The organism is Nocardia sp. NPDC051463, from assembly GCF_040681975.1.
In the GTDB taxonomy this organism is placed as follows: domain Bacteria; phylum Actinomycetota; class Actinomycetes; order Mycobacteriales; family Mycobacteriaceae; genus Nocardia.
Window position 1 is genome coordinate 403,118 of the sequence record NZ_JBFBAB010000001.1, and the last position, 55,692, is coordinate 458,809.

General features: G+C 65.3%; 61 protein-coding genes and 4 pseudogenes (2 of these 65 only partly in view). 26 read left to right on the plus strand and 39 right to left on the minus strand.

Going from position 1 to position 55,692, the window contains the following annotated elements; all coding sequences use genetic code 11:
- On the minus strand, positions 1–245 hold the start of the coding sequence (locus AB0M74_RS01790) for an FAD-dependent oxidoreductase (RefSeq protein WP_364900468.1). Its footprint begins 1,285 nt before the window's first position; the window shows 245 of its 1,530 coding nt (coding positions 1–245); it begins with the start codon at positions 243–245; its stop codon lies beyond the left edge, outside the window.
- 210 nt (positions 246–455) lie between these two features.
- Between AB0M74_RS01790 and AB0M74_RS01795 the strand changes: the two genes are divergently transcribed.
- The 3 genes from AB0M74_RS01795 (at position 456) to AB0M74_RS01805 (ending at position 3,035) form a co-directional block, all read left to right on the plus strand.
- Complete coding sequence (locus AB0M74_RS01795; RefSeq protein ID WP_364900470.1) at positions 456–1,310, plus strand: helix-turn-helix transcriptional regulator; 855 nt, start codon at positions 456–458, stop codon at positions 1,308–1,310.
- Between the two features lie 76 nt (positions 1,311–1,386).
- Positions 1,387–2,235 (plus strand): glucose 1-dehydrogenase, encoded by an 849-nt coding sequence (locus AB0M74_RS01800; protein WP_364900472.1) that lies wholly within the window; start codon positions 1,387–1,389, stop codon positions 2,233–2,235.
- Entirely contained in the window at positions 2,232–3,035 is an 804-nt protein-coding gene (locus tag AB0M74_RS01805) for an aminotransferase class IV family protein (protein WP_364900474.1), read from the plus strand. Before AB0M74_RS01800 ends, AB0M74_RS01805 begins: the two co-directional genes overlap by 4 nt.
- A gap of 15 nt (positions 3,036–3,050) precedes the next feature.
- On the opposite strand, the gene AB0M74_RS01810 is transcribed toward AB0M74_RS01805, so the two are convergent.
- The 6 genes and pseudogenes from AB0M74_RS01810 to AB0M74_RS01835 all read right to left on the minus strand — a co-directional run bounded on the left by AB0M74_RS01810 (position 3,051) and on the right by AB0M74_RS01835 (position 6,380).
- The gene (locus AB0M74_RS01810; RefSeq protein ID WP_364900475.1) at positions 3,051–3,788 is read right to left on the minus strand and encodes a serine/threonine protein phosphatase; all 738 of its coding nucleotides are present in this window, start codon (positions 3,786–3,788) and stop codon (positions 3,051–3,053) included.
- An 87-nt stretch (positions 3,789–3,875) separates the two neighbouring features.
- Entirely contained in the window at positions 3,876–4,037 is a 162-nt protein-coding gene (locus AB0M74_RS01815; protein WP_364901986.1) for a hypothetical protein, read from the minus strand.
- Positions 4,038–4,143: 106 nt separating this feature from the next.
- Positions 4,144–4,245: pseudogene (locus AB0M74_RS01820) on the minus strand (tyrosine-protein phosphatase); the annotation flags it as partial.
- 68 nt (positions 4,246–4,313) lie between these two features.
- The gene (locus AB0M74_RS01825; RefSeq protein ID WP_364900476.1) at positions 4,314–4,793 is read right to left on the minus strand and encodes a carboxymuconolactone decarboxylase family protein; all 480 of its coding nucleotides are present in this window, start codon (positions 4,791–4,793) and stop codon (positions 4,314–4,316) included.
- On the minus strand, positions 4,790–5,869 hold the full coding sequence (locus AB0M74_RS01830) for a dihydrodipicolinate reductase (RefSeq protein WP_364900478.1): 1,080 nt from the start codon (positions 5,867–5,869) through the stop codon (positions 4,790–4,792). The genes AB0M74_RS01825 and AB0M74_RS01830 overlap by 4 nt, the downstream gene beginning before the upstream one ends.
- An 82-nt stretch (positions 5,870–5,951) precedes the next feature.
- Entirely contained in the window at positions 5,952–6,380 is a 429-nt protein-coding gene (locus AB0M74_RS01835) for a MarR family transcriptional regulator (protein WP_364900479.1), read from the minus strand.
- A gap of 54 nt (positions 6,381–6,434) precedes the next feature.
- Here AB0M74_RS01835 and AB0M74_RS01840 point away from each other — a divergent pair, with 54 nt between their 5' ends.
- From AB0M74_RS01840 to AB0M74_RS01850, 3 genes are all read left to right on the plus strand, one after another.
- Positions 6,435–7,472, plus strand: a complete 1,038-nt coding sequence (locus tag AB0M74_RS01840; protein ID WP_364900481.1) for a hypothetical protein — start codon at positions 6,435–6,437, stop codon at positions 7,470–7,472.
- Positions 7,473–7,977: 505 nt separating this feature from the next.
- Positions 7,978–8,505 (plus strand): hemerythrin domain-containing protein, encoded by a 528-nt coding sequence (locus AB0M74_RS01845; RefSeq protein WP_364900483.1) that lies wholly within the window; start codon positions 7,978–7,980, stop codon positions 8,503–8,505.
- A 91-nt stretch (positions 8,506–8,596) separates the two neighbouring features.
- Positions 8,597–10,111 carry a hypothetical protein gene (locus AB0M74_RS01850; protein WP_364900485.1) on the plus strand — a complete coding sequence of 505 codons (1,515 nt, stop codon included), beginning with the start codon at positions 8,597–8,599 and terminating at the stop codon, positions 10,109–10,111.
- On the opposite strand, the gene AB0M74_RS01855 is transcribed toward AB0M74_RS01850, so the two are convergent.
- Both AB0M74_RS01855 and AB0M74_RS01860 read right to left on the minus strand, forming a co-directional pair.
- Complete coding sequence (locus tag AB0M74_RS01855) at positions 10,090–10,353, minus strand: NADAR family protein (RefSeq protein WP_364900486.1); 264 nt, start codon at positions 10,351–10,353, stop codon at positions 10,090–10,092. The genes AB0M74_RS01850 and AB0M74_RS01855 overlap by 22 nt on opposite strands.
- 10 nt (positions 10,354–10,363) lie before the next feature.
- Positions 10,364–10,663 (minus strand): annotated as a pseudogene (locus AB0M74_RS01860) (NADAR family protein); the annotation flags it as partial.
- 139 nt (positions 10,664–10,802) lie between these two features.
- On the opposite strand from AB0M74_RS01860, the gene AB0M74_RS01865 reads away from it, so the two are divergent.
- From AB0M74_RS01865 to AB0M74_RS01880, 4 genes are all read left to right on the plus strand, one after another.
- Positions 10,803–11,309: a hypothetical protein gene (locus tag AB0M74_RS01865; RefSeq protein WP_364900488.1), complete on the plus strand. Its 507-nt coding sequence runs from the start codon at positions 10,803–10,805 to the stop codon at positions 11,307–11,309.
- A 55-nt stretch (positions 11,310–11,364) separates the two neighbouring features.
- A complete protein-coding gene (locus AB0M74_RS01870) occupies positions 11,365–13,611 on the plus strand; it encodes a serine/threonine-protein kinase (RefSeq protein WP_364900490.1) in 2,247 nt (748 codons plus the stop codon).
- Between the two features lie 246 nt (positions 13,612–13,857).
- Complete coding sequence (locus AB0M74_RS01875) at positions 13,858–14,079, plus strand: hypothetical protein (RefSeq protein WP_364900492.1); 222 nt, start codon at positions 13,858–13,860, stop codon at positions 14,077–14,079.
- On the plus strand, positions 14,025–14,369 hold the full coding sequence (locus AB0M74_RS01880; protein WP_364900494.1) for a hypothetical protein: 345 nt from the start codon (positions 14,025–14,027) through the stop codon (positions 14,367–14,369). The genes AB0M74_RS01875 and AB0M74_RS01880 overlap by 55 nt, the downstream gene beginning before the upstream one ends.
- On the opposite strand, the gene thpD is transcribed toward AB0M74_RS01880, so the two are convergent.
- The 10 genes from thpD to AB0M74_RS01930 form a co-directional block, all read right to left on the minus strand.
- A complete protein-coding gene (gene thpD, locus AB0M74_RS01885) occupies positions 14,356–15,243 on the minus strand; it encodes an ectoine hydroxylase (protein WP_364901903.1) in 888 nt (295 codons plus the stop codon). The two genes, AB0M74_RS01880 and thpD, sit on opposite strands and share 14 nt — an antisense overlap.
- A gap of 12 nt (positions 15,244–15,255) precedes the next feature.
- Complete coding sequence (locus tag AB0M74_RS01890; protein ID WP_364900496.1) at positions 15,256–15,651, minus strand: ectoine synthase; 396 nt, start codon at positions 15,649–15,651, stop codon at positions 15,256–15,258.
- Between the two features lies 1 nt (position 15,652).
- Positions 15,653–16,915, minus strand: a complete 1,263-nt coding sequence (ectB, locus tag AB0M74_RS01895) for a diaminobutyrate--2-oxoglutarate transaminase (RefSeq protein ID WP_364900498.1) — start codon at positions 16,913–16,915, stop codon at positions 15,653–15,655.
- Positions 16,912–17,499: a diaminobutyrate acetyltransferase gene (gene ectA / locus AB0M74_RS01900; protein WP_364900499.1), complete on the minus strand. Its 588-nt coding sequence runs from the start codon at positions 17,497–17,499 to the stop codon at positions 16,912–16,914. The genes ectB and ectA overlap by 4 nt, the downstream gene beginning before the upstream one ends.
- An 84-nt stretch (positions 17,500–17,583) precedes the next feature.
- On the minus strand, positions 17,584–18,804 hold the full coding sequence (locus AB0M74_RS01905) for a HAMP domain-containing sensor histidine kinase (RefSeq protein WP_364900501.1): 1,221 nt from the start codon (positions 18,802–18,804) through the stop codon (positions 17,584–17,586).
- Positions 18,770–19,480 carry a response regulator transcription factor gene (locus AB0M74_RS01910; protein ID WP_364900503.1) on the minus strand — a complete coding sequence of 237 codons (711 nt, stop codon included), beginning with the start codon at positions 19,478–19,480 and terminating at the stop codon, positions 18,770–18,772. The genes AB0M74_RS01905 and AB0M74_RS01910 overlap by 35 nt, the downstream gene beginning before the upstream one ends.
- Before the next feature lie 246 nt (positions 19,481–19,726).
- Positions 19,727–20,125: a hypothetical protein gene (locus tag AB0M74_RS01915; protein ID WP_364900505.1), complete on the minus strand. Its 399-nt coding sequence runs from the start codon at positions 20,123–20,125 to the stop codon at positions 19,727–19,729.
- A 137-nt stretch (positions 20,126–20,262) separates the two neighbouring features.
- Entirely contained in the window at positions 20,263–21,048 is a 786-nt protein-coding gene (locus AB0M74_RS01920; RefSeq protein ID WP_364900507.1) for an RNA polymerase sigma factor SigF, read from the minus strand.
- On the minus strand, positions 21,038–21,442 hold the full coding sequence (locus AB0M74_RS01925) for an anti-sigma factor (RefSeq protein WP_364900509.1): 405 nt from the start codon (positions 21,440–21,442) through the stop codon (positions 21,038–21,040). The genes AB0M74_RS01920 and AB0M74_RS01925 overlap by 11 nt, the downstream gene beginning before the upstream one ends.
- A gap of 45 nt (positions 21,443–21,487) precedes the next feature.
- Entirely contained in the window at positions 21,488–21,691 is a 204-nt protein-coding gene (locus AB0M74_RS01930) for a hypothetical protein (protein ID WP_364900510.1), read from the minus strand.
- A 196-nt stretch (positions 21,692–21,887) separates the two neighbouring features.
- On the opposite strand from AB0M74_RS01930, the gene AB0M74_RS01935 reads away from it, so the two are divergent.
- Complete coding sequence (locus tag AB0M74_RS01935; protein WP_364900512.1) at positions 21,888–22,217, plus strand: hypothetical protein; 330 nt, start codon at positions 21,888–21,890, stop codon at positions 22,215–22,217.
- Between the two features lie 53 nt (positions 22,218–22,270).
- Complete coding sequence (locus AB0M74_RS01940) at positions 22,271–22,579, plus strand: hypothetical protein (protein ID WP_364900514.1); 309 nt, start codon at positions 22,271–22,273, stop codon at positions 22,577–22,579.
- Between the two features lie 93 nt (positions 22,580–22,672).
- Here AB0M74_RS01940 and AB0M74_RS01945 read toward each other — a convergent pair whose 3' ends face one another.
- The 3 genes from AB0M74_RS01945 to AB0M74_RS01955 form a co-directional block, all read right to left on the minus strand.
- On the minus strand, positions 22,673–22,918 hold the full coding sequence (locus AB0M74_RS01945) for a CsbD family protein (RefSeq protein WP_364901905.1): 246 nt from the start codon (positions 22,916–22,918) through the stop codon (positions 22,673–22,675).
- Between the two features lie 388 nt (positions 22,919–23,306).
- Positions 23,307–23,735, minus strand: coding sequence for an anti-sigma factor (locus tag AB0M74_RS01950; protein ID WP_364900516.1), 429 nt, complete (start codon positions 23,733–23,735; stop codon positions 23,307–23,309).
- 214 nt (positions 23,736–23,949) lie between these two features.
- Positions 23,950–24,648, minus strand: coding sequence for a PAS and ANTAR domain-containing protein (locus AB0M74_RS01955; protein WP_364900518.1), 699 nt, complete (start codon positions 24,646–24,648; stop codon positions 23,950–23,952).
- Positions 24,649–24,883: 235 nt separating this feature from the next.
- Between AB0M74_RS01955 and AB0M74_RS01960 the strand changes: the two genes are divergently transcribed.
- Positions 24,884–25,339, plus strand: coding sequence for a hypothetical protein (locus tag AB0M74_RS01960; RefSeq protein WP_364900520.1), 456 nt, complete (start codon positions 24,884–24,886; stop codon positions 25,337–25,339).
- Here AB0M74_RS01960 and AB0M74_RS01965 read toward each other — a convergent pair.
- Together AB0M74_RS01965 and AB0M74_RS01970 are read right to left on the minus strand one after the other, a co-directional pair.
- Positions 25,332–25,502: a hypothetical protein gene (locus tag AB0M74_RS01965; protein ID WP_364900522.1), complete on the minus strand. Its 171-nt coding sequence runs from the start codon at positions 25,500–25,502 to the stop codon at positions 25,332–25,334. The genes AB0M74_RS01960 and AB0M74_RS01965 overlap by 8 nt on opposite strands.
- Before the next feature lie 31 nt (positions 25,503–25,533).
- Positions 25,534–27,087, minus strand: a complete 1,554-nt coding sequence (locus AB0M74_RS01970; RefSeq protein ID WP_364900524.1) for an amino acid permease — start codon at positions 27,085–27,087, stop codon at positions 25,534–25,536.
- Between the two features lie 574 nt (positions 27,088–27,661).
- Here AB0M74_RS01970 and AB0M74_RS01975 point away from each other — a divergent pair.
- Positions 27,662–28,834, plus strand: a complete 1,173-nt coding sequence (locus AB0M74_RS01975; protein WP_364900526.1) for an aminoglycoside phosphotransferase family protein — start codon at positions 27,662–27,664, stop codon at positions 28,832–28,834.
- Positions 28,835–29,000: 166 nt separating this feature from the next.
- Positions 29,001–30,260 (plus strand): cytochrome P450, encoded by a 1,260-nt coding sequence (locus AB0M74_RS01980; protein ID WP_364900528.1) that lies wholly within the window; start codon positions 29,001–29,003, stop codon positions 30,258–30,260.
- Positions 30,261–30,266: 6 nt separating this feature from the next.
- Here the strand turns inward: AB0M74_RS01980 and AB0M74_RS01985 are convergent, their stop codons facing one another.
- From AB0M74_RS01985 to AB0M74_RS01995, 3 genes are all read right to left on the minus strand, one after another.
- Complete coding sequence (locus AB0M74_RS01985; RefSeq protein WP_364900530.1) at positions 30,267–30,626, minus strand: FHA domain-containing protein; 360 nt, start codon at positions 30,624–30,626, stop codon at positions 30,267–30,269.
- 189 nt (positions 30,627–30,815) lie between these two features.
- The gene (locus tag AB0M74_RS01990; protein ID WP_364900532.1) at positions 30,816–31,901 is read right to left on the minus strand and encodes a PP2C family serine/threonine-protein phosphatase; all 1,086 of its coding nucleotides are present in this window, start codon (positions 31,899–31,901) and stop codon (positions 30,816–30,818) included.
- Positions 31,902–31,948: 47 nt separating this feature from the next.
- Positions 31,949–32,407 carry a hypothetical protein gene (locus tag AB0M74_RS01995; RefSeq protein WP_364900534.1) on the minus strand — a complete coding sequence of 153 codons (459 nt, stop codon included), beginning with the start codon at positions 32,405–32,407 and terminating at the stop codon, positions 31,949–31,951.
- 144 nt (positions 32,408–32,551) lie between these two features.
- Between AB0M74_RS01995 and AB0M74_RS02000 the strand changes: the two genes are divergently transcribed.
- Positions 32,552–32,962: a nitroreductase family deazaflavin-dependent oxidoreductase gene (locus tag AB0M74_RS02000; RefSeq protein ID WP_364900536.1), complete on the plus strand. Its 411-nt coding sequence runs from the start codon at positions 32,552–32,554 to the stop codon at positions 32,960–32,962.
- 4 nt (positions 32,963–32,966) lie between these two features.
- On the opposite strand, the gene AB0M74_RS02005 is transcribed toward AB0M74_RS02000, so the two are convergent.
- Together AB0M74_RS02005 and AB0M74_RS02010 are read right to left on the minus strand one after the other, a co-directional pair.
- A complete protein-coding gene (locus AB0M74_RS02005) occupies positions 32,967–34,340 on the minus strand; it encodes an FAD-dependent oxidoreductase (protein ID WP_364900538.1) in 1,374 nt (457 codons plus the stop codon).
- A 643-nt stretch (positions 34,341–34,983) separates the two neighbouring features.
- Positions 34,984–35,844 (minus strand): SDR family oxidoreductase, encoded by an 861-nt coding sequence (locus AB0M74_RS02010; RefSeq protein WP_364900540.1) that lies wholly within the window; start codon positions 35,842–35,844, stop codon positions 34,984–34,986.
- 403 nt (positions 35,845–36,247) lie between these two features.
- Here AB0M74_RS02010 and AB0M74_RS02015 point away from each other — a divergent pair, with 403 nt between their 5' ends.
- Positions 36,248–37,633: a phosphatidylglycerol lysyltransferase domain-containing protein gene (locus tag AB0M74_RS02015; protein ID WP_364900542.1), complete on the plus strand. Its 1,386-nt coding sequence runs from the start codon at positions 36,248–36,250 to the stop codon at positions 37,631–37,633.
- Between the two features lie 10 nt (positions 37,634–37,643).
- On the opposite strand, the gene AB0M74_RS02020 is transcribed toward AB0M74_RS02015, so the two are convergent.
- Complete coding sequence (locus AB0M74_RS02020) at positions 37,644–38,078, minus strand: MarR family transcriptional regulator (RefSeq protein ID WP_364900544.1); 435 nt, start codon at positions 38,076–38,078, stop codon at positions 37,644–37,646.
- 106 nt (positions 38,079–38,184) lie between these two features.
- Between AB0M74_RS02020 and AB0M74_RS02025 the strand changes: the two genes are divergently transcribed.
- Positions 38,185–39,060, plus strand: a complete 876-nt coding sequence (locus AB0M74_RS02025) for an NAD(P)H-binding protein (protein WP_364900546.1) — start codon at positions 38,185–38,187, stop codon at positions 39,058–39,060.
- Positions 39,061–39,164: 104 nt separating this feature from the next.
- On the opposite strand, the gene AB0M74_RS02030 is transcribed toward AB0M74_RS02025, so the two are convergent.
- Both AB0M74_RS02030 and AB0M74_RS02035 read right to left on the minus strand, forming a co-directional pair.
- Positions 39,165–39,812: a pentapeptide repeat-containing protein gene (locus AB0M74_RS02030; RefSeq protein WP_364900548.1), complete on the minus strand. Its 648-nt coding sequence runs from the start codon at positions 39,810–39,812 to the stop codon at positions 39,165–39,167.
- 501 nt (positions 39,813–40,313) lie between these two features.
- Positions 40,314–40,460: a hypothetical protein gene (locus AB0M74_RS02035; RefSeq protein WP_364901987.1), complete on the minus strand. Its 147-nt coding sequence runs from the start codon at positions 40,458–40,460 to the stop codon at positions 40,314–40,316.
- Positions 40,461–40,548: 88 nt separating this feature from the next.
- On the opposite strand from AB0M74_RS02035, the pseudogene AB0M74_RS02040 reads away from it, so the two are divergent.
- From AB0M74_RS02040 to AB0M74_RS02050, 3 genes and pseudogenes are all read left to right on the plus strand, one after another.
- Positions 40,549–40,854 (plus strand): annotated as a pseudogene (locus AB0M74_RS02040) (transposase); the annotation flags it as partial.
- Positions 40,855–40,877: 23 nt separating this feature from the next.
- Positions 40,878–41,030, plus strand: a pseudogene (locus AB0M74_RS02045) (transposase); the annotation flags it as partial.
- Entirely contained in the window at positions 41,027–41,167 is a 141-nt protein-coding gene (locus tag AB0M74_RS02050; RefSeq protein WP_364901988.1) for a hypothetical protein, read from the plus strand. The pseudogene AB0M74_RS02045 and the gene AB0M74_RS02050, both read left to right, overlap by 4 nt.
- Here the strand turns inward: AB0M74_RS02050 and AB0M74_RS02055 are convergent.
- Together AB0M74_RS02055 and AB0M74_RS02060 are read right to left on the minus strand one after the other, a co-directional pair.
- Positions 41,164–41,799, minus strand: a complete 636-nt coding sequence (locus AB0M74_RS02055; protein WP_364900550.1) for a LysE family translocator — start codon at positions 41,797–41,799, stop codon at positions 41,164–41,166. The two genes, AB0M74_RS02050 and AB0M74_RS02055, sit on opposite strands and share 4 nt — an antisense overlap.
- Before the next feature lie 68 nt (positions 41,800–41,867).
- The gene (locus tag AB0M74_RS02060; protein ID WP_364901907.1) at positions 41,868–45,095 is read right to left on the minus strand and encodes a carboxyl transferase domain-containing protein; all 3,228 of its coding nucleotides are present in this window, start codon (positions 45,093–45,095) and stop codon (positions 41,868–41,870) included.
- A gap of 49 nt (positions 45,096–45,144) precedes the next feature.
- On the opposite strand from AB0M74_RS02060, the gene AB0M74_RS02065 reads away from it, so the two are divergent.
- On the plus strand, positions 45,145–45,765 hold the full coding sequence (locus AB0M74_RS02065) for a helix-turn-helix domain-containing protein (RefSeq protein ID WP_364900552.1): 621 nt from the start codon (positions 45,145–45,147) through the stop codon (positions 45,763–45,765).
- A 144-nt stretch (positions 45,766–45,909) separates the two neighbouring features.
- Here the strand turns inward: AB0M74_RS02065 and AB0M74_RS02070 are convergent, their stop codons facing one another.
- Entirely contained in the window at positions 45,910–47,415 is a 1,506-nt protein-coding gene (locus tag AB0M74_RS02070) for an NAD(P)/FAD-dependent oxidoreductase (protein ID WP_364900555.1), read from the minus strand.
- Between the two features lie 408 nt (positions 47,416–47,823).
- On the opposite strand from AB0M74_RS02070, the gene AB0M74_RS02075 reads away from it, so the two are divergent.
- The 3 genes from AB0M74_RS02075 to AB0M74_RS02085 all read left to right on the plus strand — a co-directional run bounded on the left by AB0M74_RS02075 (position 47,824) and on the right by AB0M74_RS02085 (position 51,913).
- A complete protein-coding gene (locus AB0M74_RS02075) occupies positions 47,824–49,254 on the plus strand; it encodes an amino acid permease (RefSeq protein WP_364900557.1) in 1,431 nt (476 codons plus the stop codon).
- A gap of 149 nt (positions 49,255–49,403) precedes the next feature.
- Positions 49,404–49,820 (plus strand): SgcJ/EcaC family oxidoreductase, encoded by a 417-nt coding sequence (locus AB0M74_RS02080; protein WP_364900559.1) that lies wholly within the window; start codon positions 49,404–49,406, stop codon positions 49,818–49,820.
- 506 nt (positions 49,821–50,326) lie between these two features.
- The gene (locus AB0M74_RS02085; protein WP_364900561.1) at positions 50,327–51,913 is read left to right on the plus strand and encodes an alpha/beta hydrolase; all 1,587 of its coding nucleotides are present in this window, start codon (positions 50,327–50,329) and stop codon (positions 51,911–51,913) included.
- An 8-nt stretch (positions 51,914–51,921) separates the two neighbouring features.
- On the opposite strand, the gene AB0M74_RS02090 is transcribed toward AB0M74_RS02085, so the two are convergent.
- The 4 genes from AB0M74_RS02090 to AB0M74_RS02105 all read right to left on the minus strand — a co-directional run bounded on the left by AB0M74_RS02090 (position 51,922) and on the right by AB0M74_RS02105 (position 54,838).
- Positions 51,922–52,575 carry a cation transporter gene (locus tag AB0M74_RS02090; RefSeq protein WP_364901909.1) on the minus strand — a complete coding sequence of 218 codons (654 nt, stop codon included), beginning with the start codon at positions 52,573–52,575 and terminating at the stop codon, positions 51,922–51,924.
- Between the two features lie 204 nt (positions 52,576–52,779).
- The gene (locus tag AB0M74_RS02095) at positions 52,780–53,106 is read right to left on the minus strand and encodes a metalloregulator ArsR/SmtB family transcription factor (RefSeq protein WP_364900563.1); all 327 of its coding nucleotides are present in this window, start codon (positions 53,104–53,106) and stop codon (positions 52,780–52,782) included.
- A 156-nt stretch (positions 53,107–53,262) separates the two neighbouring features.
- Positions 53,263–54,123 (minus strand): 3-hydroxyacyl-CoA dehydrogenase, encoded by an 861-nt coding sequence (locus tag AB0M74_RS02100; protein WP_364900565.1) that lies wholly within the window; start codon positions 54,121–54,123, stop codon positions 53,263–53,265.
- Between the two features lie 43 nt (positions 54,124–54,166).
- Positions 54,167–54,838 (minus strand): helix-turn-helix domain-containing protein, encoded by a 672-nt coding sequence (locus AB0M74_RS02105; RefSeq protein WP_364900567.1) that lies wholly within the window; start codon positions 54,836–54,838, stop codon positions 54,167–54,169.
- Positions 54,839–55,658: 820 nt separating this feature from the next.
- On the opposite strand from AB0M74_RS02105, the gene AB0M74_RS02110 reads away from it, so the two are divergent.
- Positions 55,659–55,692: the 5' portion of a hypothetical protein gene (locus AB0M74_RS02110; protein WP_364900569.1), read on the plus strand. It continues 1,772 nt past the right edge of the window; only the first 34 of its 1,806 coding nucleotides appear in the window; it begins with the start codon at positions 55,659–55,661; the stop codon falls past the right edge of the window.

Consider the following 55,692-nt stretch of genomic DNA (forward strand, 5'->3'; position numbering starts at 1 on the left):
TGCGCCTGGAACTTCCGTACCACCGCCAGCGTCTCGTCCTGCAACTCGACCAACTCGGGCAGTAGACCGCGCCGGGCGAGCGCTCGTGCCGTCGGCACATTGATCGCGCCCGCCTTGAGCGTCATGTCGGGTTCGTTCAGCCGTTCGACCACCAGCACATCTACCCCGGTCAGCCGTAATTCGCAGGCCAGCATCAAGCCGACGGGCCCGGCTCCGGCGATCACCACATCGAATGTCTCGTTCATGAATCACACTGTGCCGAGACCTGATTGCGCGCACCTTGCGCCTCCTTGCGTGCCGCTTGCGTCGATGGCGCGACGAGCCGTGCTGCACAATGCTTCCGACCTCGCGACCGCACGCGGGCGCTCGGATCACCGCATTGCCCGGCGCAGGCAACGGCGCCACGGTGTGCCGGCGCGAAATCTCGAACGACCCGTCGTTGCTACTTTGGTCGAATGACCAGCGAATCGCCAGCGGTAACACAGCGGCGCCGCGAGCAGCTCCGCGACTTCCTGCGCACCCGCCGGGCGCGGCTGACACCCGGTGATGTCGGTGTGGCGGCGGTCGGCAGGCGGCGAACGCCCGGGCTGCGGCGCGAGGAGGTCGCCATGCTGGCCGGAGTCGGCGTGTCCTGGTACACGTGGCTCGAGCAGGGACGCGACATCAAGGTTTCGACCGAAGTACTCGACGCCATCGGCCGTGCGCTGCGGCTGACCGAGCCCGAGCGCGCGCACCTGTATGTGCTGGCCGGGCTCAACCCACCGAGGAGCGGCGGGACGCGGGATGCTGTGGTCACCCCGGAGCTGCGAGCGCTGCTCGATGCGTGGGCGCCGCGGCCCGCGGTGCTGCGGGACCGGTACTGGAACCTGCTCGCGATCAACGATGCCGCGCATAGAGCTCTCGGCTACGACGGCGTCGACCACAACTGCCTTTTCACCTTCTTCACCAATGCTCGGCACCGCGCCATGCACCTGCACTGGGAGTCGGTCGCGCCCGATGTCGTCGCTGCCTTTCGCGCCGAAGCCGCGCGCGCCCCCGGCGACCCGGAGTTCGACAGGGTGGTCAACGAGCTCACCGCCGTCAGCCCCGAGTTCGCCGAACTGTGGGCCCGCCACGACGTGGCAGGCCCCACCCAGGCCGTGAAGGCGGTACACCACCCCGAGGTAGGCGACCTGATCTTCGACATGCTGCCGTTGGCCGTCGCCGATCACCCCGACTGGCATGTGGAGTTGTACAACCCACGCCCGGACACCGGAACCGAGGTTCGGCTCGAACGCCTCAGCCACATCCGGCTCGCCGCCCCGGCCTGAGCGCCAGCCTGGTGGTGCCACACCCTGGATAACTGCACACTGTTTGCCGTGCGCAGTGTTGGGGAGGCTGATTGTCATGCCCCACAGCAACTCTCGTTTCGACGACAAGATCGCACTCATCACGGGCGGCAGCAGCGGCATGGGCCTGGCCACCGCACGCCGGCTGCTCGCCGAAGGCGCACAGGTGGTCATCACCGGACGCGACAAGGTGAAGCTCGATGCCGCGCTCGACGTGCTCGACGGCGGGGACCGCGTCCTCCCGATCCGCGGCGACGTGGCGAACCTCGCTGATCTCGACGCCATGACGACCGCGATCCGTGCACGCTACGGGCGGCTGGACGTGGTCTTCGCCAATGCAGGTGTCGGCGCGTTCCAGCCGCACAGTAAGATCACCGAGGCCGAATTCGATCGGGCCGTCGGCATCAACTTCAAAGGCGTGTTCTTCACCATCCAACGGGCCGTTCCACTGCTGCCGAAGCATGCGGCGATCGTCATCAACGCCTCGTGGACGCTGCACCGTGGCCTGGCTGACGCTTCCCTCTACTCGGCAACCAAAGCGGCGGTGCACAATCTGGCGCACACACTCGCCGCCGAGTTGGGGCCCAAGGGAATTCGGGTCAACTCCGTCAGCCCCGGCTACATCGAAACCCCCATGTTCCACGACAACGTCTCCGCGGCGGCGGCCGCCGCCGTGGTCGCCGAGGTGGCCGCCGGTCGCATCGGTACCGCCGAAGATGTCGCCGACGCGGTCGCCTTCCTCGCCTCCGATGCAGCGTCCTACATCAATGGACAGGACCTCATCATCGACGGCGGCCTGGTCACGGCCGTCAGCCGGCCGACGAACCAGTCCGAATCCTCCACCGGGCGCGGCAATGCTCGCGCTGCCGGGCTGGGTACGACACGACTGCTCAGGGAGAATCCATGACCTCCTTCATTATTCAGCGCAACGGCCGAGCAGCCACCAACGAAGAGTTGGCACCACTCGCTTTCGCCGGCTATGCCCACTTCACGGCAATGCAGGTGCGCGATAGCCGGATCCGTGGCCTCGACCTGCATCTGGAGCGGCTGCGCGTGGCGTCGATGGAATTGTTCGGCCAGGCCCTACCGGACGACCGTGTTCGGTCCTACTTGCGGACGGCATTGGCGGTGAGTCCGCCCGATGTCTCGCTGACGGCCACGGTGTACTCCCCCGCGGGCGAGTTCACCACGACCGGTATCGACGTCGAGCCCGATGTGCTGGTCCGCACCGGACCGGCGACTACTGGTCCGCAGGGCCCGTTGAGGCTGGCGACCGTCGAGTACGAACGGGTCCTGCCCGCGGTAAAACACGTCGGCGAGGTCGCCAAAACCTACTTCCTGCGGAACGCGGTCGCCCACGGCCTCGACGACGCGGCCTTCCTCGACCGTAAGGGCAGGCTCAGCGAGGCCTCGATCTGGAATCTGGCCTTCTGGGACGGCACCACGGTGGTGTGGCCGGTCGCCGAGATGCTGGACGGGACCACCATGAGCATCGTGCGCAGGCAGCTCGATCGCCTGGACATTTCGCAGCGCAACCGGGAGATCACGCCCGCCGACGTGCCCACGCTGACCGGAGCCGTGGTCATGAACTCATGGACCCCGGGCATCGCGGTGCACCGCATCGGCCCTGCCGCTGTGCCCGAGGCACCGGCGTTCGTGGACCTACTACATAAGGCTTACCGGGCCGAACCACTCACTGCGCCGTAGCGGCTGCGCGGTGTCTCAGCCTGCGTCGACCACCAAGGCGGTGGAATTATCGGTTCCGCCGGATCGTAAAGCATTGTCCACCAAAGCTTCCGCGGTGACACCCGCCGTCGCCGCGCCGGCGAGTATCGCCTTGATTTCGGTCATGTTCAGGGGCTTGTGCACACCATCGGTGCTCAGCAACAGCCTGCCTCTGCTCGACCCGGTGACGGTGTGCCCGATCGCCCCCGGGCGCACGGTGCGTGCCGAGGTGGTGACAAGGTGATTCAGTCGTGGCGCCGCGTGCAGTCCTCTGGCGCGAAAGTGTTCGGCGACAGTGTGATCCGTCGTGATCTGCTGCAGCACCCGGCCGTTCCACCGGTACGCGCGACAGTCGCCGACCCACGCTATATCGCACGGACCGTTGGGCTGATCGGTCGCAAGCACGGCGACGACAAGCACGCTGTCGGCGCCGTCCTGCGGGAACTCATCCAGCAATTTCTGCTGAGCCGCGAGTATTCCCGCTACCGCCCCGCTGCGCGCGCCCACCCGTGCTGCGCTATTCGCGACGGTACGTGCCGCTCGCGCAGCGAGCAGGTGATCACCGATACCATCGGCGACGACAAAAGCAGTACGTCCCGCTGTCGAATCGGTATAGGTGGCCACGGCGTCAGCGTTGATCGACCGCGAACCGCGTCTGCTCACCGACTCCCCCGCGATACCGGTGAGCCACACCGGCTCACGAGGAATGATGGCGGTCGTCACTGCTGTGTGCACGGCCTGACCTCCTCGGACTGCGCCCTGCCCGTGCTGCCGATCAGCACCACCTCAGTCAACCGCACCATCGTGAGGACAGCACCAGAATCACCCGTGCAGTTCCTGTGAATCCGGCGGCCGCCCTCGGCTGAGCAACCGCGCCCACAGCTGCTCGATCACCCGCTCACCGAGCCCGACCTGCCTGGTGATATATCGACGCGCCGATCCGTAGGCGGCGACCTCCCGAACCGGTCGGCGAGAAACCGCCACGGATCGACGTTCGGGTCGACATCGGCCTGGTCGTAGGGCCGATGCTCGATGCTGTCGTTAGCGTAGACGAACCGCTCCGGCACCGCACCGCCCGCCTCGACCCCCACCGGGACAACCGCCCCGAGACAACCGCACGCCCGTCACCGGCCCGATAGCCACCCAAGTCACGCAAATTGTGCAATCGCTCGAACTCGATGTGCCGCTTCATATTCCTGTCTTACTCGATACCCGAGCAAGGCAAGATGTCCGTCGGCTCATTCGATGCGATGCGGCCGCTCAGTGCCCCGGCAGCACGCAGACCACGTCGAGGCCGAGGACGTGGTTGAGGCGGCCGAAAGCCAGCCATGAGCCGATGCTCATGCTCAGTTCCACGATTTCGGTCTGGGTGTAGTGCGCGGTCATGCGGTCCCAGAACTCCTGGTCCAGATTGTGGTGGTCGAGGGCGTAGCGTTCGGCGTATTCGGCGGACAGGCGAGTGCGTTCGTCGAAGGCATCGGTAGTACGCCAGTTGGTCACCGCCTCGGCGAAGCCCTCTTCGACCTTGGTGCCGTCGCGTTCGGTGCGCCAGTCCAGGCAGAAGATACACCCGTTGATCTGGGCGATGCGCAGTCGTGCGGCTTCGAATTCGCGCAGGCCGAGGGTGGTGTGCGAGTAGACCGACAGGGAGAAGTTCGACGCGGCGAGACCGATGCCGGGAACCATTTCGCCCCAGACGTAGCCGATGGGATCTTTGCCTTCGGGGATATCGATGTTCATGAGTGTTTCCTTCCGAGCTTGCCGACCGCGGGGCGCAGTGGGACATCGAGTGCGTCGTAGAGACCTGGCTCGGCGTCGACCAACCAGTCGATAGCGTTCACCAGCCTGCCTACGGCAGTGGCGTTTCCGCCCGCGGCGCGGTTGTCGTCCTCGTCGCCGGCTTCGATGGTGACCTCGATGCGGGGGTGGCCTTCGATGATCACGCGGTGCGCGCCCGCCCCGTCGGGTGGTGTCGGCCAGTCCGGCGCGCACGAGGGATGGATGCGGGTGACGTGCTCGATGACGATGCGCGGCTGCCCTTCGACGATGCCCTGCACCTCGAACCGCACCGCGCCCTGCGTGCCCGCGTCGAATTCGCCCATCGTCGTTGTCGTGACAGCGGATTCGAGGGCACGTCGGTCCAACGTTTCACGGATCTCGTCGAGTTCGACACCGAGTGCCCGCGCCATCATTCGAATCTGCCCGCCCCATACCATCGTCGGGATACCCGGCGCGGTCATCGGCGGCTGGTAGTCCATAGATTGGCCCATACCGACCAGGTAGCGGACCGAATCGGGCTGATCATAGGTCGAGTAGTCGAAGATCTCCTGGCAGCGGATCACCTCGACGGTGTGGCCGAGGCCGCTGAGCAACAGCGGCAGCACGTCGTTGCCCCAGCCGGGGTCCACCCCGGAGACGAACAGCGATCCGCCGCCTTCCGCAGTCGCGGCCAGCACACTGTCGCGAAGTTCCGGTGGAGCGTTGCGCGGATCGTAGAGCGCATACAGCGCGGGCGTGACGACAACGGCACCGGCACGCAGGGCTCTGAGAATGTCGGCGAGCGCGTCATCGGGACGGATATCTCCGGACGCCGCATAGACGATCGCACGCGGTCGCGCGGCCAGCATCACATCGACATCATCGGACGCCGCGACACCTATCTCGTAGTCGAGCCCTGCCAGTGTGCCCGCGTCGCGGCCCACCTTTTCCGGGTTGTGCACGAGCACACCCGTCAGTTCCAGTTCGGGATGAGCCTCGACAGCACGGATGGCCGACCGGCCGACATTGCCCGTGCCCCAAACGATCGTGGGGATCATCGGCCGAGACTAGCAAGCGCTTGGTTCGGTGTCCGGAATATGCGCAATGTCGAAGCGCGACCGAGCAATTCGCGACGAACAGTCATGGCGTGGCGTTGTACCTGGCCAAATATCCGGCGAGACGCCGCAGATCGTCGTCGCCCCACTCGAGGAAGCGCTCGGCGAAGGCATCCCGACGACGCCGTTCCGCGTCGCCCGCAATGCGACGACCCTCCAGCGTCGGGCGCAAGTGATACTTGCGCCGATTGCCGGGATCGACCTCCCTGGTCAGATACCCGAGCTGCTCCAGCGCCCCGACCTGTCTACTCACCGTGGATTTGTCCAGCAGAAAGTGATCCGCGACGTCGGCGGCCTGGCAACCGTCCCGTTCGATGATCAAGTCGAGGACACTGAAGGCCACCAGCGACAGCTCGGGGTGCAGCTCGGCAGCTTTGCCGCGGGCGCGACGCGCGAACGCGGTGAGCTCGCGCTGAATGGTCTGAATCGCCGCTGCGCGGCTGACCTCTCGCATGGTTGTATGATACAACCATAATAGTTGTATTTACCAACCATTTGGAGTCGCCCCATGGTTTCGCGCCAACTTCGGCATGTCGCCGTGCATCTACTCACCCCGCTGCTGATGTGCCTCGGTATGGCACTGGCATACCTCGGCGCATTCCACCAGCCGGAGCCGAACCATCTGAAGGTGGCCATCGTCGGCACCGCACCGCAGGAGAAGGTGCTCGCGCAGACGATGAAAGACAAGGCCGGCGACGCCCTCGAAGTGGTGACCCTGCCCGGCCGAGCCGACGCCATTACCCAGTTGCGCGACCGCACGCTGGCGGGCGCCTACATCCCCGATACGCAGCATCCCGAACTGGCCGTGGCCAGGGCCGGGTCCGACACCACCGCCATGGCCGTCGAACTGGTTTTCCAACAGGTTGCCGGACACCAGGACGTGCCGCTGACCGTCACCGACGTCGCGCCGCCGGCCAACGGCGACCCCACCGCACAAGGGATCTTCTTCCTGCTGGTGGCATTGAGCGTCGGCGCGTATGGCAGCGTCGCGGCCATCGGCGCAGCCGGCACCGGGTTGCGGATCGGCGTGCGGGCGCTCGTGGGCGTGGCGACCTCGCTGATGGTGAGCATCATCGGGATCACGGTCGCCGGACCGCTGTTCCATGTGGTCGACCACGACTACGTCGGGATCTGGGCGCTGTCGTGGCTCTACTGCGCGGGCATCGCCTTGGTGGGCATCGGACTGCATACCTTCCTGAAGCGCTGGACCACCCTCGTACTGATGATCCTGTTCGTCATGCTCAACTTCACGACCTCCGGCGGCATCTATCGCCCGGAACTCCAGAGCGGATTCTTCGGTGCGCTGCACAGCTTCTGGAACGGCGCGGGTTTCGTCGAGGGCGCGCGCAGCCTGCTCTACTTCGACGGCGGCGCCGGCCTGGACGGGCGCGTGGTGAGCCTGTTCCTATGGCTGGCCGCGGGCGCAGCGCTGCTGGTCGCGGCGGGCCGCCACGAGAAGCGCCGGTCCCCGGTCGGCGCGCAAGCCAACTCGGCGAGCGTTCGACAAGAGGCCGAGGAAGAGATCGCGGAGGCGGTCTGTGTCTGATCGCCGATCCCGCAGCACCTATCGGCATCGACAAGGTACGATGTTGTGCGTCGGCAGCCGAATGTGTTGAGTAGGCTGGCCACCAGGGCTTGTTCGCTTCTTCTGCAAAGATCAAAGTATCTGTAACTGAAAGTAACAGATACATGCACCCGGCCCGGGCTCCCTCCATCGACTTGGACACGATGGGGCATGCGAGACCCGGCGGCATGTTTCGGGTTGCATCGGCCCTGAGGCGATCGAGCATTCCCATCGACCCGACCGGGTTGATCGCCGTGTCGCTGTCGTGCTAATCATGATCCGTGCCGCGTGGCGCCGCCGAGTGGACGGCCGTCGCCATGGAGGCGCCATGATCGAGGAGACCGCCATGCGTCCACATTCGCGTCCGCACTGACGCCGAGCCGCGCCTTCGGCGCAGGCCATATCGCATAACGGAGCCCGCTTTTCGGGCCAGCTACCGCCGATCCATTGCGACCGGCGGGATTCTCTCTCGATCGAAGGACTTCCCATGCCTGACAACACCCCCATGCCCGCACCAAACCGGTCGGTTGACCGCGTTCACGCCCTCGGGCGTGAACTCACCGAGGTACACCAGGTCCTGCGCACCGAACTGCGCCGTGTCCGTAACGAATTCGACCGCTACCTGGCGGGCGATGAGGTACCGCCCACGCGACTTCGCACGCACTGCACGGCATTCTGTGCGGCCTTGACGCGGCATCACACGAGCGAGGACACCACGGCCTTCCCCGCCCTTGGCAACCAATTCCCGGAACTGGCACCGGTGCTCGCCGAGCTCAGCGCCGATCATCACCTCGTCGCAGACATCCTGCGCAGGCTGCAACAGCTTCTCGCCCAGGTTGGACCGGACAACGCGAAGACCGCACAGCGCGAACTCGACGGCCTCGCCGCAATCCTCGAATCCCATTTCCAGTGGGAAGAGCGCCGACTCGTCGAGGCGTTCGATGCGCTCGAAATCGCTGCTTCGACAGGCGAACAACTCTTCGGCGTAACGGTATCCGCCCCAGCGGAGGATTGAGCCGCGGGCCTTCTGACCGGCCGAGTACGGTATATCCCGCCACACCGCACAGGACGGGGGCGACGACCATCGGTGGAAAGGCGGGGCGCGAATGACTGAGCCGTATTCACAGTGGCATGCGCGGAATTCGGCCGACAACCTACCGCTGGCCGCCCGCTACCAGTCCGCTGATCCGATCCGCTGGAGCGGCAGCATGGTCTATCCCATGTACACCGAGCAGGTCGGACCCGCGCCCATCTTGGTCAGCATGACACTGCTGTCGGCGGCACCACCCGCCGGACTGCGCGGACACGGGATCGGTCTGTCGATGACCGATGGCCATATCCGCCTCGCAGGCAGGCAACTCGGCGGCGTCGATGTGTGGAGTGATGCTCTCGCCTCGGGCATCACCTTCGAACTGTTCCCCAACAACCCCGGCGCCCTGTTCAGTCTGACGCCGGTCTGGGTCGACCCGTTCGGAATCGAGCAGTCGTATTCGGGCAATTACGGCATGCTGATCGAGCAACCGCCGAGCGGCCGACTCGTGCTCTGGTGCAGCGTCGGCGAAGGCCCACCGAATTTCGCCAATCTCGTGGTCGAGATCGAGACGACACTCGCCGACACCATGGTTCCCGAAAGCGCCGCCGCGCAGCGCCCGCCGACCCACAGCCCGCCCGCACACGCCCCGCTCCCACAGCAACCACCCGCACACGATCCACTCCCGCAGAGCCCATTGCCCCAAAGCTCTCCGCACAACCCACCCGGGCAAGACCCGCTTCCACAGAACCCATCCCAGCACGACCCGCGCCCGCAGAACCCCTTGCCGCAGGACCCACCCCCGCAAAGCTCTCCGCACAACCCACCCCGGCAAGACCCGCTTCCACAGAACCCGCCCCGGCACGAGGTCCACCCGCAGAACCCCCTCCCACAAAACCCGCCCCAACACGAGACCCACCGGCAGAACCCGCCCGTGCAAAGCCTCCCGCACGAACCATCCCGGCACGGTCCACTCTCGCAGGACCCACTCGCACAGAACTCATCCCAGCATGTCCTGCTTCAGCAGGACCTCCTCACCCAGGACCCGTTCGTACAGAACCCCTCCCGGCACGAGTCGCTCCAGCAGAACGCTGTTTCGCAGTACTCACCCACGCAAAGCCAATCCCTGCGCCTCCCATCCCGGATAAGCCCGGCCACGCAAGGCCCATCCTCGCCAACCCCACCCTCGCCAACCCCATCCCCGCCAAGCCCTGCCGCGCAAACCGCACCGATTCCGGTCACGACCGCGGCCGCGCCCGAACCCCGGTATCGCAGCGCCCTTTACGATCTCGGCGTGGCCATGTACAGCCGCGGCGAGGAAGATGGAGCGTGCAGCCTATGGGCGCAGGCAGCCGAGGCAGGCCACGCCGCCGCGGCCTACGACCTCGGCGTTGTCCGTTTTCGCGGCGGCGACCTCGCCGGGGCCGAACACTGGTGGCGTACGGCGGCCGATCGCCGCGAGTCCCGCGCGATGATCGGACTCGCCGAACTTCTGGAACGCCAGGGCAATTCGTCGGAGGCCGGCGTTTGGCGCGCGTGCGCCGCCGAGGAGCACACCGCCGAGAACGATCATTCGGTCAGTTCCGGCTGAACCGAACGCAATTCGTCACGCGCCGCCATCAAAGCGAACCCGAGCAGATTCAATCCGCGCCACTGCGTCGGGTTCTCGGCCCGTGGATCGTCGGCGGCCAAGCCGATGCCCCAGATCCGATCCACCGGACTGGCCTCCACCAGCACGCGGTTCCCTGTCCCGAGCAGATATCGCTTCAGCTCCTCGTGCTGCCCGAACTTCGCGATCGCTGCCGGCCACCACAATGTCGAAACGTTGTGCATCCCAGATGATGTCGTTGAACCCTCGGACCTGCCTGCCCAGCTCCTTCGCCTGTTTCGGATGCCCCGCGTCGACAACCCGCTCAGCAATGTCGTTGTCCCCGAACAACATCGCCTTTCCCCACATCATGTAGTGCTCGGCGGTGGCAAAGGTCAGTCCGTCGGCCTGGAACGGCGCAGGCCACCACTGACTGAAGCAGCCGGGCCCGACACTGCCGTCCGGCTGCGGCTGATGCCCCCAGAACCGCACGTACTTCACCCGCCCCGCACCCTCGGCATAGCTGATCAACTCCGTAACCGACCGCACGCGCATGCCCGACAGTGTCCCCGAACAGCATCGCCGCCGCAGGTCGATTACCGGCACAATCGGCAACGCCACTGCCCGCACATGGGCGGATATTTCATTCGCACAACGAGATACGGTGTCGTAAATTGGCGGGCGCGGGAACACTGTGGCAGAAACGGAGCGTGTGCGGCCTGCGTGCACTACACGCGGCTGCGCGCGCGGGCTTGGTTTCTGCCAGCGCACCGCACTGCTCCGATTCCCCGTCACCACTGATCCGGTCTTCCCCGCCTACGAGAAGGACCCCCATTATGCGGGCCGCCTGCGCTCCAGGTACGCAGGCAACGACCGTATCCGTTGCGTCCACGCCGACTTCCGCTTGGGGCCACTGTCGATCGCCGGAAGTTCCGCCCCGGCCCCCGTCCCCGGCGTCGACGCGGCAGTTCTGCGGCTCACCAGGCGGCAGCAGCCGCTGCCCCCGCCGGAAGCAATGGCCGATTACCGTCGCGTGGTCGGCCTCGGCTTCGCCGGTGGCTCCTTTGCCTCGTCTCGCCGACGTGCCTTCCCACCCAGAACTGTGCGCACGGCGTGCGCAAGCGCCGGGATAGCCGCCGATCTGCCGGTAGGTTTCGTACCGCCGGACAGTTGGCTCGCTGTGTACCGGGCACTGTGGTAGCAACTTCCCGGTTCAACAGTCCGCCGATGTGGCGGAGCGAGGATACGATGCGCAGATGGCGCACCCCGCTCCGCCGGCCTCGGAGGCGACGGTCACTCCGGACCGATCGCCCAATAGCTCGCGTGGGGTCGCCGAGGTCGTCAAGCGCTTCGCCGAGGCGTGGCGGGCCTCGGACACGCCGCCGGACCTGCCCGCCTACCTTCCAGACTCCCCCGCCATCCGCCGGGTGTCGCTGATCGAGTTGATCAAGGTCGATCTCGCCAACCGGTGGATGCGAGGGGCCGAGCCGAAGCGGCTGTCGCAGTATGTCGAGGATCTACCGGAGCTGAGCGCCTGGCCGTTGCCACCGGATCTGATCTACGAGGAGTTCCACGTCCGCAGGCGGGCAGGCAGTTCGGTGGAAGTCACCGAATACACCGCCGCGTATCCCGACCAGGCCGACCAGCTTTCCGAAATGCTGGCCACCGACGATTACCGCAGCACGCTCGTCGCGGGGCCCGCCGAGCCTGTGAACCTCGACGACATCGAAGTCGGCCAGAAGATCGACGACTTCGACCTGATGACCGTGCTGGGGCGCGGTGCGTTCGCCAAGGTGTTCCTGGCCCGGCAGCGATCGATGCAGCGCCTGGTCGCAGTGAAGATTTCGCAGGACAAGAGCGCCGAGCCACAGACCTTGGCGCAGCTGGATCACGACTACATCGTGCGGGTGTTCGACCATCGCGTGCTGGAGGGACGCAGGCTGCGGCTGCTCTATATGCAGTACGTGCCAGGCGGGACGCTGTTCACGGTGCTCGAACGGGTGCGGGCGACACCTGCTGAGGAACGCAACGGCGCATTGCTGGTGGATGTCATCGATTCGGTGCTCACCGACAAGGGCGAGATCCGGCCGAGCGAGTCGGTGACGCGGGCGGAATTGGCGAGGTTGTCCTGGCCGGAAACGATCGCCTGGCTCGGTCGCAGATTGGCAGAGGCGCTGGACTACGCCGGGCGCTGCGGGGTCCTGCACCGCGATATCAAACCGGCGAATGTGCTGCTGACCGCAGAGGGTATCCCCAAGCTCGCCGATTTCAACATCAGTTTCAGTGGCAATGTCTCCGGCGACAGCCCGCTCGCCTACTTCGGCGGCTCGCTGGCGTATATGTCCCCAGAGCAGTTGGCGGCCGTGCATCCGGACCGGTCGGCCTCGGCGGCCGATCTCGACACCCGCAGTGATCTCTACGCGCTGGCAGTCATGCTGTGGGAATTACTTACCGGCCGAAAACCTTTCGACGACGACGCGGCGACCGGCGGCGACCGCACCGCGCTCGACGGGATGTTGCTGCGCCGCTCGGGCAGCCCGCAGTCGCTGCCGTACGGCCATCTTCCGCCCGATTGCCCGGCCGCGCTACGCCGAGCGCTGGTGCGTGCGCTCGACCCCGATCCGGACAAACGGTGGCCGGGCGGCGCGGATATGGCGCAGCAGTTCGACGTCTGCCTGGATGCCCGGGCCCGCGATCTCGTCGATCCGCCGGCGCGCAGCGGACGCCTGCGGGCCAGACCGCTCATGCACCCGATCATGGCACTCGCCATCGCAGTGCCCAACGCACTGGCGATCCTTTACAGCTACAGCCACAATCGAACGCTGATCATCGACAAACTGGACGAGCAGGCACAGCACCGCTTCGACCAGGTCGCCCTTGCCGCCTACGGGATCTGTTTCTTCATCGGATTCGTGGTCACCAATGTGTTGCTCGCCCACCTGTGGTCGGTCTCGCGTGGGCTGCGCGCTGGCCGGCCCTACGATGCGGCAATCCTGGCTCGTGCGCGTACCGAAACACTGCAGCTCGGTCGCCGTAATGTGCTGACCTGCTTCGCTTTATGGGCTCTTTCGGGGGTTGTCGTGCCAGTTTCTGTGCAGCTGTCGGGCAATCAGCTCAGTGCCGAGGCGTACGTGCATTTCTTCATCACCCAGATCGTCTGCGGCGCCATCGCCATGGCCTACCCGTATTTCCTGGTCACCTTCTTTGCCGTGCGCAGTCTGTACCCGATGTTCCTGCCGCACGGCGGGCTCGGTGCCGAGGACGCGCGCCAGCTGGAGCAATTGGACCGAGCCAGCACCTATTTCCTCGTCGTCGCGGCCGCCGTTCCGCTGCTCGGTGTCGCGGGCGCAACATTCATTCCGCCGGAGGACATTCCCGCGGTGATCATTGCCTTGCGTGTGCTGTGCGTCGGCAGTGCTCTGGCCTTTGTCGGCGTCTATTGGCTGTTCCGCATGCTCGAGCAGGATCTCGCGGCGCTACAGCGCATCGTCTCGCGCGGTTGATCGGTCAGTTCGACTGAACCGAGGTGTGCGCGAGGACCTTGCCGGTTGCGCTGCGGGGGCTGGGCATCCACGAGGGTCACATCCCGCGGGATCGAACAGCAGCTGAGTCCTCGACACATTGCTGATGAATTGCCGGTAAATCTGTCTCAGACGAACCCTCCCGGCATCCGGCCGAAGCCTGCACAATGTGATCGAGAACGCCGCCCGGACAGTCATGTCCGCACGGCCGAACATGGGGAGACACGCATGAGCTCGAGAACAGACCTCGAACGCGAACTGGGCGGGCCGCTTTCGGCCCTCGATCTACTCTCCGATCAGGAGGCCGCCGAGCTGCTGAGGATGTTCCGCACGGCACAGCGAATCGAGACCGAGGGGCTGACCGAAGCAGTGGACAAGGTGGTCGGCGCGCTGCCGTGGCCATTGCGCACGGCGGCCAAAAAGATCATGTTCGGGAATGCGCTGGGCTGATGGCGGACTTGATAACCAAGGCCCAGATCATTCTGCTGGCCAGGACTTTGCACGTGCAGGCCGAGTGCCTCGCACACCTCGAAAAGCTCGGTGCCGACCAGCTACACCAGCTACAAGAACGCATGGCGGGCATAATCTTCGATCGGAACAACACGCTCTTCGAGCGACTCAGCGCGCTGGTTCCGATCGTGCCGCTGCGTATTTCATTGTCAGCGATCTGGCGCTCGGCACCGAACTGGCTGCCCTCACCGGCGCGCTCGACACCTAGCGTGTCGCCTATACCGGCGTGAAGTCCCGGCTGCCGATGTAGCCGGGCCGCCGTGCAGGCGCGGCATATGGTTCCACCAGGGTGTTCTCCACACTGTTGAATACCAGGAAGATATTCGAGCGCGGGAACGGGGTGATGTTGTTCGACGACCCGTGCATGACATTGGAGTCGAACAGCAACGCCGATCCAGCGGCGCCGGTGAACTGGGCGATCCCACACCGGTTGGCCAGCGCCACCACATCGGCCCGGCTCGGCACACCGATCTCCTGTTCCTGCAACGACTCCCGGTAGTGCTCGGAGGGCGTACTGCCGGTACAGGGCACAAAGGTACGGTGCGATCCGGGCATCATCATGAGGCTGCCGTTGATCGAATAGTTGTTGGTGAGTGCAATTGACAGGCTCACCGCCCGCGGTGTGGGCATCCCGTCCTCCGCATGCCAGGTCTCGAAATCCGAATGCCAATAGAAACCTGCGCCGCGGAAGCCCGGCATGTAATTGACTCGGCTCTGATGCAGATAGACCTCTGAACCCAGTACCTGCCTTGCCAATCCGGCGACACGTGACTCGCGCACGAGCTCGGCCACCGCCGCGCTGAGCCGATGCACTTCGAAGATCGAGCGCACCTGGTTCGACGACTTCTCCACAATGACGCGGTCGTCGCCGTCCAGCACCGGATCTCCGGCGAGGCGGTCGATTTCGGCGCTGAAATCGGCCACCTCATCGGGAGTCAGTAGCGCGTCGAGGATCGCGAACCCGTCGGCATCCAAGTTTCCCAGTTCCTGGTCCTCGATCCGGCCCCATACCGTCGGATCAGGGCGATCCAGGTGCGGCGCGGGGCTGCCGCGGCGGGTCGGGTAGCGATCGGTGATGCGAGTGTCAGTGTGCGCCAACACTATTACATATTCCTTTCAGACCGCGTTGGCGGCGACGAGCGGGTAGACGCCATTGCTGTCGTGGACTTCCTGCCCGGTCACCGGGGGGTTGAAGACGCACATCATCCGCATCCCGGTGCGCGCGTGCAGCCGGTGGCGCTCGTGCTCGTCGAGCAGGTACATCGAGCCGGGTTCGAGTTCGTAGGTGACGTCGTTGTCCAGATCGGTGAGCGTCCCCTCCCCTTCGATCAGCCACACGGCTTCCACGTGATACCGGTAATGGAATACGTGCTCGGTGCCTGCGTCGATGGTGGTCTCGTGGAAGGAGAACCCGACGCCGTCACCGCCGAGGACGATGCGCTTGCTGCGCCAACCCGTGCCGGCGACGTCGCGTTCGGTACCGGTGATGGCCGCGGTGGTTCGTACGATCATCTCAGCGCCCCCCAATGGTGTCGATGGCCGTGCTCAGTAGATCGAGGCCGAGGTCGAGTTCCTCGTCGCTGATAGTCAACGGCGGCAGCAACTTCACTACCTCGTCCATGGAACCCGAGGTTTCCACCAGTAGCCCGCGCTCGAAGGCGACCTGGCAGACCTTGCTCGCCTGGGACGGGTCGTCGAACACCACGCCCTGCACCAGCCCGCGCCCACGCAGCGAGACGCCGGGAATCTCCGCGGCCAGCCTGCCGAGCACCTGCTCGATCCGCTCGCCCTTCGTCTCGGTCGAGGCCTGCAGCGCGCCGTCGGACCAGAAATGTTCCAGCGCAACCTGTGCCGTGACGAAGGCCGGGTTGTTGCCGCGGAAGGTGCCGTTGTGCTCTCCCGGCGTCCACTGGTCGAGTTCCGGCTTGAACAGCACCAGCGCCATCGGCAACCCGTAGCCGCCGATCGACTTCGACAGCGTCACGATGTCCGGAGTGATGCCGGCAACCTCGAAGGAGAAGAACGGCCCGGTCCGCCCACACCCCATCTGCACGTCGTCGACGATCAGCAGGATCTCCCGAGCGGCGCACAATCCGGCGAGGTGGCGCAGCCATTCCGGACGTGCCACATTGACGCCGCCCTCGCCCTGCACGGTCTCCACGATCACCGCGGCTGGGCGATCGAAGCCGGATGACGTGTCGTCGAGCACGCGCTCCATCCATTGGAAATCGGCGGTGGTGCCGTCGAAATAGCCGTCATAGGGCATCGGCGTCGCATGCACCAACGGCACGCCCGCACCCGCGCGCTTGGCGGCGTTGCCGGTCACCGACAATGCGCCGAGCGTCATGCCGTGGAAGGCGTTGGTGAAGCTGAGGATGGTCTTGCGGCCGGTGATCTTGCGCGCGAGCTTCAGCGCAGCCTCGACCGCATTGGCACCTGTGGGGCCGGGGAATTGAACCTTGTAGTCCAGACCGCGCGGCGCGAGGACGGTGTCGCGCAACGTCTCCAGTAACCGCCGCTTGGCCACAGTCGACATATCCAGTCCGTGCGTAATGCCGTCGCTCGCGATGTAATCCAGCAGCGGCTGCTTGAGCACCGGATTGTTGTGGCCGTAGTTCAGCGCGCCCGCACCCGCGAAGAAGTCGAGGTAATCCTTGCCGTCCTCGTCGCGCAGCCAGGACCCCTTGGCGGTAGTGAAAACCGTGGGCCATGCTCGGCAATATCCGCGAACATTCGATTCGAGTTCTTCGAAAATGGTTGTTTCAGCGGTAATCATCGGCGATCCTCCTGCGTGGAACGGGCGGTCGGGGCGATTCGATAGAGATCTTCTGCGGCGTGGCTGTCCGGGAAAACTCCGGGTTCGAACAAGGGGCGCTTGGTGATTCGCGCATCGCGGCGGCGCGCCACCGCCGCGAACATGGCGATGGATCCGGGGTTGTCCGGGGCGATGGTCGTTTCCAGCACCGAAACTCCGGCTCCGGCGACGGTGTCGAGCAATTTGTCGAGCAGCGCGGCACCGATGCCGCGACCCTGCTGGGCCCGCTCGACCGCCACCTGCCAGACGAACACCGTGTGTGGCGCCTGCGGACGCATGTAGCCGATCACGAAACCCACGACCCGGCCGCCCACTTCGGCGACCACCGAGGTGCCGGGGAAGTCCCGGCACCAGAGCAGATAGGCATAGCTGGAGTTGGTATCCAGCACATGGGAATTCTTCGCGATCCGCCAGATGTCGGCCGCGTCGCCGATCCGTGGCGCGCGCAGCACAACGCGCGCTCCCGGCGCGGAATTTACTGCGTCCGACGGTGATTCAGCATGTGGTCGATCGATCGTTGCGGTGGACAGTGTTGGCAGTGACATACATCTCCCAGGTTGGGTCTGCAGTACTTATCCAGGCTTACGAATCAACTTTGAGGTGATCCGGTCGAGTTGTTTACGGTCGTGTTACGAAAAGGTCACGACCGCCCCGGCAAGGCCGGGCAACCGGAGGGTGAACCGGGCGCCGCCGCCCGGTCGGTCCAGGCACTCGACCCGACCGCGATGCGCGGACATCGTTTCGGCGACCAATGCCAGACCGATGCCGGTGCCGGTCACCGAGCTGCGACCCGACCGCATGGTCACGAAGCGCTCGAAGATGCGATCGCGATCCGCGGCGGGCACACCGGGCCCCGCGTCGTCAACGGTGATCACCGCGTCGTCGCCATCGCGGCGCACGGTCACCGCTACCACGCCGCCACCGTGCCGGTCGGCATTCGCCAGCAGATTCACCAGGGCTCGTTCCAGCTCGAGCTTGCGGCCGCGCACGGTCACGTCCTCGACCACGGTCAGCAGCTCCGGTGCGTGCCTGCTGCCTGCCAGCGTGTGGGTCAGCAGCTCGGCGACCGACAATGGATCGGCATCGCCGCGGTGCATACCCGCCTCGGCGCGGGCCAAGGCCAGCAGATCGTCGAGCAGCCTGCGCAGGTGATCGATCTCATCGGTGACCAGCCCCAGCGCCCGGCGCGGGCGCTCGGGAAACTCGCCGCTGTGTCGATTGAGCACGTCGACGCCTGCCATCAGGGTGGTCAGCGGGGTGCGCAATTCGTGGCTGACATCGCCGACCAGGCGGTGTTCACGCTCGATCCGCCGCTGCAGCGAGTCGACCATGGTGTTGAACGATCCGACAGTCGTGGCCAGGTCCGGGTCACGGGTCACCGGCAGCCGAGTGGTGAGATCACCTGCCGCAATCCGAGCGGCGGTCCTGGAGACCTGCTGCAGGGGCGTGAGCACCCGCTTGCTGGCCCACCAGCCGACGGCGGCGCCGATCAGAGTAGCGACCAGCGCGCAGCCGATCAGAACGTTGCGCAGCAACTCCAGATCGGACTGCAGATCGCCGGCCGCGTAGCCCTGCGTCTGCGGCCGCTGCGCCTCCAGGTAGCTGCGGCTGATGGCGAAGACCGAAGTCACCAGTACCAGGGACATCAGCGCGGTTATCGCGGCGAACGCCGCCATTACCCGGGTGCGCAGGCTCCAGCGCTCCGGATCGAAGCCGAATGCGCGCCTGCGTTGCGCCGCAGTGTGCCGCTGTTCGCTCACGGAGTGCTGCCGGTCAGCGGCGTGCTCCCAGCGCGCGGGTGCGGACTGCTCCCGATCAGCGCTGCACATCCAGCCGGTAGCCGAGCCCACGCACCGTCACCACGATGCGCGGGTCGGACGGATCCAGCTCGATCTTGGTGCGCAATCTGCGCATATGCACATCGACGATGCGCTCGTCGCCGAAAAAGCCACGGTCCCACACCCTTTCGAGGAGCAGAGTGCGGCTGAGCACCCGGCCGGGAGTGTCAGCCAGCTCGCACAACAGCCGGAACTCGGTCAGCGTCAACCCGATCTCTTCGTCGCCGCGCCGCACCGCACCACCGTCCGGGGCCAAGACCAAGGGCGCTGCCGGGTGGGCGTCGAGCACCACTTCCTGTGGGGCGTCCCGCTCAGCGGACAGCCGCGCGCGCCGTCGCAGCGCCCGCATCCTTGCGGTGATCTCCTTGATCTCGAACGGTTTGGCGACGAAATCGTCCGCGCCGGCCTCCAGCGCCGCCACCACGTCGTGAGTATCGTCACGCGCGCTGACCACGATGATCGGTACGTCGTGTTCGCGCCGAATCTCCCGGATGCAGTCGAAGCCATCCATGCCGCCGAGCATCAGATCGACGATCATCACATCGGGCACGCCATTGCTGCGCAGATGAATGAGCGCGTCCTCGGCTTCCTCCGCCTCTGCGACGTCGTAGCCTTCGTCTTCCATGGCCAACCGCAGTGCACCACGCACACGATTGTCATCTTCCACGATCATCAGGTTCGCGCTCAAGACCCTCATCCTTTGCAGACACGCGTGGAGCGTGCCGCGACGCGGAGAATCGCATCCCCATACCGACGCGACAGTTTCCGCACTTCGAGCAACTTGCCGAACACACACTTACCCGGACCGACCGTTCGGTAAACGTCGCGGTTCTCGGTCAAAGATGTGTACAGCGGCTTCCAGCCTGCTCATGAATACGACGGCGGCGCAAGCTGGAGGTGATCTCCGACACGATTACGCGTCGACTCGGACGGGTCATCCGACCACGCGATCCACGCCCTCGAGCCGGTTGAAATTGCTGAGCGACCCATCAGCCCACTGCTCCTGATACAGGAAGCTCAAACCCTGTGCATCGAAGTCGGCGAACCATTCATCCCAGTCCACCGGCTGCAGGACAGCACCACCGTAACCAGGGAAATCCAGGCGCAGCACACCGAGGTGCCCGTTGTAGGCACTGCCTGGCATCGTCGCAGGACGCGCACCACGCCGCTCGGCCCACCGCCGAATGACCTCGTGATCGGTAGTGACCAACGCGCGTTCCGGCCGCGCAGGCCGGTCGGCGGGAGAGGAGATTTCTCGTGCTTGTTTCAGCGACCGTGAACTATCCGGAGCGGTGTGCACGTTCCGGGTACTCGGTCGTCGCTGGGGGTTCATGACGACCTCCTGCGCCATAGGCATCGAAATCCGACTACTGTCTGCGTACCCCTGGGTCGAAACCGGCAAACCGATTCCGCAATACCACGAAATACGTCCTGAGTGGGCAACCCGAGGCATTCCGACCGACAGTGCGCTCAATCGCGCAAGGCCTGCTCGCGCAGCGACTTCAGCGTGCGTGACAGAATGCGTGACACGTGCATCTGGGAGACGCCGAGATACTCGGCGATCTGGTTTTGGGTCTTCGACTCGAAGAAGCGCATGATCAACACCCGACGCTCCCGCTCGGGTAGCTCCGCGATCAGCGGCTTCACCGCCATGAAATCCTCTACCAGATGGTAGGAGGACTCCTCGGCGCCGAGGCTTTCCAGTAGCGGCAACAATGCGTTCTCGTTGTCGTCACCGGCCAGCGCATCGATCGAGGACGACTGATAGGCGTTGCCCGCAATCAACGCCTGGGTGACCTCCACCAGATCCACCTCGAGTTCGGCGGCAATCTCCCTTGCTTTCGGAATGCGGCCCAGCCGCTGCGCGAGAGTCTCGACCGCGGGGCCGATGGTCAGCTGAATCTCCTTGACCCGCCGCGGAACTCGCACCGACCAGGTGTTGTCGCGGAAATGCCTGCGTACCTCGCCCATGATCGTCGGTACCGCGAACGACAGGAACGACGAACCGCGATCGATGTCGAAACGATCGGTCGCATGCACCAGCCCGAGCCGCGCCACCTGCAGCAGATCGTCGAAGGCCTCGCCACGCCCGGCGAACCTGCGAGCAATGTGCTCCGCCAAGGGCAGACAACGCTCGATGAGCTCGTCGCGCAGCGTTTCCCGGCGCGGGTCGTCAGAGTCCAGCGCGGCGACCTTCTCGAAGAGCGGCTCGATATTGTCATAGCTGTCGCCCGGGGATCTCGATTCACCGGGCATCCGAGGCACCTCGCACCCAGCTGAAGTCGACCGCGGTCGGATATCCCGAGACCATGCTGTCGAACGGGGACTGCACCGCGGCGATGGAATCGGTCAGGGTACGCACAATATGCCAGCCGAAGCCCGCGTGCGCCACCGCTGCTTCCGCCGCCGCGACCGAGGAGACGTGTACGAACATCTGCGTCTGGTCATAACTGAACTCACAGTCGATAGTCGAGCCCGGCACCGCGTCCAAGATCAGCGAAGTAGCCACCTCGTCGAGCGCGAGCCGGATATCGGTCACTTCGTCGAGTGCGAAATCCGCAATCATCGCCACGGTTTCGGCGAGGGCGCGCAGCATCGTCAGGTGTGCCAATTGCGCAGGCACCTGGATCCCGATCGTTGTCGCCTCCACCGAATCGCGCTCCTTCCAGGATCGTTCGAACAGGTACCCGAGGGTTCAGGGTCGAAACCCGTATTCACTACTCGCTTTTCGCCACCGCCACGGTGCAACCACCCGGGCGGCGGCGAACAGGACCGCGACCCGCAATCGCACCCTCGTGGTGCCCTCGACGACGTCGACCACCACAACCACCACACCGATCAGCGACGCGCCGAGCAAGGCTACCGACCATCGCCCACTGGTGCGCCACCACGACCACACTGCCCAAACCGTGCCGCCGAAACAGAATCCGATGCCGGGACACCGGCGCGACAAGGAAAACATCGCGGCGACAGCGGCGGCGAGGTAAAGCAGCTCTACCGCTCGCTTACCCGGGTTCCCAGCGCATACACGCCCCATTCTGGGGTATTCGCATGAATGCCCCTTGTTCGACGGTTCGACCCTGAAAGGACATATTATGCACGGCGAGCCGAGCGATTCGAGCCGAAACAACGACATCGACCAGCCCGAACACGATTTTCCGGACGACTCACGCACCACAAGAACCCATGCCGGTGAATCTATAGAAGATACCCGCAACTGGCCGGGAATCATTCTCTTCGGCGTCGGTATCGCCTTGCTCGCGCTCACCCTGACCGCCGCTGGTTACGGATTTGCCGGCTGGGTGATTATTGGCGGTGTCTCGTGCATCGTTTGCCTGGGAATGGGTGCGACGCTGGTGATCGCCGAGCACCGGCGAGTCAGGAACCAGGAAGGGCTCGGCCTCAACGAACCGCACGACCATTGATATCTATTTCGTCAGGAGAATCCGACATGAGAACAACCGATCGACCGCACCGGGTGGCGATCGCCGCGTGCGCGGTCGCCGCCGCGACCGCCGTGTTCGCCAGCGGCTGCGACGAGGCGAAGAAGGCAGTCAACGCGGGCGGTGACACACCGTGCAATGAGTTCGTTGCGCAAGACAAAGACAAGCAGCGCATCACCGTGACGAAGTTCCTCGAGCAAGAACGCAGCGACAAGTCCGTGCCGACGAACGACCGGACGATCGATGCCGCGATTGCGTCCATCGAATTGATGTGTGCGGCGCAGGCCAATCCTGATACGCCGATCAGGAAAGCAGATCTGACAGGCATATTCGTTCCCAAGTAGGCTGATACAGTTGAAACGAAAGGGTTGCCGAGCGGAAGCCCGGCAACCCTTTCTGCATTCAACTATGAAATCTTCTACGAGGACTTGACTCGACTACTGGCCGCGTTGATACGCGCGTTGACGCTGTTCGTCCAAAGCGGCTTCAGCACGTTCCTTTTCGGCGGCGGCCTCCTTCTGCGCAGCTGCGCGCTGAGATTCCGCCTTGTCCTGCTGAGCCTTTCCTTCGTCCCGCAGGTCGTCGTTTCCGAAGACGGCTCCTACGGCCTCCTTGACCTTTCCCTTGACACCTTCGACAGCGCCTTCGACTCCTTCGCGGGGACCACTATTGTGTTCGGACACGATATCTACCTCCGAAATGTCGGCTATCAGGTGGACACTCACCGCATACCCGCCACCGATGGGCTCAATCGGAAGACTCGATTTTTCGAAGGTAACGGTGATCACCACAACTCTCGGCGTTTGCGCATGAAGGCAACGGGTATCGCCTCGGCGGAACGGTTATGACCCCAGATAGAGGAGCACACCATGGAATCCGCGACGGTACCTCCCATTCCCGATCCCGATCCGGTACCGGAGCCAGGGTCACCGCCGCCGATACCGCAGCCGGGAGAACCGGTTCCGCCGGCACCGGACCCGGTGCCACCGCCTGTTCCGGAACCACCGCCGGTGCCGGGTCCGCGACCCACCGAGCCGCCGCCGACCATTCGGTGACCGGCGGCCACCGGTGTCATCGGCTGTTCGAGCTGCGCACCCAAGTGAAGTCGACAGCGGTCGGATACCCGGACATCGTCGCGTCGTAGTGCTCCTGAGTCGCGGTAAGAGAGTCGGTCAGCGTTCGCACGATGTGCCAACCGAAGCTGTCCTCGCCGACCGCTGGTCGCGCGGCACCCACCGAAGCGACATGGACCCACATGTGGTTGTCGTCGTAGCGGAATGCGCAGTCGAGAGTGCTGTCCGGCACGGCGTCCAGGATCAGCGAGGTGGCCACCTCGTCGAGCACGAGGCGGATGTCGGCCACCTCGTCGAGCGCGAAATCCGCAATCAGCGCAACAGTTTCGGCGAGAGCACGCAACATGATCAGCTGCCCGAGTTCGGCCGGCACCCGGATACCGATGGCCCTCGTTCCCAACGCCGCGTCCGAGATCGGTTCCGTCACGCCAACCACCACCTTTTCTTGCCGTCACCGAGCGAGCCGCTTCGTTCGACACCAAACGACAGCCCGGGCACTGTCGGCCGATCATTGCTTATCGGGCGATCACGGGTGCGGCGGATAGACAGCGGCACGCGCATGGACCGGCTACCCGGTCCACGCCGCTCGAAACCCCTGGTCTTGCCGGAAACCTGATCGGATCGTCGTAGGATGGCGCCCCTCAGCACCCGCCGGCCGAGCCGCTCGGCGGGATCCTGGTGTGCACAGTCAGCAGCAGGTGATCGAACTCCGTGCGAAGGCCTGTAGTGGCATGCACCATCGACCGCAGATCGGCGACCAACTGGGTGGCCAGTGCACGCAATTTGGTGTTGGTCTCCTGAGAACGCCAACTCAGCACTCGGAACGCCTGTTCGGCGCTGATGCCGTAGACCAGAATCAACGCCCCCTTCGCCTGTTCGATCACCGCGCGCGCCGCGTACAGCTCGGGCAGCGTGTCGTCGAGGGTCTCCCTGCGGTGTTCCTCGATGGTGTGAGTGACGTCGATGTAGTACCCCGACGTCCCGATCACCTCGTCGCTGTCGTCGACCATGCGGTCGGCGACGACGATCACGTGGTGGACATCGCCCTCGGTATCGATGATGCGGTGGCTACTGCAGAACGGCTCGGCGGTCTCGATGGAGTTGGCCAGCGCGCTGGCCACCTGTGCGCGGTCGTCGGGATGCTTGTGGGAGAGCAGCAGCTCGGTCGTCGGTTCTATCTCTCCGCAGACATATCCGTGCATCCGTGCGACCTCATCGGACCATTCCCACTTCTGGTCGGCGAACAGGAAGTGGAAGTAGCCGACATTCTGCGGCGTGCCTGCGCCGATCACGCGATCGAGCGCATGAGCGCCTTCAGGGGACAAACCGCTCTCCGTCACACAGCAAGTATGTTCCGCACGCCTCACCGCTGCGACTGAATAGGTTTCCCGACTATCACTCGGCACGTCACGCATCCGATGCCCCCGCGCATCGTCCTTATTATCGGGCTACACCCGCCTGCACCGGAGACATCACCGCACACGCCCGTTCGCCCCGCCGATTGAGCGGTACGTCTGGCGGGTAATCGGAACGACGCCACCATATCGGCATCATCCGATATCGAGGAGGAGAAGTATGAATCGGCTCAGCATTGCACTGCGGATCGTCTTGTCCGCCGGACTGCTCACCGCCGGTGCTCAGCTTGCGGCGTGTTCGAGCACCGGCGAACCCGATCTGGCCCCCGCGACACCGACGACGAACAGCATCTCGATATCGATTCCCGCGCCCTCGAGTTCTTCGGGCGCACCCGATACCGACCAGATCACCCCAGCGGCGGCCATCCAGCTCTGCGACATGATTCGACCAGAGGTCGGCACCTGGCGCGATGAAGGCACCGTGCTCGGCAAGATTTCGTTCAATGGCACCGTGCACAATTGGGCAGCCCGTAACGGCGGCCTCAATGACGTCGTCGTCGCCAACCGCAAGACTATCGACACGATCGCCCTCGAGCATTGCCCCGATGTCCGCCGACAGGTGCTCGATGCCCTGGATATTCCGGACCTCGCGTCCGGGCTTGCTGGCTTCAACTGATCCGGCTGCCGACTACTCGAGCACTGTCGCGCCCCGCCTCCCGCGCCGCGACGATATCCGGCCGCGGTGCGAGCACCACGACATACAGTGGCCTGGTCCGGATCTGATCGACAAACCACGGCAGCTCCCCACCGAGCACGACGTCTTGGACGATCGCGGTCAAACCCGCGGCCGCATAAGACTTTCTACAGCTTTCACCTGATTTCCCGATCGGAGATAGCTGTCGAGGTCGGCAGTACCTTCGGGTGCAGGCGATCGCCGTAACCGACCGATCGCATCTCGGCGACCGCAGGGAGCAGCGCGATGAACCCCATTCGGAGGCGCGCGACGCTTGCGACCTTCCTCCGGGCCACGAACCAGCCGACGACGAGGGCCGGAACCATGACGAATACGGTCGTCAGCACTGCCCACCGTTGGACCTCGTCATCATTCGTCGCCATCAATGCCACAACCCCGGCAAGGAACATCAGCGTGGCAATGCCGGTGTATGGCGACCCCGGAAGCCGGAACACAGGGCGCTCGGCCCGCCCGGTGCGCGACCAGCGCCACAGCTGCAGCTGGCTGAGCACAATCACCGACCAGCATGTAATGGTGCCCAAAGCCGACACATTCAGCACGATCTCGAACGCCTTCTCCGGCACGACGGCGTTGAGGGCGACCCCGAACAGCGCGATCGCCCCGGTCGCCAGAATCCCGACGAAGGGCACGCCCCTGGTCGACATCCGGAACATGATGGCGGGTGCGCTGCCATTCGTCGACATCGACCGCAGGATCCGGCCGGTCGCGTAGAAGCCGGCGGTGAGGCTCGAGAACGCCGCCGTCAACACCACCACATTCATCAGCGCCGCCGCGCCACCGAGGCCGAGCTTTGAGAAGAAGGTCACGAAGGGGCTCTCACCCGCCTTGAAACTGGTGTACGGCAGCAGTAGGGCAAGCAGGACCAGCGATCCCACATAGAACACCGATATTCGGGCGATGATCGCGTTGATTGCGCGCGGCATGATCTTGGCCGTGTCCTTGGCCTCCCCCGCCGCGGTCCCGACCAGTTCCACCCCGGCATAGGCGAAAACCACACCGGTAGTGACCATGACGAGCGGCAGTATGCCGGTGGGAAACAATCCGCCGCTGTGCTCGACCACGCTGACACCGGTTTCGTTGCCCTGAATTCGGAACCGGCCGACCAGAAATACCGTTCCCGCCATCAGGAATGCCACCAGCGCAACGACCTTCACCAGCGCGACCCAGAACTCCAGCTCACCGAACCATCTCACCGAGACCATATTGATGCTCAGCACCAGCGCCAATGCGATGAGGGCAATCACCCATTGCGGAACGCCCTGGAAGGCTCGCCAGTAGTGGAAATAGGTGGCAATGGCTGTGATATCGACAATTCCGGTCATGCACCAGTGGAAGAAGTACATCCAGCCGATGCCGAATGCGTACTTCTCACCGAAGAACTCGCGCGCATACGATACGAACGACCCAGATGACGGTCGGTGCATCACCAATTCACCGAGGGCACGCAGAATGAAGAAAGTGAATATTCCGCACACTGCGTACACGATGAACAATCCAGGTCCGGCATTCGCCAGACGGCTTCCTGCGCCGAGGAAGAGGCCGGTACCGATAACGCCGCCGATGGCGATCATCTGCACTTGGCGTGGTCGGAGGCTCTTGCGGTAGCCAACATCTTCGGTCCGCAACGGACCTTTCGCCTGCGAGTCTTCACCGGGACGAACTCTGGTCATGATGGGAAGCCCTTCACCCCGAACAATCGGATCGGTCCCGAATGTACCGCTAGTCAACGGTCCGTTCAACGGGTTCTGCAAATTGCCGCAAATCCCCCGTTCAAATCCACCGTCCTGTAGAGATGCTCGTAGTTTGCCTCCCAAAGACCGGACTCGACGAATCTCGCCGCTGTACATCGGGCCGTTAGATGCGGAATGACCGGGACTCAGCCCTGGGAGATGCCGGCCCTCCGGCCCAGATGCCGAACAGGCTCGAGCAGCAACTCCGACCGTGGCCGTCTCGGCAATCCGAGCCCGAGATGACCGAGACAGTCCGCTGGCATCACGGACAACCGCGCTGGTGGGAGACTATGTGACCCGCCATGCGTGGCCAGATGCTCCCAGTCCCCCCGAGCTCGACGCAGGCGCCTGCGAATCACCCGAAAACCGCTGGTAGCCGCAGTCACAACGCAATCAGCGAAATTGTTGTCGTACAACACGATCCGAACGCATCGGGTACTGTCCTACGGCACGTGTTTGTGAACGGGATAGTTGCTCAGGATATTTCACTACACTCCGGAATCGAGGCAAACGATTGAACCACAAGCTCTGGTTGCTCGGGCGGGTCGCCACAGTCGGTGGTCATGTGCTGCTAGAGAAGATCATTCGGCCGAAAGCGCGTAGCGCCGATGACGTCCCCATCTCCGGCGACGCGATCACCGTGGACTGGCTGACGGCTGTGCTGTGTCGCGACGTCCCCGATGCCGAGGTGCTCTCGTTCAGCACATCCAATGGCAGTCACGGCACGTCCACGCGGGTTGCGATTCGCGTCGACTACAACGAGGTGGGCCAGCAGGCCGGATTGCCGACCGAGCTGTTCGCGAAGACCACTACGTCTCTCAGTCAGCGCATATTGCTCGGCGGGGCGAAAATGATCGACGGCGAAACCCACTTCTTCATGGACTTGCGTCCCGATGTCGAGATGGAGGCTCCGATCGGCTATTGGGGCGCCTTCGACCCGTCATCGTGGCGGTCCATTGCGCTCATGGAGGACATCGCCGTGACTCGTGGCGCCGTGTTCATCGAGCCGAATGCCCCGATCGCCCGCGACCAGATCGAAGATCTGGTGCGCAATCTCGCCCGCCTCCACGGTACCTTCTGGAAACATCCGTCGATCGCGGTCCTCAAGACCCCGAACGACATGCTCGACGCTGTCCGCTCCGCGATCGATATGAAGAAGCGCTGCGCGGTCGGCATGGAGCGGGCCAAAGGGGTTATCCCCGAGGCCCTTTACGGTCAGAGCGATCGGTTGTGGGCGGGCGTCGAGCGCGCGCTCGATATCTCGACCAAGGACATGCCCCCCACCTTGCTGCACGGCGACCCACACATCGGGCAAACCTATGTGACCAGCGACGGACGTATGGGGTACGCCGACTGGCAGGTAGTGATGCAGGGCGGCTGGGCGCATGACTTCGCGTATACCGTCAATTCGGGGTGCGAGCCCGACGACCGGCGCGCGTGGGACCGCGAACTGCTGGAGGCCTACCTGGACGAGCTGGGGCGCGCCGGCGGCGAGGTGCCATCCTTCGACGACGCCTGGCTGGCCTACCGGCAGCAGTCCATGTTCGCCTACGCGGCATGGGCATTCACGATCGGCCGAGCGGCATATCAACCCAAGATGCAGACAGATGAAACCTGCTTGACTCTGTTGAAGCGAATCACCACCGCCCTCGACGATCACGATTCGCTGGGTGCCCTGGGCATCTGACGAACCTCGACGTGGTTCGGTCACGGCGACGAGCAGTACCCCCCAACGCTATGTCCCGCAACCGGTTCCGACCGAAATCAGGTAACGCGCTCCAGGGAGCTGCGCCCCGGCGCGAAATCCGTTCTACCCTACCCGCAGTGCACACGAATCGTATGGAGTTTCATTCTTGAGTACACCGCCGTCCCAAATAACCGCCCAATCCTGCCCGGTCTACCACGGCTCACCGATCGATTCCGATGATCCGCGAGTGCCGCTGCACGCACCGGAATTCGCCGCCGATCCGCACCGCGTCTACCAGGAATTGCGTAGAAAGTACGGCTCGTTGGCCCCGGTGACACTCGCACCCGGCGTGCCCGCCACATTGGTGATCGGCTACAACACCGCGGTGCGGATCCTCAACGATCCCGAGCACTTCCCCGCCGATCCGCGCACTTGGCAGAAGAGCGTCCCCACCGACTGCCCCATCCTGCCACTGTTGGGATGGCGGCCGCTGGCGAGTAGAAACACCGGACTCGACTTCGCGCGTTACCGGCAGGCCAGTACCGCGAGCCTCGACGCGATAGATCTGTATGCGCTCCACGACATCGTGGAGAAGATCGCTATTCCACTGGTCAACACCTTCTGCCAGGACGGCAAAGCTGATCTGATCAGCCAGTACGTGTTCCCACTGCTCTTCCAAGTCGTCAACACATTGCTCGGCTGCCCTCCGGAGATAGGGCAGCGAGTCGCCGCAGGCACGGCCGCGATCGTCGAGGGTGTCGATGCCGAAAACGGCAACAAGATACTTTTCGATGCACTGCTGGAGCTGGTGGCACTCAAACGGACCGAACCAGGGGACGACATCACCACAGTGCTGCTACAGCATCCGTCCGAGCTGGATGAACTGGAGGTGGTGAACCACGTAGCACAGGTGTATGGAACCGGGATCGAGTTCCTGCTGAACTTGATCGTCAACACCCTGCTGGTAATCCTCACCGACGATCGGTTCGGTGGCAGTGTCATGGGCGGGAACCTATCCTCGCGCGAAGCCCTGGACGAGGTCTTGTTCAACGATCCGCCGCTGGCGAACCTGTTGATCAGCTACCCCCGTCAGCCGATCCTCGTCGACGATGTCTGGCTGCCCGCACATCAGCCGGTCGTCATCAGCATGGCGGCGTGCAACAACGACCCTGCGATCCGGACCGAGGATCTGGCCGGTAATCGCGCCCATCTGGCATGGGGCATCGGCCCGCACGCCTGCCCGGCACAATCCTCGGCCTACCTGATCGCGCAGGACGCGATCGATCAGCTTCTCGACGCGCTGCCCGAGATGCGTCCGGACCTCCCGAACGGAGAGCCGGTCTGGCGGCCGGGTCCCTTCCACCGCGCTTTGACGGCACTGCCGGTGGCATTCCCGCCGTCTGCTCCGTTGAACGTGCAAGGCTGATCGGCCTCACGCGAGTTCGGCGGACACCATGATCGTGGTCCAACCGCCGAGATGGATCCGGTCGCCGCTGTGCAGGAGGACTGCCACCTCGGGTGTGATCAGCACATCGCCGCCGTTGAGACTGGTGCCGGTGGTGAAGCCGAGGTCGGTGATGCTGACGCCGGCGGCGGCGACATGGATCATCGCGGGCGCGCGGGAGAGCCCGATGGAGGTGGGCGCGATACCCAGATCGATGTCGGCCGCCAGGCCCTGTGAGACGCTGCGTTGACCGATCAGAATATCGCCCTCGCGCAGGGTGATTCGGGTAAAAGGCAGGGAAGTCGACCTGATCGGCGTCGGGGCCGTCGCGGGCAACCATCCGGCCATAGAAGTCACGATCAGCGGTGATCGTCGCGACCCGGGCCACCACGCCCGAGGTTCGGGCAAGCGAGGTAGCGGGAACAGATTCGGCGACTATCCGCACCGGCCGCGCGGGGCGGCCGGAACCGGAGCGGGCACCGCCGAATCATGTCCGCGCCCCTCGCAGAATCGGCCGGCAACGAGCCACACACATCGCTACTTTTCTCCTGGCATGCCGGGTGGCCCGACGGGCACCATCGCCACGGTGATGTTGTCACTGCCGCCGGAGCGCAACGCGAAGTCGACGAGCTCGCGGGCAGCGAGCAACGCAGTGGCGGGGCTGGTAGCCATGCCCGCCAGCGCCTCTGGATCGGACTCGTAGTTCCACAACCCGTCGCTGCACAGCAACAAGACTCCGGGGCCGGTGGTACGCAAGGTCCGCACGCAGGAATCCGACCAGGGTATCGGATCGCTGTCCGCGCCGAGCCAGCGCAGCAGAGTGTGGGCGCGCGGGTCCCGCATGGCGGCCGCTTCGTCCATGGCGCCGGCATCCACCAGCGCCTGCGCCCAGGAATCGTCGGACGACAGTCGCTGGGACGGCGCCGCATCGCGGGCCTGCGAATCGCGTGCACGCAGCCAATAGGCGCGACTGTCGCCGACATTCGCGACGGTGATCTCCGCCGCGCCGTCGCCGAGTCGATGCACGATGGCCGAGACGTAGGTGCACGAGGGGGCATGGCCGTCGTACTCACCGATATCGCGCACTGCCGTGGCAGCGGCCGCGAGTCCGGCCATCACCGCATCCTCGGCAGAGCGCGATTCACCCAATGCGGCGACGGCGGCATCGACACCGGCCCGTGCCGCGGCACCCGATGCCGCCTGTGGATCCTCCGACGTCGATACCCCGTCGCAGACGACCAGCACCATCGAGGCACGCTGCCACGGGGTTCGACCCGCCACGACGGCGGCGGCAACCGAATCCTCGTTGCGCGCGTGCGCGATTCCGCGGTCGGTGACCACACACACCGCCCCCAGATCCGCCTCGCACCGGTCCGGTTCGGGACGCAGCTGCCCACAGTCGCGACAGTAGCCGTCGGCGTCGGCGTCGTAGCGCAGACCGCCGCAGCCCTCGCAGGTCGCTGCTGTGTCCGGGTCGGGCTGCGGCAGGGCGACCCAGCGCGGCCCATGCGCGATCAGCGCACCGAGCTCGCGACCACAGGCTTCGCAATAACTTTCGGCCGCACCGACACTCGCGGCGCATCCCGAGCAGCCGGCCGCCGCGGCAGCCTGCCTGCCGTTCATGGCTCCGCCAACGGGTGCTGTATTTATGGTTCGCTCCTTACGCTCGCTCACAACGTCGTCCTCGGCCGGATCCGGTTGGCCCGATCCACCAGGTCGAAACACATCCACATACCGTCGGCTTCGCGAGCCAGGTCGCGATAGCTGGTACGAGCGGTCTCGACCAGCCCCGCGTATGCGGGCAGGTCGGCCGTGATGCGCGCGACGATCGATCGGGTCTGCGCGTCGGAGGTGCCGGTGGCCGCTTCCGACAGCGCGCCCGCCGCGTCGGCGGCCGACAGCGCGACGTACAGACTCTGCGCCGCGTAGGCCGGCGGTTCGGTCCGCTCCAGCACGATATCGCGGCGAACCATCTTGTCGCTCAGCTGATTCGCGGACACGAAACCCGACAACACACACAGCACGACGGTGACGATCAGCACCGCACCGATCGCACCGGGAGTGGTCGTGGCGAAGCGCCGCAACCACCGCGCCCCGTCACTGATGGCTGCCGGTCGGCGAACTCCCACACCGCCCCCCTTCATCCACCTGACGTCCTCGATCGCGATAGTACGGTAGCGGGTTGCGCTTCGCTGCCCGTCGCGTCGGGGGTTGGAATTACCGAAGCCGCTACAGTGTTGGCCCGGGAAAAGCAGTCGAATGGACGGGAACACATGAACGACTTCAATGCCCAGATCATCGAGGAATTCCGAGCGAACGACGGCAAGGTCGGCGGCATGTTCGAGGGGGCGCACATGGTGCTCATCACGACCACCGGCGCCAAATCGGGACGCCAGATCCTCAATCCGCTGGTCTATCTGCCCGATGGTGAGCGGGTCGTGATCATCGCCTCCAACGGCGGCGCGGACAAGCACCCGGCCTGGTACCACAACCTGCGCGCGAACCCCGAGCTCACCGTGGAGATCGGCACCGAGAAATACCCGGCAAAGGCGGAGTTCGTGACGGGCACCGAACGCGACGAGCTGTACGCGCGGATGGTGGAGATCCTGCCCGGTTTCGCCGAGTACGAAGCCAAAACCGAGCGCGTGATCCCGGTGGTCGCGGTATATCGCCGAACGGCCTGACCCGCTACCCCCGCTGCTGGACGGCCGTGACTGCCTTGCGCGCGGCCACCAGCACAGGGTCCCAGACCGGCGAGAACGGCGGCGCGTAGCCGAGATCCAGTCCCGTCATCTGCTCGACGGTCATCCGGGCGGTGAGCGCGACCGCGGCAATATCGACGCGTTTGCCTGCCCCCTCACGGCCGACGATCTGCACGCCGAGCAGGCGACCGGTACGCCGCTCGGCGATCATTTTCACCGTCATCATCGCCGCACCCGGGTAGTAACCCGAGCGGCTGGTCGATTCGATCGTCACGGTGACGAACTGCAGCCCTGCCGCGCGAGCGTCCTTCTCGCGCAGGCCGGTTCGGGCGACCTCCACATCACACACCTTGCTGACCGCGGTGCCGACGACACCGGGGAAGGTCGCGTACCCGCCCCCGACACCGGACCCGATGATCTGGCCGTGCTTGTTGGCGTGCGTGCCGAGTGCGATGTGGCGTTGCAGACCCGACACCAGGTCGAGCACCTCCACGCAATCACCACCCGCCCAAATGTTCTCGTGGCCGCGCACCCGCATCGCGAGATCGGTGAGCAGGCCGCCGTGCTTGCCGAGTGGCAGCCCCGCTGCCTCGGCCAGTGCGGTCTCCGGACGCACACCGATGCCGAGCACCACCACATCGGCCGGGTACTCGCACTCCGAGGTGACCACCGCGCTTGCCCTACCGTCCGCGCCGGTGCGGATCTCGGTCACCTCGGCGCTGCTGACGATCTGGACACCCATATCGCACATCGCGATTCGGACCAGCGCGCCCATGTCCGGGTCGAGGGTGGACATCGGCTCGTCGCCACGATTGACCATCGTGACCTCGAAGTCGCGCTTGATCAACGCCTCTGCCATCTCCACACCGATATAGCCCGCGCCGATCACCACGGCCCGCTTGCCGTCGGTTCGCTCGAGAGTCTCGATCAGCGCTTGGCCATCGTCGAGGGTCTGTACACCGTGCACCCCGAGTGCGTCGATGCCGGGCAGCGGCGGGCGGATCGGCCGGGCGCCGGTGGCGATCACCAGTTTGTCGTAGTAGGTCCATGATTCAGCGCCGGACTCGAGAGCGCGGGCACGCACCCTGCCACCCGCGACGTCGATCTCCACGACCTCGGTGCGCATCCGCAGATCGATATCGCGGGATCGATGCTCCTCGGGCGTGCGCGCGATCAGCTCGTCACGCTCGACCACATCACCCGCCACCCAGTACGGGATCCCGCAGGCGGAGAACGAGGTGAAGTTGCCCCGCTCGAAGACAACAATCTCCAGTTCGTCGGGACCTTTGAGCCTGCGGGCCTGCGACGCAGCCGACATCCCTGCCGCGTCGCCACCGATGACAACCAGTCGCTCACTCATAGCGATCACGCTACGTCGGACCGAGCACGCAAGATCAACTGGTCAGTCCTCGACCACCTGACAGCTCGGTTCGAGGATGTCAGATGATCGTAGTGACGGTCAGTTCTCCGTCGGCGTACCGACTGCGCAAGCGTTTCTTGTCGAATTGGCACATTCGCTGCGAGACGAGCACGTCGACAATCCGACTGTGCTACTTCAGAACACATCACATAGGAGACCAATTCATCTGTGCGGCAACCCATGTTGCGCTGTCGCGATGGCCAGGAATTGAAAAAGGAATACCAAACGATCGACTACGACGTGGCCGAGGGCATCCTGACCCGTCGCGCTGAACCGGCCCGGTCAGCTCAATGCCTTCACCACGCAATCGCCGATGAACTCGAGCACGCGTCTCGCCGCGCGAGTACCGATGACGATGTGCGCGCGATCGTCGCGACCGGCCGAGGACGCGCTTTCTGGTCGACATGGATCAGGCTGCGGAAGACAACTACACCAGCATGGGCGATGGCAAGGAAGGCGTTCGATCCTTCCTGTAACACGCGCCCCCAGGTTCACATCCACAACGTCCTTGCCCCCGTTCTCCCCCTGGTTCCAGGAGTAGTTTGTCGGTTCGGCGCGGTCTGATGGCTGAGCGGCGGGTTGATCAGCGTGCGCCGACCGCCGCTTCCTGGGCGAAGTAGCGGGTCATCGCCCAGTTCATCCCGCGCATGGCGAGGTTGTAGGAGGGCGGGAAGTACCGCTGCGCCCAGTGCCCGACCCGGATGTCGGGCGAGGTATAGACCAGATATCGATTGCGCTCCACACCACGCACGATGGACCGCGCGGCAGCTTCCGGAGTGACCGCATGGCGCATGAAAATCCCGATAGCGCGCTGCACGGTGGCGTCAGTGCGGTCGACACCGGCGATGTCCACGCTGTCGACCATCGGCGTCGACATCGCACCTGGCACGGCGAGGCTGACGCCGATGCCGTGGCGGCGCAGATCGAATCGCAGCACCTCCGAGACGCCGCGCAAGCCGAATTTGCCCGCGCTGTAGGGCGCGTGCCACGGCAGGCCGAACAGTCCAGCAGCCGAGGACACATTCAGTAGGTGACCACCGTTGCCCGCCTCGATCATGCGCGGCACGAACTCCTCGATCACATGGATCGGGCCCATCAAATCGATATCGATCGTCCGCCGCCACTGGGCGTGAGTGAGCCGGTCCACCGCTCCCCAGGTGGCGATCCCCGCCACGTTCATCACGATGTCCACGCTGTCGACCACAGTGTGGGTTTCGGCCGCGAGCGCGACCACCGCGTCGTAGTCGCTGACGTCGGCCGGGGCTGCGAGGTGCACCGCACCACCGGCGGACTGCACGTCGGCCGCGGTGCGCTGCAGGCCGTCGTCGTCGATATCGGTCAGGACGACCGAGGCACCCTTGGCTGTGACAGCGAGTGCGATGCTGCGACCCAAGCCACTTGCGGCCCCGGTGATCAGGCAGCGCTTTCCGCCGAACTTCGTCATGGGTCAAGACGATAGGCGTAGATGAACAGTGTTGTCTATAGATCGGCCATTACTGTCTCGGACACAAGATAGCCGCGGCGACACGGGCCCACCACATCATGCCCAGTATTTCAGCCCACCAAGGGGGGCTCGGCTCCGAGCCCGAGTTCCGCGAACAAAGGCGCCGCATTCGCCGTCACTGGAGAAGCGGGCATAGCCATCGGGTGCACAACCGCGCATGCTGGAGCAATAGCACCGGACGGCGTTAACAAAAATCATTTCTATGGCGAAGGAATTTTTGGGATCCTGTTACATGTTCGGCCTCATGTGGGGTCGGTACAGGATCATCAGGAGGACCATATGGGAAACCTGTTCGTGAATGTGCCACAAACGCGTACTCACCCCGTCCGAATGGGGTGTCGGCATGGCTGAGGAGCGGCAGACCGCAGCACGGAGCCTGACCATGCTTGCCGGGTACCGGCAAGCGACCATCACCGCGACACCTGCCGTCCGCCCCATCCTGACCACCGCATTACTACTGCTCAGCGTGGCGCTCGTGTACGAAGCGGGGCTGGCTACGCGCGAGGGCGTCGATCACGGCTGGTTTGTCGCGGCGTCGATCGCCGGACTGTTCGTGGTCCGTGGCCTGCACCTGCGCAGGCCGATCACGTTGCCGCATCTGACGATCGCGGTGTTCGTGCTCGCGGCCGCCAATGCCGCCTACCGCGCCTCGCACCCCGGGTTCGGGTTCGCCTTCCTCGCCTCGACCGGTTTCATTCTGATGCTGCCGCAATCGAGCAGGCCACAGCCACAGCAGCTGTATCGAGTGGCCGAGCTGGTCGGGCGGACCGAGCGCGATCCGCTCGCCGCGTTCTCGCTACATTCGTCGAAAAGCTACTTTTTCAACACGAATTCCTCCGCCGCGATCGCCTACCGCACCCGCTTCGGCATCGCTGCGGTAGCGGGCGATCCCATCGGTGAGCGCGCCGCGTTCGCCGAACTGATCTCGGAGTTCTCAGACTTCGCCGCCAACAATGGCTGGCGCATCGCGGTGCTCGGCGCCAGTCCAGAAATGACGGACATGTGGCGACACCGGGCCATCGAGCATCGTGGGCTGCGCGCGATCCCGGTCGGGCGCGATGTGGTGATCGAGGTGGACCGCTTCGCCATGGTCGGGCGGAAGTACCGCAACCTGCGCCAAGCAGTGAGCCGCACCCACAACTTCGGCGTGACCACCGAGGTGGTCAGCGAAGCCACGCTGAGCGAGCCCCAGCGCGCCGAACTGCTCGACATCGTCGACGAATGGCAGCAGGGCAGGCAGACTCGCGGCTTCTCGATGATCCTCGACCATCTGCTGGACGGCCGAAACCCCGGAATGCTCGTGGTCATCGCCCGCGACGCGGACGGACGAGTCGCAGGTTTCCAGCGCTACGGCGTGTCCGGCCGCGGCCGTGAATTGAGCCTCGATGTCCCGTGGCGACGCAAGGACGCCCCCAACGGCCTGGACGAACGAATGATCCTCGACCTGGTCGACTACGCCCGCACTCAGGGCATTCAGCGAATCTCGTTGGCCTTCGCGCCTTTCCCCGAGTTGTTCGCCGACAAGGACCGCTCACGCACAGCCACGCTGATCTATGCGCTGGTACACCTGGGCGATCCATTGATTCGACTGGAATCGCTGTATCGGTTCCTGCGCAAGTTTCGCGCGATGTCCGATCAGCGCTTCGCCCTCTTCCGTTGGCGCGAGGTCCTGCTGGCCGCGGCCGCATTACTCACACTGGAGTTCGTTCCACACCGCAAGGAATACTGAGCCGCGTCGCTCAGTCGGCCGGACCGTGTAGCAGATCGGTTGCCGCACGGTGGATTTTTGTCAGCGCGCTGAGTAGGTGCTCACGCTCGGTCGCCGTGAGATCCGCGGTGATCACTTCCTCCAGCGATCGTCGCTCGGCCTCGACCGGCTCGCGCAGCTCATGGCCGGCGTCGGTGAGCCAGAGACGCACGAGGCGGTTGTCCCGGTCGTCGCGCTGACGGACGAGCAGCCCGGCGTCGGCCATCCTGGTCGCCATTTTGACGACAGTGGGCGTCGTGACGTTCAATCCGGCGGCTAATTCGCCCGGCGTCTGCCCGTCCTGCTCCCACAGCGCTGCCAGCAGGTGGTTCTGCCCGAGGTGCAGTCCGTACCGTCGCATGCCCGCCTCAGCCACCGCGCGCAGCGCCTTTGTGGTCTTGCTGTGCAGGTCCAAGAACTCGGGCATCGCGGTCTCCATGGTCGGACGAAACAGGTCGATTGCCGGCTAATCATTAACCGGCTAATGTTCCGATGAGGCAGTCGATAGTCGGCTAATGAACTGGGAGCAGCTAATGATACTGATAACCGGAAGCACCGGAAATGTGGGACGAGAACTGGTCCAGGAACTCGATGGACGCGACGCCGCATGCCGGATCCTGGTCCGCGATCCCGCGCGCGCCACCGGACTGCCCGATCGCATCCCCCGTGTCATCGCCGACCTCGATGACCCCACGACCCTGGCGAGTGCGTTCGACGGCGTCGATGCACTCTTTCTGCTCACCCCGGGCATCGGCACCGAGCAGACCGCGCACGCCATCGCGGCCGCAGTCCGCGCAGGCGTCCGCCGCGTCGTGCACCTGTCCTCCATCAATGTGTTGGGCGATCCCATGCCCGCGATGGGACGTTGGCACCACGCGCGGGAGGAAATCGTCCGTGCCAGTGGCATTCCCGCCACCATCCTGCGGCCGGGCGGCTTCATGACGAATGCACTCGAGTGGGCGCACAGCATCCGCGACGAGGGTTTCGTCCTCGACCCCGTCGGTCCAGGACGTTTCGCGCCGATCGACCCCGCCGATATCGCCGCGGTCGCAGCGCATGTCCTGACCGAAAACGGCCATGATCACATGGAATACGCTCTCACCGGCGACGAGGCGCTCACCCTCACCGAACAAGTGCGGATCCTCGCCGCGGCGCTCGGCCGCACTATCGAAGTCCGCGCGGTGCGCACACCCGAGGAAGCTGTTTGTTCCCGCTTTCCACACGGTGCTCCCCCGGTCTTGGCCGCCGCCATCACGGAAGGGTTTGCGCTGCTGCGCGCCGATACGACCGGGTTTCGCACCGACACGGTCGAGCGACTGCTCGGTCGCCCGCCTCGGACCTTCGCCGAATGGTGTGCGGCGAACACTGCCGCGTTCCTCGGCGACGCTGTGGACGCCGCTCGTCGGTGAAACACACTGGGCGCGGCTGGTCTCCGAGCATCACCTCGTCGATAGCGAATAGGTTGGCCAACCTTCGGCAGTTCGGCCTCAGGGGTGACGTACGCGAACCGCGGTCAGCTGTCGACGACGTTGATACCGATTGCGCGGGCGAAGTCGGGGGCAAGGTCGATCAGTTGACGACTGCTGATGGTCGCGCCGCGCAACGCGTCGACGCCGTCGGCGATGCTGATGCCGACCGCGTCGCGGAGGTCGACCTTCTTCAGGCGCGCCCGGTTCAGTAACAGCCCTTGCACCACCGTGCCCGGAAAGGTCACATCGGTCAGCTCGGCGTCGCCGAAATCGGTGTGCCGCACAACGCAATCGACAAACGACACGTCGCGCAGCGTGGCGCGGCGGAAGTTGACGGAGTCGAACTTGCAGCCCTCGAACCGAACTCGCCGGAAGCTGGCTCCGCCTGCATCCACCCCGGACATGGCGCCCTCGATCACCTCCGCGTCCTGCCATGAGGTGTCGGCCAATTCTGTGCCGACCCATCGCACGTTGCGCACCCACACATCGGTGAATCGCGAGTACCGCATGCTGCCGCGATTGATCGAGAGCGAGGTGAACACCGTCTCGGAGAACCGCGCGTGGCCCGCCGCGACATCGTCGATGTCCGCGCCGCTCACCTGCACACAGTCATAGTCACCCTCCTGCTCGAGCGGGCCCTCCAGCGGTTTCAGGTAGCTCGCGTAGGGCAGGTCTACCAACTCGCGGGGCATCTCGCCCACCTCCTGGGTTCAGTCGTCGACGGCGATGTCTGTCTACCAGGCGGGACCGACACAGCCTCGATACGCAAGCACGAGTTCGGCCGCACCGGGCAATCGGCCGGGCGCGCAGCATTCGATGGCGCACCCGAGCCGGGCTCGCTACTCGCGCGACGACACTCGCCTTACTGTGGGGAGCGATGCTGATGGCGGTGTGCAGTGTCGCCGTGAGCAATTCGATGCGACTCCGCTCCTGTGCGGCGGTCTGCGGCGGTGGTGGATTCGACACTCAACCGGTCGTCGAAGGTACTGATGATGCAGGTGTTGGCCGCGGGCCTGCGCCCGGTTCGGTCCGGCTTCGCGATGAAGATCGAGCGAAAGTCGTCGATACGCACGTCCCGCTGCGAAGGCAATCGGGGCACCCTGCCCCAGTTGAGCAAGGCCGCGGGTCTTTTGGCCTGCCGGACTGTCCACCCGACTCGATGCGATGGGCCAGGGCTACGACCATCTGCCGTATCAGGTACCGAGGCAGCCGAAGCCCGCGGCGTCGCGGCATCGGAACCCGATCACCCGCTGCTGAGCTGGGCCATTGGGTGCGGTGAGCCCGTTTGCCGCGCCGAGTCCGCCGAATCCGCCCGTGACCAAGTAGGTGCCGGTGCCCACGCACCGTTCGGCGCCATCAGCATGCGGCGGGAGCCGGAAGAAAGGGCGCGCCGCACCAGGATTCGGTGATGGGATCGCCCTCGATGGGGAAGCGATCGGACGCTCGCGCGGCGGACTGAGTACCAAGATCCATCTCGCTGTCGACGGGCGCGGGCTGCCGATGCGGGTCCTGCTCACCCCTGGTCAGGCCGGAGACAACCCGCAGATGCTGGCGTTGCTGGAGAGCATCAGCGTGGCCCGCATCGGTCCAGGGCATGCTCGTGTCCGTCCGGATGCGGTGCTCGCGGACAGAGCGTATTCGCATCCCTCGACCAGGCGGGCGTTGCGTGAGCGCGGAGTCCGTTCGTCAGCCCCGAACGTCGTGACCAGGGCGATGGACGCAAGGTTAAAGGGTCACGCGGCGGGCGGCCACCGACGTTCGACACCGACGCCTACAAGCAACGCAACGTGGTCGAGCGATGCTTCAACCGGCTCAAACAATTCCGCGACCTGGCCACCCGCTACGCCAAACGAGCCGCCTACTACAAGGCCGAACTCACCATCGCCGCCATCATCCTCTGGCTCCTATGACTTACAGGAACCGCCTAAACGCCGCCGCAGTGGTAGCGCTCAGCATCGAGCAAATCGTCGAAGCGCGGGATCAGTTGCGCGCCGTGTGCGATCTGGTCATCGTCACGCCGCGGGAAGGATGGCCGGTCGGCCGCTAATGGTTGCCGCTCAGTGCGACGCTCGCGCCGACGCCGATGATCATGAGCCCGCCGGTGCTGCCCACTGCCTCCAGCCGGCGCGGGGAGCGGACGAACCACGAACGGGCCGTGCCGGCCAGCAACGCCCAACTGCTGTCCGAAACGACCTGGATGGCCAGGCAGACCGCGCCGAGGAGCAGCAATTGCATGGGCAGGGCGCCTGCCTCGGGGACCGCGAACTGCGGTAGCACTGCGCCGAGGAATACGTATGCCTTCGGGTTGGTCGCTCCGACGACGAATCCTTGACGCACGATCCGGCCTGCGGCCGGTTTCTCCGCGGCCGATTCCAGCGCGGCGGCCATCTGTTTGCGATCACGAATCGCCATGACGCCGAGGTAGATCAGGTAGGCCGCGCCCGCGATCTTGATGAGAGTGAACAGGATTGCCGATGCGGCCAGAATCGTGCCGAGGCCCAGGACAACGGCCGTCAAAGGCACAGTCGATCCCAGTGTCGCACCGAGCACCGACAGCAATGCCGGACGGCGGCCCAACGTCAATGCCCGTCCGATGGCGAACAGCACATTCGGACCGGGGATCACCACGATGACCAGTGCGGCGAGAGCGAAGGCTACGAGATGGGAAGCGGGCACCATCGTAGCAGCGTAGTTCGGTGTCGGCAGGTGACGTCGCGAAAGACTTCGCGCTGCTGGGGAGTGCTCCGTCAGTGCAGGGTGCGGATCCAGCGACGGGTGTCGGCGGGATCGATGACCGCATCGAGCTCGAGCACGGTGGCGGCGGTCAGGGCTTTGCCATTGGCGTAAGCGAGTTGGACGAGATTGTCGAAGGCTTCGCGTTGTTTGCCGGGGTCTTCGATCGCGGCCAACTCTTTGGCGAAGCCGAGGCGAACGGCGCCTTCCAGACCCATCCCACCTATCTCGCCGGTGGGCCATGCGATGACGAAGCGTGGCGCGCGGAAGGAGCCTGCGGCCATGGCTTGCGCACCGAGGCCGTACCCCTTGCGCAGGATGATGGTGCCGAACGGGACCGACAGGGCGGCGGAGTCGATGAACAGCTTGCTGAACTTGGTGACGGTCGCTTGCTTCTCGGCCTCGGGGCCGACCATGAAACCCGGGGTGTCGCAGAGGGAGACGATCGGCAGCCCATGGGCGTCGCACAGCCGCAGAAATGCGCTCAGCTTGTCTGCGGCCGGTGCATCGATCGCGCCGCCCAGGTGGTGGCAGTTGTTGGCAATCAGACCGAACGGGCGGCCCTCCACTCGAATCAGCGCCGTGACGACGCCGACGCCCCAGTCGCGCCGCAGCTCCAGGACCGAGTCGAGGTCGGCGACGGATTCGATGGCGGCCCGAATATCGAAGGCGCGCAAGCGGTTGTCGGGCACGACGTGCCGCGACACCCGCGGATCCGGCGCTGCCCAGTGCGCCACTGCCCCTTGGAAGTACGCCAGGTAGCGGCGCGCGAGTGCGACCGCCTCTGCCTCGTCGCGTGCGACCACATGGACCACGCCATTGCGGCGCTGCACGTCGATGGGCCCAATGTCCTCCGGCGCGTAGACGCCGAGACCGCCGCCCTCGATCATTGCTGGGCCACCCATACCGATGTTCGCGTCTGGCGTCGCGATGACGACATCACAGATACCGAGCAGTGCGGCGTTGCCCGCGAAACAGCGCCCGGACACGATGCCGATCAAGGGAACTCGGCCCGACAGCGCACCCATCGCACGGAATGTGGTGACATCGAGACCCGAGATGCCCGCATAGTCGGTGTCACCCGGTCGCCCGCCACCTCCTTCGGTGAAGAACACCACCGGCAGCCGTTGTTCGTGCGCGAGCGCGAGCATGCGGTCGGTCTTGGCGTGATTGCGCATGCCCTGGGTGCCCGCCAGCACGGTGTAATCGTAGGACATCACCAGTGCGCGAGCCGATTGCGCGCCGTAATGGTCGGCATTGATGGTGGCGGTGCCCGCGATCAACCCGTCCGCGGGCGTGTTCGCTATCAGGTCCTCCTGGCTGCGGCGCAGCCGCTGCGCGGCCACCGCGAGCGCGCCGTATTCGATGAAGCTGTCGTCGTCGACCAAGTCGGCGATATTTTCCCGTGCTGTGCGTCGACTGAGCCGATGGCGTTTGGCCACCGCATCCGGACGACCCTCGTCCAGCCCGATCCGGTGCCGCTGGCGCACCTGCGCCAAATCCGCGCGCACCGCGTCCAGGTCCACTGCCGCGATGTCGGCACCAGGCCCCTCGTGGTCGGCGTCGGTCCAGGTCACCAGCAGCGCGTGTGGGTCGACGACCGCTCCGGGTTCGACGACCTGACGCAGCACCCGCAGCGGCTGTTCGGCCCGCAGCACGTGCTGCATCTTCATCGCCTCGAGTACGGCCACTTCCGCTCCTGCGGGGAGGGTGACGCCAGGCGGGGCGAGTGCGACGACGGTGCCACCCATCGGGGATCGAAGCGCCTGCTCGTCGTCGTGCAGTATCTCCTGCGGCCCGTTTTGCTGGGCCGAATCTGCCCCGGCCGACCTGTGTTGTCCCATCGCGGACGGTTCGGCGGCACCGTCGGGCCCCATCCATGGTGCGTAATCTGGTGCGCGACAGGAGAGTTCGATGATGTTGTCTTCCAACCACGAGGTCGTCACGCTGCCCACCCCCGCGAGCCGGTCGAGGGCTGCGCGAAGCAGACTCGTGTTGGTGTCGACGCCGACCACCACCGTCTCCGCTACAGCATCCGAACACCGCCGCAACGCAGCCGAATACGTCGGTCCGTGGGCAATCACCTTCGCCAGCAACGAGTCGAACTGCGCGCTCTGCCCGATCCCCGAGTACGCGGCGGTGTCGACACGGACGCCGACCCCCGTCGGTGCGGCGAAGCGCGTGACGGAGCCCGTGCTCGGCAGGATGTCTCCACCCGCTGTCACGAGTTCGGCATTGATCCGCGCCTGCACAGCGAATCCGCGCGCTGCCACATCCGACAGCTCGAGATCCGCGAGTGCGCACCCCCGCGCGAGATCGAATTGAATCGCCACCAGATCCAGACCGGTCACCTCCTCGGTCACCGTGTGCTCGACTTGCAGCCTCGGATTCACTTCGAGGAACCATGCGTCGTCGCCGCCGACCAGGAATTCGACGGTGATCACACCGCGACAACCCACCGACTCGGCGATCCGGACGGCATCGTCGCGCAGTCGTGCCCGCAGCGTGGCAGTGAGATTCGGTGCCGGAGCAATTTCGATGAGCTTCTGGTGCCGCCGCTGCACACTGCAGTCCCGGTCGCCGATCGCGACCGCCTGCGTGCCGTCGGCGACGACCTGGACCTCGATGTGCCGTGCTTCCGACGCGAGCACTTCGGCATAGACGGTGCCATCGCCGAAGCCCGCGAGCGCCTCGGCCACACAGCGCTCGTACGCCTCGGTGATCCGACTTGCTTCGTGCACCACACGCATTCCCCGCCCACCTCCCCCGGCCACGGCCTTCACCATCACACCGCTCGGATGATCCGCGAGCAGTGCCGCGATCTCGGTCCGATCGGCACCGGCGGACGTCGCGGGCAGCACCGCCACCCCTGCTCGCAGCGCGGCCTCCCGGGCGGCGAGCTTATTGCCGAAAATCCGCAACACCTCCGGTGCGGGTCCGACGAACACCAGCCCCGCTTCCGCACAGGCGGCCGCGAAATCCGCACTCTCACTGAGGAACCCATAACCCGGATGCACCAGCGCACCGGTACCTGCCCGGCGCGCTGCGGCAACGACCGCTGCCGTATCGAGATACGCCGCCGCCCCGACACCCGGCAGTTGGATTGTGGTCTCGGCCAGCCGCACCGGCAGCGCTCCCACCTCGTCCGCGGTGTGCATCGCGAGGACCGAGTACGCCCGCTCGCGAGCCGTCCGGATCACCCGGACCGCGATCTCGCCTCTGTTCGCCACCGCTATGCGCATGCCGACAGTCTGCTTTGACATTGACGTCAATGTCAACGACGATGATGCCATGACAGAGGCCGGCTGGTCGGTGCGCGCGGCGCGGGAAAGATCCCACACCTCCCGCCATCGCGCGTTACTGGACGCCGCGGCCCAGGTCTTCGCCCTCCGCGGCTACGACAACACCACCGTCGCCGACATCACCGCGGCCGCCGGAGTCTCCCGAGCCACCCTGTACGTCTACTTCGCCTCCAAAGAGGAAATCTTCCTCGCCCTCGCCGCCCGGGTCCGCGATGACTTCCTCGCCGCCCAGGAACCGGACATCGAGCACGCCGAGCCACGAAATATGCTGGCCGCCACCATCGAATCCTTCGCCACCGCCGTCCTCGCCGCCGGCCCGATGCTGCGCCTCATCGACGAACGCGGCGCCGTCGACGACCGCATTGCCGCACTCGCCGAGGAAATCGCCGAACGGCCCATTCGCCGCTTCACCCGCTACCTGGAGCGCCTGCACGCCGCGGGTCGGATCACACCCGCCGTCCCGCCCCGCATCATCGCCGAAACGATCGGCTACACCCTCACCCGCGGCACCCTTGCCCGCACCACCATCACCCCTGCCGACCGCGCCGAATACCTCGCCCACATCAACACGGTCGCCGACACCCTCCTCAACCCGACCGGCCACCGCTGAGACAACCGAGCCGACACCATTCTCACACCCGCCATGCTGTGCGGTGCCCAACAGACCGACCGGATACCGGGAAACGGTGCGACCGAGGGACGACTGTCGACCGGCAGGGCGCTCGGATCCGGCGGACTACCGCCCTTGGCTCGGTCAGGCGGTGCGGGAGTTGGCGAATGAGCGATCGCCGGCTGCCGTCTCGGCGGCGGTGAAGACCAGCACACCGTCTTCGATGGGGCCTTTGCGGAGCATGGCGCGGTCGCGGAAGTAGTTGTTGATCACCTTCCATGGGCCACGGGTGCCCTGGCGCGGCATCACGGCGTCGCCGCGCTGGATGTAGCCGGAGGTGAGCGCGCCGCCCATGAGCGAGTCATCGGAGCGGTCACCGTCCTCGGCCTCGGCGACCACCTTGTCGAAGCCGTTGTCCTGCATGTGGTTGAGCAGGCGGCAGAAGTATGCCGCTGCCAGATCAGCCTTCAGCGTCCACGATGCGTTCGTGTAGCCGAGCACCACCATGGCGTTGGGAATACCGCTGAGCAGCGCGCCCTTGTAGGCGACGCGGTCGCGGGTCACCACGGGTTCGCCGTCCACCTCCAGAGTCGCGCCGCCGAGCATCTGCACAGTCAGGCCGGTCGCGCTGATGACGATGTCGGCGGGCAGCTCGGCGCCGGACTCGAGCCGGATGCCGGACTCGGTGAAGGTCGCGATGCGGTCGGTGACGATCGAGGCACGGCCGCGGCGCAGGACCTTGAAGAGGTCACCGTTGGGGACTACACACAGGCGCTGATCCCACGGGTTGTAGGACGGTGTGAAATGGCGCATGTCGATGTCCTTGCCGACCTGCATCCGGACCGCGCCCAGCAGCAGCTTCTTGGCCATCTCGGGGTTGGTGCGCGACAGCTGGAAACTGGCACGCTGCAGGGCGATATTGCGGGCGCGGCCCAGTTTGTAGGCCGCCCTGGCGGGCACGCGGGTGAGCTTCATACCGACCGCGACGGGATCGTCGGCGGGCAGTGCCGTGATGTAGGTCGGCGAGCGTTGCAACATGGTGACATGCGCGGCGTCCGCACTCATGGCGGGGACCAACGTGATCGCGGTCGCGCCGCTGCCGATCACGACGACACGCTTGCCTCGGTAGTCGAGATCCGCTGGCCAATGCTGGGGATGCACGATCTGTCCGCCGAAGTCGGCTTCGCCGGGGAACTCGGGGCGGTACCCGTTGTCGTAGTCGTAGTAGCCGGTGCAGCCGACGAGAAACTTGCTCGTGTAGACCTCGGTGCCACCGGCCTGGTCGTCGACCGCCTCGACGGTCCACAGCCCGGCTTCGGTAGACCAGCGCGCGGCAGTCACCTTCCGCCCGAAACGGATGTGGTCGGTGACGCCGTATTCCGCCGCAGTGTCCTCGATGTACTGCCGGATGTGCGGTCCGTCGGCGAGCACCTTGGTGCCGATCCAGGGCCGGAAGCCGTAGCCGAAGGTGTACATATCCGAGTCCGACCGGATACCCGGGTATCGGAAAAGATCCCAGGTGCCGCCGATCGCGGTCCGGCGCTCCAGGATCGCATAGCTACGGCCGGTCCGCTCGCGGGTCAGATGGCAGGCCATGCCGATCCCGGACAGGCCCGCGCCGATGATCAGTACGTCGACATGCCGCGTCATTGAGGTACTCGTTTCGTCTGGTCTCGCCCGGGCACCCTCGGCCGCGCGTCCCCCGAGATTACGTGTTATCTACAGTTACGTCTAGCATTGGGGAGCGTCGTCGGTCATTTCATCCGCTCCGACTATCCGTTTCCTGGCGCCCCCGCGCAGTCCGTTCGCAGCATCCTCTAGCAGCTGACGACCGCCCCTCATCGCCGCCGGAGGATGCCGGAATCCGTGGCGCGATAGGCACTGGAGACCGTCTGGACGAGGAGTAACAGCAGGTGGTGCACCTACGCATGCACTGCGTCGATGCGGGCAGCGCGGTACCCCCGGTCATGGGTACCTGTGTCGCACCGACCAGAATGGTCTGTCGAGTCCGGCCGAGTCGGCGGACTCGACAGACCATTTTTCGTCCAAAGGGAGTACATGACAAGCGCACCAGCGCGGCGGTGGCGCCGCCGCTTCCCCGATGAAGCGAGCACGCCAGACGCCGGTTCCGCCACGCTGAAGCGCAGCCTCGGCCGCGTCGATCTCACCGCGATGGGCGTCGGCACCATCGTCGGTGCGGGCATCTTCGTGATCACCGGCGTGGCCGCCGCGGAGAAGGCCGGTCCATCCATCGTGCTGTCGTTCGTCCTCGCGGGCACAGTCTGTGTGCTCGTCGCACTCTGCTACAGCGAACTCGCCGCGATGGTTCCGGTTTCCGGCAGCGCCTACACCTATACGTATGCGACGCTCGGCGAGGGACCTGCGTTCCTGGTCGGGTGGAATCTGCTGTTGGAATTCGTCATCGCGGGTGCCGCCGTTGCCATCGGCTGGTCCGGCACGGTGGTGTCCGCACTGGACTCGCTGTTCGGAATCACGCTGCCGAAGGCCATCACGACAAGCCCTACCGAGGGTGGTGTCGTCAACCTGCCCGCCGTCCTGATCATCGGGGTGATCGTCGCGGTACTCGTCGGTGAGGTCTCGCTGACCGCGCGCATCACCAAGGCACTGGTCGGCGTGACCATCGGCGTGCTGGTGCTGGTCGTCGCCGTGGGCGCCCCGCATATCGACGTTGGAAATTGGACGCCGTTCGCGCCCTTCGGCCTCGGCGGCATCGTCGGCGGCGCCGCCATCGCGTTCTTCGCCTTCCTCGGCTTCGACGTGGTCGCGGCCTCGGCGGAGGAAGCCCGCAACCCGCGCCGCGATGTTCCCTTCGCGATCATCGGGACGGTTCTCATCGCCACTCTGCTGTACGCGCTCGTCAGCGCGGTGCTGACCGGAATCGCCCCCTTCGCGACGCTGAACAACGCTTCGCCGATCGCGACCGCCTTCGGCGGACTGCACATCGGCTGGATCGGCAACGTCATCGTGATCGCCTCGATCATCGCGCTGACCAAGGGTCTGCTGCTGATCGTGTACGCACAGGTGCGCCTGATGTTCGCCATGTGTCGTGACCGGCTCTTGCCGAGCACCCTCGCGACCACCGGTAGGCGATCGACCCCGGTCCGGCTGACGCTGCTGCTCGGCACCGTCTGCGCGGCGATCGCCGGACTGCTGCCGATCGACATCGTCGTCGAGCTGGTGAACATCGGTGCGCTCTCGGCTTTCGCGGTGGTCTGCGTCGGGGTGCTGGTGCTGCGCAAGCTGGAACCGAACCGCGAGCGTCCGTTCCGCACGCCGCTGGTTCCTGTGGTCCCCATCCTCGCGCTGGTCGGCTGCATCCTGCTGGCAACCACGCTGGACGCGCTGACCTGGGTCCGTTTCGCGGTCTGGGTGACCATCGGTATCGCCGTCTACCTGGGCTATGGCCGCAAACGCTCGGCCATGGCCGCACCGCAACCCTCCGCGGAAGCGGTTCGAGCCGAGCGGTAGCGGGCGACTTTTCCGCAATTGGGATCTTGCACGAATTCGACCAAGAGCATTCCCGAATCATTGCGGATAACCAGGGACTTCGGCACGCTCTCTGGCAAGAGTCGCGGCACCACACCCTCAACGGCCGTGCGGAAAGGACAACAACCCCTATGTCCGATGACGAGAAGCAGATCCGGATCCTGATCGAACGGTGGGCCGCCGCGGTGCACGTCGGCGACCTCGCCGGTGTCCTCACCGACCACTCGCCCGACATCGTGATGTTCGATGTGCCGCCACCGAACGAGGGTGTCCGCGGCATCGACGCCTATCGGGACGTCTGGCCCGGCTTCTTCGCATGGCAGGCCACGGGCGCAACGTTCGACATCGTCTCACTCGAGGTCGCCGCCTCCGGTGACGTGGCCTTCGCCTACGCCCTACTGCTGTGCGGCACCGCGGAGGATTTCGCCACCGATCCGGCGAAACGGCTGCGCCTCACCTTCGGTCTACGCAAGCAGGAAGGGCGCTGGATCGTGGTGCACGAGCACCATTCTTTCCCCGACCCCAGTGTCGAATCGGACAACGCATAGCACGAGGCGAGCTCCGCGCCTGCACTCGATGCAATCATGCAGCAGGCGTCACTCCGGAAGTCGTGGCGCGGAACAGCAATCGCGCACCGGGGCCACGATTGTCGATCGACGGCCGCGACAGCGCTCTGAGCTTTCCTTTCTCACTTCAGGAACCCCAGCGGCACCTGAGATTTCATCGAATGCCAGTGTGCACACCACGCAGTGTCGCCCTCCCGTCTGGTCGATAGCAGTGCGGTGCGCAATACCGCACCGCCTGCACCGGGAGTTCCACGTGAATCAGCCTGGCTACGAGAAACATTCGAGCACCCGACCCTCCGTCCGGTAGCGGAACCGGACGGAGGGTCCCGGTCCAACCGGCAGCACCGGACCGGTACTCCACACAGAGCGCAAGTACCGCTGCGCGAGTAGTCGATATCGCGTCGGTTTCATTCCGGCGAACAAACCCGCGCACGACCTCGGGCTCATGCTCTACTCGAGGGTGTTCGTCAGTGATCGGGGGTTCGTCCATGCGGCGTCGCTCTGGGCTGCTCGGCATCGCGGCGGCTGCACTCCTGGTCGCGGGGTCCGGCTGCTCCCCCATCGAACCCGTACCAGGCATGGCCGTCGTGTCGCCCCAGCCACTTCCGACGCTCGAGGCTTATCTGGCGCAACAGGTCGAATGGCAGTCCTGCCGGGAGGACCCCGAACTGGACTGCGGATCGATTCGCGTTCCAGTCGATTACGAACGTCCGAGCGGCCTCGCCATCACGATGCCGTTGGTCCGGCTGCGCGCGACCGATCCGACACATCGACTCGGCGTGCTCACCACCAATCCCGGCGGGCCGGGCGAATCCGGTTACGAGCAAGTGGTACTCGCACGCAACCCGCACAACACCAGCCTGCGCAAGTTCCTTGCCCGCTACGACCTCGTCGGCTTCGACCCGCGCGGTGTCGGCCACACGGCGGGCGTCCGGTGTCTCGGCGACCGCGAGATGGACGAGTATCTGGCCACCGACTTCACCCCGACCGACACCGCTGGACTGCACGCGGTCGCCGCGGCGCACAAGCGTTACGCCGCGGCGTGCCTGCATCAGACCGGCACGTTACTCGGCTTCGTCGGCACCGAATTCGTCGCTCGTGACATGGATATCATGCGATCGGCCCTCGGCGAGGACACACTCAACTTCATCGGCTTCTCCTACGGCACCCGAATCGGCCTGCAGTACGCCGAGCAGTTTCCGCATCGAGTCGGCCGCATGCTGCTGGATTCCGTCGACGATCCGAGCGTCCGGACCGAGCGCTGGGACTTCTCGAGCACGGAACCCGAGTCGAGTGCAAAGCCCGTCGAACTAGCTCCCCATGACCGTGTCGTGCGCGACATGCTCACCTCGTGCGTGGCCCGGCCGGATTGTCCGGTGGGGACCGATGCCGAAGCGGCGATGCGCACCCTGCTCGAACTCATCGACCACATCGACGCGCACCCGATCCCTGCCGCCGACGGCAGGAAGGTGGGCTCGAACCTGGCGCTGATCGGCATCTTCCAGGCGACCTATGACGAAAGATATTGGCCAAGTTTCGAAAAGGCCTTCGCGCAAGCGCTGGACGGCGACGGCACCGGATTCGCCCAGCTCGCCGACAGCTATGTCGGTCGCAGCGATCCGGGCACCTATTCGACCTCGGATCCGGCCTTCTGGGCGGTCCAGTGCGTCAACGACGATCCGGCGACCTACCGATCGAAGTCCGAGAACGAGATACTGGCGGAATTGGCGCGGATCGCACGAAATCGCACCGCGGCGGCGCCGATTTTCGGCGCCAATCGCGTGTTCAGCACCCCGCTGTGCCTATTCTGGCCGGTGCCACCGACACGACAGTCCACGGCGGTCGATGCCGCGGGTGCGCCGACCATCGTGCTGCTGAACAACACCGAGGACCCGGCGACGAAACTGGAAGGCGCACAGAACGTCGCGCGCAACCTCGCCGACGCGGTCTTGGTGGTGAACGAACACGAAGGCCACATCGCCTTCGACAACGGCTCGGAATGCATCGACGCGATCGTCGTCGGCTTCTTCCTCGACGGCATCGTCCCCGAGAAGGGAACCTACTGCCCCGGCTGACCTGTGGGTCAGCTCTGGCAAGCACCTGAGGCGCAGCACCCGTCACCACGGCGCGCGGCCAGCCCTTCCTTGACGGCAAACGCGGCAATACCCAGTCCCGCGACGGGATCGGCCCACCACCACCCGAACAGGCTGTTGAGCACCAACCCGACCAACAGCACCGCCGACAAGTACGTGCACAGCAGTGTCTGCTTGGAATCGGCCACCGCGGAACGCGATCCCAGCTCTCGCCCCGCGCGCCGCTGCGCGGCCGACAGTACCGGCATGACCACCAGACTCAACCCCGCCAGCCCGATGCCCACCGCGGAATGCCGCGCTTCGCCGAACCCGAAAAGCGAGCGCCCCGCCAGCACCGCTACATAGGCAGCGAGCGCGAAGAACGAACACGAAATGACCTGCAGCGCACGCCGTTCCCTGGTTTCCGGATCCCGGCCGAAGAACTGCCAGGCCACCGCCGCCGCGGACGACACCTCGATCACCGAGTCCAACCCGAACCCGATCAGCGCCGTCGAGGACACCCGCGCCCCCTCGCAGAGCGCGACGACCGCCTCGATCACGTTGTAGGAAATCGTCGCGACCACCAGCCACCGAATCCGCCGCGCCAGCACCTGCCGTCGCTCACCGTCCACCAGCCGAATCGGCATACCCATCGAGTGCGCCATCACCGCCACTCCCTGATGCCACACATCGGATCCGACTTCGACACCGCTCGGGGGTGGTTGACCGAACGCGGCTCGAAGGGCCTCGCCGTCGGCGCACTGTGCCACTTCTTCGGGATCACCTGGCGCTCCTTCCCGCATGCTCAGGCACTCTCCTCGGTTGGGCAGACACGACCAGCCGAGTCGAATCACTGAGCGGCGACACCATCAGCAGCACCCCTGCTCCGCCTCCGGGCAGCATGCCGGATCGACGGCGAGCACCAGCCCGAGCAGATCTTCCAGCGCCCGCGCGATCCGCGGATCAGCCAACTCGTACCGGTTGCGCCGCCCCTCCGGAACCGCCACCACCAACCCGCAACCGCGTAGGCAGGCAAGGTGATTCGACAAGATCTGTCGCGAAACCCCGATCGACTCCGCCAGGTCGGCCGGATATCCAGGCGCGTCCCGCAGCTGCAGCAGGATCTGCGTCCGCGTGGCATCCGACAGCGCATGCCCGAACCGGGACAGGGCTTCGTCCTGCTCGGTGGTCCGCATGCTCATACGATACATAGATATCTGTATTCAGAAACCCCTGTACCAATCTGGACTGCGGGCTGGATCGGGGGAATCACTGTGTCGATTCACCGATCTCGCTCGCGTCCAATTTCCTATCGAACTGCTGCGCGATCGAAGAACTGGCCGCGTCCGCGGTCAGGCGGAATACCGGTAGAACCCCTCTCCGCTGGCGAGGCCGAGCTTGCCCTTGTCGATGTAGTTCGCCTTCAACCACGCCGCGAGTTGCTGTGCGTCCTCGCCGCCGTTGACAAGGATGTTGTAGGGGGTGGTGAGGCCGATGACGTCGATCATCTGGAACGGGCCGAGCGGCGAGCCGGTCGCGATACGCCAGGTCTTGTCGACCGCCTCCGGTTCGGCGTATCCACCCGCACCGAGCGCCATGGCGGCATTGAGTAGCGGCACGAGCAACGAGTTGAGCACGTATCCCGCTTTTTCCTTGTGCAACTCGATCGGCACCATGCCGATCGCGACCGCGAAATCGACGACCGCCTGAAACACCTCGGGGTCGGTCTCGGGGGTGCCCATGACCTCGGCGGTGTTGTACTTCCATACCAGGTTCGCGAAGTGCAGCGCGAGGAATTTGTCCGGTCGGCCGGTGAAGTCCTTGATGTCGCTGGGCAACAGGGTTGAGGAGTTCGTGGCGAAGATGGTGCGATCAGGCGCGAGCCCGCCCAATTGCTTGTAGATCTCCTGCTTGATGGCGAGAACCTCCGGCACCGCCTCGACGACCAGGTCGGCGTCGCGCACCGCGGCGGCGAGATCGGAGGTCAGCACGATTTCGGCCGCGGCCTGCTCCGCTTTCCCATCCGCGGCTCCGGCAACCTCCTCGCCATAGGTTGCCGCCAGCTTGGCGAAACGATCACGAGCGCCGGTCAGGGCTTCATCGTCGATGTCGTAGGCGGTGACGTCGAACCCCGTGAACGCGGTCTGGAACGCGATCTGCGAACCGAGCACCCCCGTCCCGAGAACTGTCACCCTGCGAATCTCGATGGTCATTGCTGTCTCCTTCCTTCATGGGGCGAAGTCCGCCCCTCGATGTTTACCGGTCGTCTTCGGTGTCGACACCGTCGAGCGACGTAAAGAATCCGGTGACGATCTGGGTGATCTGGTCATGCAAGTCGCCGATCGCGTCTTGGCCGGGATGCACGCCGGTCGACGGCCGGGCAAGGATCAGGTGCAGCACCGCGAACACGCTGCGGCCCGCCAGCAGTGCCTGTTTGTCCAGGCGGCGCGGTTCGCGTCCACCCTGCCTGACGGCAGCCGCCAGGCGCGCGGCGATCATCGCCTCGAGCTGCGCGACAAGGGCAAGGCCCTCGGCGCGATACTTCTCGGTCGGCGAGCCGAATAGCAGTTCACGCTGGTAGGCCACGGTGTTCTCGACATGCCGGTCGGCAGCCTCCACCGTCGGCCGCACCATGCTGAGCACCGCTTCCACCGGCTCACTCTGCGAGCGCGACAGCGCGTCGCCGAGCTCGAGTGCCAGCCGCAGGTCCTCGTTATAGACCATCAGCAGCAACTCACCTTTGGACGACGCGTACCGGAACAGCGTCCCCGCGGCAACATCGGCGCGGTCGGAGATCTGCTGCGTGGTGACGCTCTCGAAGCCCCGCTCGGCAAATAGCGCGGACGCCGCTTCGAAGATGCGCGACTGCTTGTCGCGCATGTTCCGCTGGCGGCGACCCGCATGCGCCGGGTCGGGCGAGGTCGGCATCCGATACCTCTCAGTTAATGAGTGGACTCATTAATGAGCGTACTCCCTGTTATCCGAATGGCAAGCCCCGACAACGCGACGACGACCGGCGTGCGGACCCACCCTCGACGCAGGACCGACGCGTCGGCACAACCCACGCTCACGTGCGGTCGCCGGTCGCCGGTCGCCGGTCGCCAGTCGCCGGGACGACGCGGAAAGCCGAGCACGTCGAATATCGCGCAATCCCTCGACGATGAATGAGGCCCGACATACGTCGAGCCTCGACAGGCAACTCGCCGCGGTGGCGCTCGAGCCGGGCGGGGATACTCGCCCGCAGAGTGCGAACGGTGTCGGAGTCGGGAGTCGGGGCCAAGGGTCCCCCGGACTCGAGTTCGACGCGTCCGCAGTGGCCTATACCCCAGCACGCGCCTACGACCCAGGACAGGACCGAGACGCGATGATGCGCCAATTCGCGGCAGACGTGGCGCCTCCGGAGACCGAACCGCGCGACTCCAGGCAACTGCGCGTACCCACCCCGATTCTGTACGGCGCCGACGACCCCCTGTGCGACGTCGGCGGCGGAGCCACCGCCAATGCAACCCCAGGGTCGACGCTGGCGATCTTCGACGGCATGAGCCACACACCTCCCCCTCGAACTGTGGTCCAGGTTCGCCGATCACATCGCCGAACTCGCATGCCGCAGTGCGGAATACGCGACCACCCTGTAATGTCGCCACCTTTCAGCTCGGCCTCCCGGACACGGAAACAACCACGCCCGGGCGCGCGAGTGCGGGTGACCTAGGGTCTTTCGACGCCGATCTCGGGGGGAACAGTGTCCAATGTGCCTTCGCGCATGCTGACTTCGCTGGTTACTG

Coding starts and splice junctions, on each gene's coding strand:
- AB0M74_RS01795 (WP_364900470.1), top strand. CDS start 456: ATGACCAGCGAATCGCCAGCGGTAACACAGCGGCGCCGCGAGCAGCTC.
- AB0M74_RS01800 (WP_364900472.1), top strand. CDS start 1,387: ATGCCCCACAGCAACTCTCGTTTCGACGACAAGATCGCACTCATCACG.
- AB0M74_RS01805 (WP_364900474.1), top strand. CDS start 2,232: ATGACCTCCTTCATTATTCAGCGCAACGGCCGAGCAGCCACCAACGAA.
- AB0M74_RS01825 (WP_364900476.1), bottom strand. CDS start 4,793: ATGAACATCGATATCCCCGAAGGCAAAGATCCCATCGGCTACGTCTGG.
- AB0M74_RS01830 (WP_364900478.1), bottom strand. CDS start 5,869: ATGATCCCCACGATCGTTTGGGGCACGGGCAATGTCGGCCGGTCGGCC.
- AB0M74_RS01835 (WP_364900479.1), bottom strand. CDS start 6,380: ATGCGAGAGGTCAGCCGCGCAGCGGCGATTCAGACCATTCAGCGCGAG.
- AB0M74_RS01840 (WP_364900481.1), top strand. CDS start 6,435: ATGGTTTCGCGCCAACTTCGGCATGTCGCCGTGCATCTACTCACCCCG.
- AB0M74_RS01845 (WP_364900483.1), top strand. CDS start 7,978: ATGCCTGACAACACCCCCATGCCCGCACCAAACCGGTCGGTTGACCGC.
- AB0M74_RS01850 (WP_364900485.1), top strand. CDS start 8,597: ATGACTGAGCCGTATTCACAGTGGCATGCGCGGAATTCGGCCGACAAC.
- AB0M74_RS01855 (WP_364900486.1), bottom strand. CDS start 10,353: ATGCACAACGTTTCGACATTGTGGTGGCCGGCAGCGATCGCGAAGTTC.
- AB0M74_RS01870 (WP_364900490.1), top strand. CDS start 11,365: ATGGCGCACCCCGCTCCGCCGGCCTCGGAGGCGACGGTCACTCCGGAC.
- AB0M74_RS01875 (WP_364900492.1), top strand. CDS start 13,858: ATGAGCTCGAGAACAGACCTCGAACGCGAACTGGGCGGGCCGCTTTCG.
- AB0M74_RS01890 (WP_364900496.1), bottom strand. CDS start 15,651: ATGATCGTACGAACCACCGCGGCCATCACCGGTACCGAACGCGACGTC.
- ectB (WP_364900498.1), bottom strand. CDS start 16,915: ATGATTACCGCTGAAACAACCATTTTCGAAGAACTCGAATCGAATGTT.
- ectA (WP_364900499.1), bottom strand. CDS start 17,499: ATGTCACTGCCAACACTGTCCACCGCAACGATCGATCGACCACATGCT.
- AB0M74_RS01915 (WP_364900505.1), bottom strand. CDS start 20,125: ATGAACCCCCAGCGACGACCGAGTACCCGGAACGTGCACACCGCTCCG.
- AB0M74_RS01920 (WP_364900507.1), bottom strand. CDS start 21,048: ATGCCCGGTGAATCGAGATCCCCGGGCGACAGCTATGACAATATCGAG.
- AB0M74_RS01935 (WP_364900512.1), top strand. CDS start 21,888: ATGCACGGCGAGCCGAGCGATTCGAGCCGAAACAACGACATCGACCAG.
- AB0M74_RS01960 (WP_364900520.1), top strand. CDS start 24,884: ATGAATCGGCTCAGCATTGCACTGCGGATCGTCTTGTCCGCCGGACTG.
- AB0M74_RS01970 (WP_364900524.1), bottom strand. CDS start 27,087: ATGACCAGAGTTCGTCCCGGTGAAGACTCGCAGGCGAAAGGTCCGTTG.
- AB0M74_RS01985 (WP_364900530.1), bottom strand. CDS start 30,626: ATGGCCGGATGGTTGCCCGCGACGGCCCCGACGCCGATCAGGTCGACT.
- AB0M74_RS01990 (WP_364900532.1), bottom strand. CDS start 31,901: ATGAACGGCAGGCAGGCTGCCGCGGCGGCCGGCTGCTCGGGATGCGCC.
- AB0M74_RS02000 (WP_364900536.1), top strand. CDS start 32,552: ATGAACGACTTCAATGCCCAGATCATCGAGGAATTCCGAGCGAACGAC.
- AB0M74_RS02005 (WP_364900538.1), bottom strand. CDS start 34,340: ATGAGTGAGCGACTGGTTGTCATCGGTGGCGACGCGGCAGGGATGTCG.
- AB0M74_RS02010 (WP_364900540.1), bottom strand. CDS start 35,844: ATGACGAAGTTCGGCGGAAAGCGCTGCCTGATCACCGGGGCCGCAAGT.
- AB0M74_RS02015 (WP_364900542.1), top strand. CDS start 36,248: ATGGCTGAGGAGCGGCAGACCGCAGCACGGAGCCTGACCATGCTTGCC.
- AB0M74_RS02020 (WP_364900544.1), bottom strand. CDS start 38,078: ATGCCCGAGTTCTTGGACCTGCACAGCAAGACCACAAAGGCGCTGCGC.
- AB0M74_RS02025 (WP_364900546.1), top strand. CDS start 38,185: ATGATACTGATAACCGGAAGCACCGGAAATGTGGGACGAGAACTGGTC.
- AB0M74_RS02030 (WP_364900548.1), bottom strand. CDS start 39,812: ATGCCCCGCGAGTTGGTAGACCTGCCCTACGCGAGCTACCTGAAACCG.
- AB0M74_RS02050 (WP_364901988.1), top strand. CDS start 41,027: ATGACTTACAGGAACCGCCTAAACGCCGCCGCAGTGGTAGCGCTCAGC.
- AB0M74_RS02055 (WP_364900550.1), bottom strand. CDS start 41,799: ATGGTGCCCGCTTCCCATCTCGTAGCCTTCGCTCTCGCCGCACTGGTC.
- AB0M74_RS02060 (WP_364901907.1), bottom strand. CDS start 45,095: ATGCGCATAGCGGTGGCGAACAGAGGCGAGATCGCGGTCCGGGTGATC.
- AB0M74_RS02065 (WP_364900552.1), top strand. CDS start 45,145: ATGACAGAGGCCGGCTGGTCGGTGCGCGCGGCGCGGGAAAGATCCCAC.
- AB0M74_RS02070 (WP_364900555.1), bottom strand. CDS start 47,415: ATGACGCGGCATGTCGACGTACTGATCATCGGCGCGGGCCTGTCCGGG.
- AB0M74_RS02075 (WP_364900557.1), top strand. CDS start 47,824: ATGACAAGCGCACCAGCGCGGCGGTGGCGCCGCCGCTTCCCCGATGAA.
- AB0M74_RS02080 (WP_364900559.1), top strand. CDS start 49,404: ATGTCCGATGACGAGAAGCAGATCCGGATCCTGATCGAACGGTGGGCC.
- AB0M74_RS02085 (WP_364900561.1), top strand. CDS start 50,327: ATGCGGCGTCGCTCTGGGCTGCTCGGCATCGCGGCGGCTGCACTCCTG.
- AB0M74_RS02090 (WP_364901909.1), bottom strand. CDS start 52,575: ATGGCGCACTCGATGGGTATGCCGATTCGGCTGGTGGACGGTGAGCGA.
- AB0M74_RS02095 (WP_364900563.1), bottom strand. CDS start 53,106: ATGCGGACCACCGAGCAGGACGAAGCCCTGTCCCGGTTCGGGCATGCG.
- AB0M74_RS02100 (WP_364900565.1), bottom strand. CDS start 54,123: ATGACCATCGAGATTCGCAGGGTGACAGTTCTCGGGACGGGGGTGCTC.
- AB0M74_RS02105 (WP_364900567.1), bottom strand. CDS start 54,838: ATGCCGACCTCGCCCGACCCGGCGCATGCGGGTCGCCGCCAGCGGAAC.